Annotated in this window: 52 protein-coding genes and 2 tRNA genes (1 of these 54 cut by a window edge); 12 read left to right on the forward strand and 42 right to left on the reverse strand. The window is 73.7% G+C overall.

Annotation, left to right across the window (positions count from 1 at the left end; translation table 11 throughout):
• Window positions 1-171 precede the first annotated feature (171 nt).
• The 4 genes from ACIQI7_RS12015 to ACIQI7_RS12030 all read right to left on the reverse strand — a co-directional run bounded on the left by ACIQI7_RS12015 (window position 172) and on the right by ACIQI7_RS12030 (window position 3541).
• The gene (locus ACIQI7_RS12015; RefSeq protein WP_387748188.1) at window positions 172-834 is read right to left on the reverse strand and encodes an ATP-dependent Clp protease proteolytic subunit; all 663 of its coding nucleotides are present in this window, start codon (window positions 832-834) and stop codon (window positions 172-174) included.
• Window positions 835-890: 56 nt separating this feature from the next.
• Window positions 891-1517, reverse strand: a complete 627-nt coding sequence (locus tag ACIQI7_RS12020; protein ID WP_387749246.1) for an ATP-dependent Clp protease proteolytic subunit — start codon at window positions 1515-1517, stop codon at window positions 891-893.
• A gap of 260 nt (window positions 1518-1777) precedes the next feature.
• Window positions 1778-3163 (reverse strand): trigger factor, encoded by a 1386-nt coding sequence (gene tig, locus ACIQI7_RS12025; protein ID WP_387748186.1) that lies wholly within the window; start codon window positions 3161-3163, stop codon window positions 1778-1780.
• A 304-nt stretch (window positions 3164-3467) separates the two neighbouring features.
• Window positions 3468-3541, reverse strand: a tRNA-Pro gene (locus ACIQI7_RS12030).
• A 183-nt stretch (window positions 3542-3724) separates the two neighbouring features.
• Here ACIQI7_RS12030 and ACIQI7_RS12035 point away from each other — a divergent pair.
• A tRNA-Gly gene (locus tag ACIQI7_RS12035) sits at window positions 3725-3795 on the forward strand.
• Between the two features lie 63 nt (window positions 3796-3858).
• Here ACIQI7_RS12035 and ACIQI7_RS12040 read toward each other — a convergent pair.
• Window positions 3859-4416, reverse strand: a complete 558-nt coding sequence (locus ACIQI7_RS12040) for a hypothetical protein (protein ID WP_401107891.1) — start codon at window positions 4414-4416, stop codon at window positions 3859-3861.
• Between the two features lie 190 nt (window positions 4417-4606).
• On the opposite strand from ACIQI7_RS12040, the gene ACIQI7_RS12045 reads away from it, so the two are divergent.
• Complete coding sequence (locus ACIQI7_RS12045) at window positions 4607-5398, forward strand: DUF6348 family protein (RefSeq protein ID WP_401107893.1); 792 nt, start codon at window positions 4607-4609, stop codon at window positions 5396-5398.
• A gap of 157 nt (window positions 5399-5555) precedes the next feature.
• On the opposite strand, the gene ACIQI7_RS12050 is transcribed toward ACIQI7_RS12045, so the two are convergent.
• The 4 genes from ACIQI7_RS12050 to ACIQI7_RS12065 all read right to left on the reverse strand — a co-directional run bounded on the left by ACIQI7_RS12050 (window position 5556) and on the right by ACIQI7_RS12065 (window position 8975).
• On the reverse strand, window positions 5556-5753 hold the full coding sequence (locus ACIQI7_RS12050) for a hypothetical protein (protein ID WP_387748180.1): 198 nt from the start codon (window positions 5751-5753) through the stop codon (window positions 5556-5558).
• 478 nt (window positions 5754-6231) lie between these two features.
• Window positions 6232-7371 carry a PP2C family protein-serine/threonine phosphatase gene (locus ACIQI7_RS12055; protein ID WP_401107896.1) on the reverse strand — a complete coding sequence of 380 codons (1140 nt, stop codon included), beginning with the start codon at window positions 7369-7371 and terminating at the stop codon, window positions 6232-6234.
• Between the two features lie 418 nt (window positions 7372-7789).
• Window positions 7790-8275, reverse strand: coding sequence for a ribose-5-phosphate isomerase (locus ACIQI7_RS12060; RefSeq protein WP_387748176.1), 486 nt, complete (start codon window positions 8273-8275; stop codon window positions 7790-7792).
• Window positions 8276-8375: 100 nt separating this feature from the next.
• Window positions 8376-8975, reverse strand: coding sequence for a biotin transporter BioY (locus ACIQI7_RS12065; protein ID WP_401107898.1), 600 nt, complete (start codon window positions 8973-8975; stop codon window positions 8376-8378).
• A gap of 266 nt (window positions 8976-9241) precedes the next feature.
• Here ACIQI7_RS12065 and ACIQI7_RS12070 point away from each other — a divergent pair, with 266 nt between their 5' ends.
• Complete coding sequence (locus ACIQI7_RS12070; RefSeq protein WP_401107901.1) at window positions 9242-10672, forward strand: amino acid permease; 1431 nt, start codon at window positions 9242-9244, stop codon at window positions 10670-10672.
• A 68-nt stretch (window positions 10673-10740) separates the two neighbouring features.
• Here ACIQI7_RS12070 and ACIQI7_RS12075 read toward each other — a convergent pair whose 3' ends face one another.
• On the reverse strand, window positions 10741-11373 hold the full coding sequence (locus ACIQI7_RS12075) for a disulfide bond formation protein DsbA (RefSeq protein WP_387748170.1): 633 nt from the start codon (window positions 11371-11373) through the stop codon (window positions 10741-10743).
• A gap of 223 nt (window positions 11374-11596) precedes the next feature.
• Here ACIQI7_RS12075 and pepN point away from each other — a divergent pair, with 223 nt between their 5' ends.
• Entirely contained in the window at window positions 11597-14161 is a 2565-nt protein-coding gene (pepN, locus tag ACIQI7_RS12080; protein ID WP_401107905.1) for an aminopeptidase N, read from the forward strand.
• Between the two features lie 145 nt (window positions 14162-14306).
• Here the strand turns inward: pepN and ACIQI7_RS12085 are convergent, their stop codons facing one another.
• The 14 genes from ACIQI7_RS12085 to ACIQI7_RS12150 all read right to left on the reverse strand — a co-directional run bounded on the left by ACIQI7_RS12085 (window position 14307) and on the right by ACIQI7_RS12150 (window position 27525).
• A complete protein-coding gene (locus ACIQI7_RS12085; RefSeq protein ID WP_387748166.1) occupies window positions 14307-14606 on the reverse strand; it encodes a putative quinol monooxygenase in 300 nt (99 codons plus the stop codon).
• Window positions 14606-15571 carry an NAD-dependent epimerase/dehydratase family protein gene (locus tag ACIQI7_RS12090; RefSeq protein ID WP_401107907.1) on the reverse strand — a complete coding sequence of 322 codons (966 nt, stop codon included), beginning with the start codon at window positions 15569-15571 and terminating at the stop codon, window positions 14606-14608. Before ACIQI7_RS12090 ends, ACIQI7_RS12085 begins: the two co-directional genes overlap by 1 nt.
• Before the next feature lie 67 nt (window positions 15572-15638).
• Window positions 15639-16886 (reverse strand): MFS transporter, encoded by a 1248-nt coding sequence (locus ACIQI7_RS12095; RefSeq protein ID WP_401107910.1) that lies wholly within the window; start codon window positions 16884-16886, stop codon window positions 15639-15641.
• The gene (locus ACIQI7_RS12100) at window positions 16883-18232 is read right to left on the reverse strand and encodes a hydrolase (protein ID WP_401107913.1); all 1350 of its coding nucleotides are present in this window, start codon (window positions 18230-18232) and stop codon (window positions 16883-16885) included. Before ACIQI7_RS12100 ends, ACIQI7_RS12095 begins: the two co-directional genes overlap by 4 nt.
• Complete coding sequence (locus ACIQI7_RS12105; RefSeq protein ID WP_401107915.1) at window positions 18229-19482, reverse strand: ATP-grasp domain-containing protein; 1254 nt, start codon at window positions 19480-19482, stop codon at window positions 18229-18231. The genes ACIQI7_RS12100 and ACIQI7_RS12105 overlap by 4 nt, the downstream gene beginning before the upstream one ends.
• Before the next feature lie 88 nt (window positions 19483-19570).
• Window positions 19571-20521, reverse strand: a complete 951-nt coding sequence (locus ACIQI7_RS12110) for a transketolase family protein (RefSeq protein ID WP_387748156.1) — start codon at window positions 20519-20521, stop codon at window positions 19571-19573.
• Entirely contained in the window at window positions 20518-21336 is an 819-nt protein-coding gene (locus ACIQI7_RS12115) for a thiamine pyrophosphate-dependent enzyme (protein ID WP_401107917.1), read from the reverse strand. The genes ACIQI7_RS12110 and ACIQI7_RS12115 overlap by 4 nt, the downstream gene beginning before the upstream one ends.
• Window positions 21333-23186 carry a M20/M25/M40 family metallo-hydrolase gene (locus ACIQI7_RS12120; protein ID WP_401107920.1) on the reverse strand — a complete coding sequence of 618 codons (1854 nt, stop codon included), beginning with the start codon at window positions 23184-23186 and terminating at the stop codon, window positions 21333-21335. Before ACIQI7_RS12120 ends, ACIQI7_RS12115 begins: the two co-directional genes overlap by 4 nt.
• On the reverse strand, window positions 23183-24235 hold the full coding sequence (gene argC, locus ACIQI7_RS12125; RefSeq protein ID WP_401107923.1) for an N-acetyl-gamma-glutamyl-phosphate reductase: 1053 nt from the start codon (window positions 24233-24235) through the stop codon (window positions 23183-23185). The genes ACIQI7_RS12120 and argC overlap by 4 nt, the downstream gene beginning before the upstream one ends.
• The gene (locus tag ACIQI7_RS12130; protein ID WP_401107925.1) at window positions 24228-25547 is read right to left on the reverse strand and encodes a DegT/DnrJ/EryC1/StrS family aminotransferase; all 1320 of its coding nucleotides are present in this window, start codon (window positions 25545-25547) and stop codon (window positions 24228-24230) included. The genes argC and ACIQI7_RS12130 overlap by 8 nt, the downstream gene beginning before the upstream one ends.
• Window positions 25547-26176 carry a degT/DnrJ/EryC1/StrS aminotransferase gene (locus ACIQI7_RS12135; protein ID WP_387748146.1) on the reverse strand — a complete coding sequence of 210 codons (630 nt, stop codon included), beginning with the start codon at window positions 26174-26176 and terminating at the stop codon, window positions 25547-25549. The genes ACIQI7_RS12130 and ACIQI7_RS12135 overlap by 1 nt, the downstream gene beginning before the upstream one ends.
• Before the next feature lie 14 nt (window positions 26177-26190).
• Window positions 26191-27060, reverse strand: coding sequence for a RimK family alpha-L-glutamate ligase (locus ACIQI7_RS12140; protein WP_401107927.1), 870 nt, complete (start codon window positions 27058-27060; stop codon window positions 26191-26193).
• The gene (locus ACIQI7_RS12145) at window positions 27057-27245 is read right to left on the reverse strand and encodes a lysine biosynthesis protein LysW (RefSeq protein ID WP_049648974.1); all 189 of its coding nucleotides are present in this window, start codon (window positions 27243-27245) and stop codon (window positions 27057-27059) included. The genes ACIQI7_RS12140 and ACIQI7_RS12145 overlap by 4 nt, the downstream gene beginning before the upstream one ends.
• 115 nt (window positions 27246-27360) lie before the next feature.
• Window positions 27361-27525: a hypothetical protein gene (locus tag ACIQI7_RS12150; RefSeq protein WP_387748142.1), complete on the reverse strand. Its 165-nt coding sequence runs from the start codon at window positions 27523-27525 to the stop codon at window positions 27361-27363.
• Between the two features lie 136 nt (window positions 27526-27661).
• Here ACIQI7_RS12150 and ACIQI7_RS12155 point away from each other — a divergent pair, with 136 nt between their 5' ends.
• The gene (locus tag ACIQI7_RS12155) at window positions 27662-28699 is read left to right on the forward strand and encodes a LuxR C-terminal-related transcriptional regulator (protein ID WP_401107931.1); all 1038 of its coding nucleotides are present in this window, start codon (window positions 27662-27664) and stop codon (window positions 28697-28699) included.
• 57 nt (window positions 28700-28756) lie between these two features.
• Here the strand turns inward: ACIQI7_RS12155 and ACIQI7_RS12160 are convergent, their stop codons facing one another.
• The 4 genes from ACIQI7_RS12160 to ACIQI7_RS12175 form a co-directional block, all read right to left on the reverse strand.
• Entirely contained in the window at window positions 28757-30064 is a 1308-nt protein-coding gene (locus tag ACIQI7_RS12160; RefSeq protein ID WP_401107934.1) for a glycoside hydrolase family 18 protein, read from the reverse strand.
• Window positions 30065-30228: 164 nt separating this feature from the next.
• On the reverse strand, window positions 30229-32874 hold the full coding sequence (acnA, locus tag ACIQI7_RS12165; protein WP_401107937.1) for an aconitate hydratase AcnA: 2646 nt from the start codon (window positions 32872-32874) through the stop codon (window positions 30229-30231).
• 183 nt (window positions 32875-33057) lie between these two features.
• Complete coding sequence (locus tag ACIQI7_RS12170; protein ID WP_387748134.1) at window positions 33058-33213, reverse strand: hypothetical protein; 156 nt, start codon at window positions 33211-33213, stop codon at window positions 33058-33060.
• A complete protein-coding gene (locus tag ACIQI7_RS12175) occupies window positions 33210-34322 on the reverse strand; it encodes a hypothetical protein (RefSeq protein WP_401107940.1) in 1113 nt (370 codons plus the stop codon). The genes ACIQI7_RS12170 and ACIQI7_RS12175 overlap by 4 nt, the downstream gene beginning before the upstream one ends.
• Window positions 34323-34352: 30 nt before the next feature.
• Between ACIQI7_RS12175 and ACIQI7_RS12180 the strand changes: the two genes are divergently transcribed.
• From ACIQI7_RS12180 to ACIQI7_RS12190, 3 genes are all read left to right on the forward strand, one after another.
• The gene (locus ACIQI7_RS12180) at window positions 34353-34712 is read left to right on the forward strand and encodes a hypothetical protein (RefSeq protein WP_401107942.1); all 360 of its coding nucleotides are present in this window, start codon (window positions 34353-34355) and stop codon (window positions 34710-34712) included.
• Between the two features lie 142 nt (window positions 34713-34854).
• Complete coding sequence (locus ACIQI7_RS12185; protein WP_401107944.1) at window positions 34855-35265, forward strand: type II toxin-antitoxin system VapC family toxin; 411 nt, start codon at window positions 34855-34857, stop codon at window positions 35263-35265.
• Window positions 35266-35348: 83 nt separating this feature from the next.
• The gene (locus ACIQI7_RS12190) at window positions 35349-35882 is read left to right on the forward strand and encodes a superoxide dismutase family protein (RefSeq protein ID WP_401107947.1); all 534 of its coding nucleotides are present in this window, start codon (window positions 35349-35351) and stop codon (window positions 35880-35882) included.
• Window positions 35883-35940: 58 nt separating this feature from the next.
• Here the strand turns inward: ACIQI7_RS12190 and argF are convergent, their stop codons facing one another.
• The 3 genes from argF to ACIQI7_RS12205 form a co-directional block, all read right to left on the reverse strand.
• Complete coding sequence (gene argF, locus ACIQI7_RS12195) at window positions 35941-36942, reverse strand: ornithine carbamoyltransferase (RefSeq protein ID WP_401107950.1); 1002 nt, start codon at window positions 36940-36942, stop codon at window positions 35941-35943.
• A gap of 180 nt (window positions 36943-37122) precedes the next feature.
• Complete coding sequence (locus ACIQI7_RS12200) at window positions 37123-39810, reverse strand: polynucleotide kinase-phosphatase (protein ID WP_401107953.1); 2688 nt, start codon at window positions 39808-39810, stop codon at window positions 37123-37125.
• Window positions 39807-41426, reverse strand: coding sequence for a 3' terminal RNA ribose 2'-O-methyltransferase Hen1 (locus ACIQI7_RS12205; RefSeq protein WP_401107955.1), 1620 nt, complete (start codon window positions 41424-41426; stop codon window positions 39807-39809). The genes ACIQI7_RS12200 and ACIQI7_RS12205 overlap by 4 nt, the downstream gene beginning before the upstream one ends.
• 141 nt (window positions 41427-41567) lie before the next feature.
• Between ACIQI7_RS12205 and dapD the strand changes: the two genes are divergently transcribed.
• Window positions 41568-42572 carry a 2,3,4,5-tetrahydropyridine-2,6-dicarboxylate N-succinyltransferase gene (gene dapD / locus ACIQI7_RS12210; RefSeq protein ID WP_387748118.1) on the forward strand — a complete coding sequence of 335 codons (1005 nt, stop codon included), beginning with the start codon at window positions 41568-41570 and terminating at the stop codon, window positions 42570-42572.
• Between the two features lie 150 nt (window positions 42573-42722).
• Here the strand turns inward: dapD and helR are convergent, their stop codons facing one another.
• Window positions 42723-44879: an RNA polymerase recycling motor ATPase HelR gene (gene helR, locus ACIQI7_RS12215; RefSeq protein ID WP_401107959.1), complete on the reverse strand. Its 2157-nt coding sequence runs from the start codon at window positions 44877-44879 to the stop codon at window positions 42723-42725.
• 433 nt (window positions 44880-45312) lie between these two features.
• Here helR and ACIQI7_RS12220 point away from each other — a divergent pair, with 433 nt between their 5' ends.
• Window positions 45313-45549 (forward strand): hypothetical protein, encoded by a 237-nt coding sequence (locus tag ACIQI7_RS12220; RefSeq protein WP_387748114.1) that lies wholly within the window; start codon window positions 45313-45315, stop codon window positions 45547-45549.
• Here the strand turns inward: ACIQI7_RS12220 and ACIQI7_RS12225 are convergent.
• The 6 genes from ACIQI7_RS12225 to ACIQI7_RS12250 form a co-directional block, all read right to left on the reverse strand.
• A complete protein-coding gene (locus ACIQI7_RS12225; protein ID WP_401107962.1) occupies window positions 45495-46256 on the reverse strand; it encodes a DUF6099 family protein in 762 nt (253 codons plus the stop codon). The two genes, ACIQI7_RS12220 and ACIQI7_RS12225, sit on opposite strands and share 55 nt — an antisense overlap.
• Window positions 46257-46422: 166 nt before the next feature.
• Complete coding sequence (locus ACIQI7_RS12230; protein WP_401108039.1) at window positions 46423-46863, reverse strand: nucleotide pyrophosphohydrolase; 441 nt, start codon at window positions 46861-46863, stop codon at window positions 46423-46425.
• A gap of 8 nt (window positions 46864-46871) precedes the next feature.
• Window positions 46872-48374, reverse strand: coding sequence for an AAA family ATPase (locus ACIQI7_RS12235; RefSeq protein ID WP_401107964.1), 1503 nt, complete (start codon window positions 48372-48374; stop codon window positions 46872-46874).
• A gap of 70 nt (window positions 48375-48444) precedes the next feature.
• Window positions 48445-49326, reverse strand: a complete 882-nt coding sequence (locus ACIQI7_RS12240; protein WP_401107967.1) for a putative RNA methyltransferase — start codon at window positions 49324-49326, stop codon at window positions 48445-48447.
• A 90-nt stretch (window positions 49327-49416) separates the two neighbouring features.
• The gene (locus ACIQI7_RS12245; protein WP_401107969.1) at window positions 49417-50307 is read right to left on the reverse strand and encodes a RimK family alpha-L-glutamate ligase; all 891 of its coding nucleotides are present in this window, start codon (window positions 50305-50307) and stop codon (window positions 49417-49419) included.
• Window positions 50304-51212 (reverse strand): RimK family alpha-L-glutamate ligase, encoded by a 909-nt coding sequence (locus ACIQI7_RS12250; protein WP_401107970.1) that lies wholly within the window; start codon window positions 51210-51212, stop codon window positions 50304-50306. Before ACIQI7_RS12250 ends, ACIQI7_RS12245 begins: the two co-directional genes overlap by 4 nt.
• 260 nt (window positions 51213-51472) lie before the next feature.
• Between ACIQI7_RS12250 and ACIQI7_RS12255 the strand changes: the two genes are divergently transcribed.
• Window positions 51473-52339 carry a GNAT family N-acetyltransferase gene (locus ACIQI7_RS12255; RefSeq protein WP_401107971.1) on the forward strand — a complete coding sequence of 289 codons (867 nt, stop codon included), beginning with the start codon at window positions 51473-51475 and terminating at the stop codon, window positions 52337-52339.
• A gap of 45 nt (window positions 52340-52384) precedes the next feature.
• Here the strand turns inward: ACIQI7_RS12255 and ACIQI7_RS12260 are convergent, their stop codons facing one another.
• Window positions 52385-52813: a fic family toxin-antitoxin system, toxin component gene (locus tag ACIQI7_RS12260; RefSeq protein WP_401107974.1), complete on the reverse strand. Its 429-nt coding sequence runs from the start codon at window positions 52811-52813 to the stop codon at window positions 52385-52387.
• The gene (locus tag ACIQI7_RS12265) at window positions 52810-53046 is read right to left on the reverse strand and encodes a toxin-antitoxin system HicB family antitoxin (RefSeq protein ID WP_049659744.1); all 237 of its coding nucleotides are present in this window, start codon (window positions 53044-53046) and stop codon (window positions 52810-52812) included. Before ACIQI7_RS12265 ends, ACIQI7_RS12260 begins: the two co-directional genes overlap by 4 nt.
• Window positions 53047-53281: 235 nt before the next feature.
• Between ACIQI7_RS12265 and ACIQI7_RS12270 the strand changes: the two genes are divergently transcribed.
• On the forward strand, window positions 53282-53476 hold the full coding sequence (locus ACIQI7_RS12270) for a hypothetical protein (RefSeq protein ID WP_401107976.1): 195 nt from the start codon (window positions 53282-53284) through the stop codon (window positions 53474-53476).
• A 117-nt stretch (window positions 53477-53593) separates the two neighbouring features.
• Here ACIQI7_RS12270 and ACIQI7_RS12275 read toward each other — a convergent pair whose 3' ends face one another.
• Window positions 53594-54889: a class I SAM-dependent RNA methyltransferase gene (locus ACIQI7_RS12275; RefSeq protein ID WP_401108041.1), complete on the reverse strand. Its 1296-nt coding sequence runs from the start codon at window positions 54887-54889 to the stop codon at window positions 53594-53596.
• A gap of 413 nt (window positions 54890-55302) precedes the next feature.
• Window positions 55303-55918, reverse strand: the 3' end of a protein-coding gene (locus ACIQI7_RS12280) for an APC family permease (RefSeq protein ID WP_401107979.1). The gene runs 1463 nt beyond the window's last position; only the last 616 of its 2079 coding nucleotides appear in the window; the start codon falls outside the window, past its right edge; it ends in the stop codon at window positions 55303-55305.

Genomic DNA, 55918 nt, shown 5'->3' on the forward strand with positions numbered 1-55918 from the left:
GGTTTGCCGCGCCCCTGCCCCGGCCGTCCCCCCCCCCCGGGGTTATACCCCCCCCCCCCCCCCCCGGGGGGGGGCCCCCGGGGGGGGGGGGGGGGGGGGGCCCCCCGGGGGCCCCCCCCCCCCCCCCGACGGGCCCCTCCGGCCCGGTCGCGGGCCGGGAGGGAGCCGACCTCAGGAGGTCAGCGAGGTCTTGCGGGTGGTGATGATCTGGTCGACCAGGCCGTACTCGACGGCCTCCTCGGCGGTGAGGATCTTGTCGCGCTCGATGTCGTCGCGCACCTGCTCCGGCGACTTGTTGGAGTGCTTGGAGAGCATCTCCTCCAGCTGCTCGCGCATCCGGAAGATCTCCTTGGCCTGGATCTCCAGGTCGGACACCTGGCCGCGGCCGGTCTCGGTGTACGGCTGGTGGATCAGGATGCGGGCGTTCGGCAGCGCCATCCGCTTGCCGGGGGTGCCGGCGGCGAGCAGCACGGCCGCGGCGGAGGCCGCCTGGCCCATGCAGACCGTGGTGATGTCCGGCTTCACGTACTGCATGGTGTCGTAGATGGCCGTCAGGGCCGTGAACGAGCCGCCGGGCGAGTTGATGTACATCTGGATCTCGCGGTCCGGGTCCATCGACTCCAGGCACAGCAGCTGCGCCATGATGTCGTTCGCCGAGACGTCGTCGACCTGCGAGCCGAGGAAGATGATGCGCTCCTCGAACAGCTTGGCGTACGGGTCGTACTCGCGGATGCCCTGCGTGGTGCGCTCGACGAAGCGCGGGACGATGTAGCGGCCCTCGGCACGCATGTCCTCGACGCGGGCCTTGGCGGCCGACAGGCTGGGGATGTTCATGGGGGTCCTTGTCCTCCGGGGCGTTGGGGCTGTGGTCTCGCGGGCCGGGCCGAGGCTCAGGCAGCGCCCGTGCCGCCGCCGCCGGGGACGTCCGCGGCGCTGTGCATGATCGCGTCGATCAGGCCGTACTCCAGGGCCTCCTCCGGGGTGAACCAGCGGTCGCGGTCGGAGTCCGCGGTGATCTGCTCGAAGGACTGGCCGCTGTGGTGGGCGATCAGCTCGGACATCCGCTTCTTGGTGCGGAGCAGCTGCTCGGCCTGGATCCGGATGTCGGTGGCGGAGCCGCCGAGGCCCGCGGAGGGCTGGTGCATCAGGATGGTGGAGTTCGGCAGCGAGAAGCGCTTGCCCGGGGCGCCCGCGGTCAGCAGGAACTGGCCCATCGAGGCCGCCATGCCCATCGCGATGGTGACGACGTCGTTCTTGATGTACTGCATGGTGTCGTAGATCGCCATGCCGGCCGAGATCGAGCCGCCCGGGGAGTTGATGTAGAGGAAGATGTCCTTGTCCGGGTCCGCGGCCAGCAGCAGCAGCTGCGCGGTGATCTTGTTGGCGATGTCGTCGTCGACCGCCTGGCCGAGGAAGATGATCCGCTCGTTGAGCAGCCGGTTGTAGACCTGGTCGCCAAGGCCGCCGAGCACGTCACCAGCGGCGGCGTGCGGCACCATCGGGCCAGGCATCTGCATCTGCGGGAACGTCACTTAGCCACCTGCTCAGTCGATTTGGACGGTCGCTCCGCGGCCGTCACCGGGCGCACAGCTTCCGGGTATCACGTCGTGATTGTTGCTGTCCAAGGACCCTAACGCGCAGGCCGGGCCGCAGAATCCCTCACGCAGAACTGTTCGCTGTGAGCGCAGGGTCGCGGCGGCCGCGGACGGGACGACAGCGGGCCCGGACACCGTACGGCGTCCGGGCCCGATGCGGCCTGAAGGGGCTACCGGGGCACTCAGGCCTCGGTCTTCTCCTCGGCGGCGGCCTCGACGGCCTCGACGGTGTCGCCCGTCTCGTCCTCGTCGTCGAAGTTGATCTCGTTGCCCTCGGTGTCGACGACCTTGGCGGCCTCGACCACGGTGGCCAGCGCCTTGCCGCGGGCGACCTCGCCGACCAGCAGCGGAACCTGGCCGCCCTGGACGACCTGCTGGGCGAACTGGTCCGGGGTGAGGCCGGAGCCGGCGGCGCGGCGGATGAGGTGCTCGGTCAGCTCCTCCTGGTTAACACCCAGCTCCTCGTCGGCGACGATCTGGTCCAGGACGAACTGGGTCTTGATGCCCTTCTTCGCCTGCTCCTCGATCTCCGCGTCCCACTCCTCGCGGGTCTTGCCCTGGGTCTCCAGGTAGGCGTCGATGGTGAGGCCCATCGGCTGGAGCTGGTGGTGCTCCACGTTGTGCTTGCGGGTCTCGACCTCGTCCTTGAGGAGCTTCTCGGGGTACTCGATCTCAACCAGGGCGAGCAGCGCGTCCAGGACCTTCTCCTGGGCCTGGGTGGCCTGGTCGTACTCCTTCATGCGCTCCAGGCGCTTGCGGGAGTCGGCGCGCAGGTCCTCCAGGGTGTCGAACTCGCTGGCCAGCTGGGCGAACTCGTCGTCCAGCTCGGGCAGCTCCTTCTCCTGGACGGCGGTGACGGTGACGGTGACCTCGGAGGTCTTGCCCGCCTGGGTGCCACCCTTGAGCTCGGTCTCGAAGGTCTTCTCCTCGCCGGCCGACAGGCCGACGACGGCGTCGTCGATGCCGTCGATGAGGCGGCCGGAGCCGATCTCGTAGCTGACGCCGGTGGCGGTGCCGTCGTCCGGCACCTCACCGTCGACCTTGGCGACCAGGTCCACGACCACGATGTCGCCGGCGGCGGCGGCGCGCTCGACGTCCTTGACCGAGGAGAAGCGCTCGCGCAGCTGCTCCAGGGACTTCTCGACGTCCTCGTCGGAGACGGCGATCGGGTCGACGGTCACCTCGATGGAGGAGAACTCCGGGAGGGTGACCTCGGGGCGGACGTCCACCTCGGCGGTGAACTTGAGGTCGCCGCCGTCGGCGATCTTCTCGACACCCTCGATGTTGGTGATGTCGGGCTGTCCGAGGACCTCGATCTTGCCCTCGTCGACGGCCTGCGTGTAGAAGCGCGGCAGGGCGTCGTTGACGGCCTCCTCCAGCACGGCACCACGGCCGAAGCGCTGGTCGATGACCCGGTTCGGGATCTTGCCCTTGCGGAAGCCCGGGACCGAGACCTGCTGGTTGATCTTCTTGTACGCCGCGTCGAGGCTGGGCTTGAGCTCCTCGAAGGGCACCTCGACGGTGAGTCGAACCCGGGTCGGGTTCAGAGTCTCGACGGCGCTCTTCACGGTTAGGTCTCCTATGGGCTTGCGGTCGGGTTGTCTCCGCCCGTCCCCGTCACCCGGCCGGAGCCGGAAGGGGGGCGGACGAGACGGGCGATGGGCGGTTGGAGCTGCATCTCCCGTGGGGTGGACGGTGAGCTTGACTCCTCGCCCTCGTGCGGTCGACCTGGGTTGACGCCACAGGGACTACCGCCAGCGCCCCATCCTACCGGTACCACGAAAGGCGGACGCCAGGCGCCACCGTACCGCCGCCGTGCAGGTCCGATACAGAACAGGGCCCCGCCCCGGTGGGCGAGACCCTGCCGCACTGTCGGGGTGACCGGATTCGAACCGACGGCCTTCCGCTCCCAAAGCGGACGCGCTACCAAACTGCGCCACACCCCGTGGTGCCGAGAGGAAGCGTACACGCCGGGCCTGGACGGCTCGCCGAGTTGTTCCGCGCGGGCGCGGAAGGGGGGTGTGGGGGGTGCGGTGCGCGGTACGCCGCCCGAATCGGTGTGCACTCGGGCGGCCGGACCAGGTACGCTGTCCCCCGAACTTCCGGCCGGCGACGGCTGGGAAGGTCGTGCGGGCGTAGCTCAATGGTAGAGCCCTAGTCTTCCAAACTAGTCACGCGAGTTCGATTCTCGTCGCCCGCTCTCCGGTCCGGCCCCGGTGTGCCCAGCACACCGGGGCCGTCGGCGTCTCCGGGCCCGGCGCGCTCAGAGCCCGAGCCGGGCGGCCCGGGCGGCGGCCCGGTCCAGCAGCTGGTGGACGTCACCCTCCCGGGTGGTCGGGCGGTCGTTGTACTCGTCCGGGGAGCGCGCCGGGCGGCCGGTGGCGTGCAGCACCTCCATCAGCTGGACCCGGGCGGTGCGCACGGTGGCCGGGGTGCCGTAGCCGTGCGCCAGCACGGCGGCCTGGGCGCCGAGCAGGCAGACCCGGCCGGCCTCGTCCCACATCGCGCCCTGGAGCCAGCCGTGCGCCCCGATGTAGCGGGAGGCGAGCCGGAGGTGGTCGGCCACGCCGACCGGGACGGGGCGGGCCGGCCGGCCCAGCGCCCGGTCGAGCAGGGTGGCCCGGGGCTCGGGGTGGCCGGCCTGCCAGGGCCTCGTGGTGCTGCCGTACGGGCAGACGTACGGCACCGGGGTGCGCGCGGGGGCGGGCAGCGAGGCGAGGTAGGCCTCGATCTCGGCGACCAGCCCGGAGCCGGCGGGGCCGAACGGCGGCGGACCGGGGGCGAGGAGGACGGGCGGGGGCGGGGCGGCGGTGCGGGGCATGCGGGTCCTCCGGGCGGACGGCCTTCAGGTTCCGCTGCCCAAAATGGGGCATTCGAGACATTTCCGCGACCGGAGGGCCGCGGCGTCCGGACGGTTTCCCGGCGGGCTGTCGGGCCGATAGCCTCGGCGGCGTTCGAGCGCGGTTCGAGCGCGAGCTCAGCCGCCGCGCTCCCGAGGTGGAGGAGTCCCGGTGCGTGCGCAGGAGCGACTGGCCGTCATTCAGCTCTGTGTGGTCCGGGAGATGGCGCGACTGGGCCAGGTGTTCCGCCTGGACGGCGAGGTGGTCCGCGGCCCCGGCACCACCGCGGTGGCGGTCCGCGAGCACCCCGGGGACGACGGCGCCGGGCACGTCGACCTCGGCTTCGTGCTGCACCTGGGCCGGGCGGACGCCCCGGTGGTGTGGGACTGCGCGCCCGGCCTCGGCCAGACCGAGGAGGAGAAGCTCGCCAACGCGGTGAAGCTGTGGGCGACCACCACCGCCTCGGTGCTGGTCGAGCTCGCGGAGCGGCGCGGGGTCCACGCCGACCACCCGGACCTGCCCGAACTCCCGGGCTGGCACGCGGTGCAGGGGCCGGCCGCGGTGTTCGGCTTCGGCAACGAGCACCTGGCGCGCTGGCTGGCCGAGCACCGGGTGCTGCCGGCCCTGGCGCCCGCGCTGCGCACGGAGGTGACCGGGCCCGGGCCGGTGGGCGTCAAGCTCTTCCTGGGCGGGAAGGCGGGGGACGACGTCGCCGAGGTCCGGGTGGGCGGCGAGGTCTCGGAGGCGGCGTCGGCGGCGCTGCGCGCGCTGGACTGGCCGCGGGGTGAACGGCTGTGCTGGGCGCGGCTGTTCGTCCTGTTGGCGGCCGAGCCGGCGGCACCGGGGCAGACCGCGCCGGCGGGTGCCGCGGCACCCGCACCGATGCGTGTCCCGACCCCGGCGGCGGCTCGCCCCCGGGGACTGTTCGCCCGCTGGAGGGAAGCCAGACGGGCCGGCCGGTGACTGTGATCCGCCCGCTCGCCTCCAGGCGCCCGGGATCCGGTGCCGACGGTCGGCGCTCCGATGCCCTCGTCCCTCGGGCCTCCTCGCTTCTCCCTTCCGGCACCGGCGCGCCCTTCGGCCCGGGGCGGCTGTGACGCACCCGGCCGCCCCGCCCCGGTCAGCCGCCGGTGATGCTGGAGATGCTGTGCGCGAGGTTGGCCAGCAGGGAGTTGATCGAGGTCGCGACGGTGGTCTCGTGGAGCATGAAGCCGAACAGGGCGGCGACGATCGCGTGCGGGATCTTCATCTGCTTGTTGCGGATGAAGATGATGCACAGGATCGCGAACAGGACCAGAGCGGAGACGGAGAGTGCCACCCGGACTCACTTCCTCGTTTTCATAGCGGGGTGCCACCGCCCGGCGGCACCTGCGAAAGCCGGACCCCGGCCTGTCCGACGGTCCCGAGGCGGAATCGCGGACCGTCCGGCACACCGCCGGTGAGGGAGCCCACGGTCGACCGCTGCCTGTCGTGCCGCACGTGCCGCCCCCCATCCCCCGAATCCTGAACAGTCCCGCCCGGACTCAGTGTGGTCGACCGTGCCGATTGCGTAAAGGTCTGACAGTCGGCCCAACGCCGATATCCTGCGATGCGAGACGAGTTTCCGCCGACCGGGACGATAGCGGAGCGGTCCTGACGAATCGTCGGCGGGGCCGTGCTGAGCGGCCGGAAGACGGCCTGGGGCGGGGAGCGGAAGCCGCTGGTCCGGTCAGTCGACGGCGCGTCCGATTTGGCCGAAGATCAGCTGCCAGGCTTGACAGCGGCGGCTGCCCTCGGCATGTGCCCCGGACCCGGTGTCAGTCGCGCCAGAGCAGCAGCACGGCGCGGTCGTCGTTGATGTCCCGGGCGACCGTCTCGATCAGCGCGCCCGCGGCGCCCGTGCCGGTCCCCGGTCCGCCGCCGGGAACCAGCCGGTCCGCCTCCCCCATCAGCCGGTCCATGCCCTCCCCGAGGTCCCGGCCCGGCGCCTCGACCATGCCGTCGGTGCACAGCATCAGGACGTCGCCCCGGTTCAGCCGGCCGCGCACGCCCTCGAACTTGGCGCCGTCGTAGATGCCGAGCAACGGGCCCTCGGCCTGCTTGACCTCCCAGCGTCCCTCCCCGGCCAGCCGCTGCATGCCCGGCAGGTGCCCGGCCGAGAGCAGCTCGTACTCGCCGGTGTCCAGGTCCAGCACCAGGTGGACGGCGGTGGCGAAGCCCTCCTCCCAGGACTGGCGCAGCAGGTAGCCGTTGGCGGCGGGCAGGAAGTCGTGCGCGGGCAGCGAGCCGACCAGGCCGCCGAAGGCGCCGGAGAGCAGCAGCGCGCGGGAGCCGGCGTCCATGCCCTTGCCGGAGACGTCCGCCAGGACCACCTCCAGCAGCCGCTGGCCGGGGCCGGTGCGGGCGGCGACCACGAAGTCCCCGGAGAAGGACTGGCCGCCGGCCGGGCGCAGCGCCATGTCCGCGTGCCAGCCGTCCGGCAGTTCGGGCACCCGGCTCTGCACCCGCAGCCGCTCGCGCAGGTCGAACAGCATGGTGGAGCCGCCCCACCAGGGCACGCCGACCCGGGCCCGGAACTGGGCGAGCAGCAGGCCGCCCACCCCGGCGGCGCCGACCACCAGGGCGGCGCCCGGGGTCACGCCGTAGACGTAGGCCTCGGGGTTGTCGCTGGCGACCCGCTGGCCGGTGTGGATCACGGACTCGGCGGAGAGGCCGAGCGCGGCCAGCGCGTAGAGCACCACCAGGCTGCCGGGGCGCAGCAGCAGGGCGCCGGCCAGGATCGGCAGGACCAGGGAGGTGGGCGGGGCCCAGTCGGGCATCCAGATGTTGAGCAGGATCAGCAGCGGGACGAGCAGGGCGAGCGCGCAGAGCACCGGCCAGTCGGCGGCGCCGCCGCGGAAGTAGTCCACACCGGCCGTGCGCAGCCTTCGGCGGACCCGGCGGAGCCTCTTGCGCAACCGGGCCGTCACGGACTCGGACGCCGGGGCGGCGCCGGGCCTCGTCGCAGTCGTGTGGGGCGGTGTGCCCGGCGCTCTGCCAGCCATGGGGTCCGACCCTATCCACGGGTACCGCCCGGCGTCGACGGGCCGGGGGCGGGCACGGAGGCCGGAGCGCGGGGTGTCCAGCGGGTTTCGGCCGATCGGGACGGTTGCGGGCGTGCCGTCAGGAGGCGTGCGCGGTTTGGGCGTACGAACCCCGCGGACGGCGTGTGCGCCGCGCGTGCGGGGGTGTCCGCGCGCCGGGGCCTGTGGCCGATCCCACAGGTGGAGCGGGGTGGCTCCGGGCGCGTCGCGCGGCCTGCGGGCGCTCCCGGGACGGCGGCGGCCGGTCGCACGGGAGCGTGCGGCCGGCCGTCGGGAAGGGTGGGTGGCGGGATCAGCCCTGGGGGTGGTGGGCCGGGATCGGCGGCAGCTCGCCGGTGGTCTCGTACTCGCTCAGCATCTCGATCCGGCGGGTGTGCCGGGGCTCGCCGCTGTACGGGGTGGCGAGGAAGACCTCGACGAACCGGGTGGCCTCCTCCAGCGAGTGCATGCGGCCGCCGATGGAGATCACGTTGGCGTTGTTGTGCTGACGGCCGAGCTCGGCGGTCTGCGCGCTCCAGGCCAGCGCGGCCCGGACGCCCTTGACCTTGTTGGCGGCGATCGCCTCGCCGTTGCCCGAGCCGCCGATCACGATGCCCAGGGCGTCCTCGTCGGCGGCGGTGCGCTCGGCGGCGCGCAGGCAGAACGGCGGGTAGTCGTCCTCGGCGTCGTAGATGTGCGGCCCGCAGTCGACCGGCTCGTGGCCGGCCTCCTTGAGCCACTCCACGAGGTGGTTCTTCAGTTCGTATCCGGCATGGTCGGAGCCCAGGTACACGCGCATGCCATGAGTGTGGCATGCGCGTGCGCCCGGGCCCGACAACGGGGGCGCCGCCGGGGCGGGCCGGCCGGGGAGGGCCGGCCGGCGGGCGGCGCCGGGCGGGTCAGCGCCGGCCGAGCAGCTTCCAGGCCAGCGGCAGGGCGCCGGCGGCGAAGGCGGCCTTGAGGGCGTCGCCGACCAGGTACGGGTAGAGGCCCAGCTCGGCGGCGCGGGCGAGCGACACGTGCAGCGACACGGCCAGGTACGGGACGCCGACCGCGTAGACGGCGAGGCTGCCGAGGACCATGGCGACGGCGGTGTCGACCGGCCTGCGGTCGGCGCCGCGGCGGGCCAGCGCGCCGGTCACGGCGGCGGCGAGGACGAAGCCCAGCACGTAGCCGAAGGAGGGCGCCGCCCAGCCCGAGGTGCCCTCGGCGAACCAGGGCATGCCCGCCATGCCGGCCAGCAGGTACAGCGCGAGCGAGGCGGCGCCGCGGCGGGCGCCGAGCGCGGTGCCGACCAGCAGGGCGGCGAAGGTCTGGCCGGTGACCGGCACCGGCGAGCCGGGGACGTTCACCGACAGCTGGGCGGCCACGCCGGTCAGCACGGCGCCGCCGGCCACCAGGGCCAGGTCGCGGACCTGGGTGCCGAGGCGGGTGGAGGCGGCGGGCAGCAGGTCGGCGAGGACGGCGCGGCGCGGTATCGAGGTGGTGGCAGTGGCCATCGGGGCTCCTCCGTGAGAGTCCAGGTGAGTGAACACCTGTGAACCTACGCGGTGATCCACTGGCCGAACGGCACGGTTTCGGACAAACCCCTACCCTCGGGCATTGTCGGAACCGAACCGGAACGACTCCTGGTCACAGCATGATCACGGTAGGTTTCGGCGTGGTCCGCATCGTGGGCCCGATTCGAACATTCTTGGCATGGACAGCGGTGCCGCCGGATATTGGACAGCTCATGTCGCATACCGCACAGTCTGGAACCACCCCTATGGCCCCCACTTCCGCCCCACCGGCGACCGGGACTCCCGACGGCACCAAGCCGGCCGCGGGCCCGGCGTCGGGTGGCCAGCAGCTCTCCCACGGGCTGAAGCAGCGCCACCTGTCCATGATCGCCCTCGGCGGCGTGATCGGCGCCGGCCTCTTCGTCGGCTCCGGCGCCGGCATCGCGGCCGCCGGCCCGGCGATCATCCTGGCGTTCGCGCTCTCCGGCCTCCTGGTCATGCTGATCATGCGGATGCTCGGTGAGATGTCCGCCGCCCGTCCCGCCTCCGGATCGTTCTCGGTGCACGCCGAGAAGGAGATCGGCCCCTGGGCCGGGATCACGGCCGGCTGGATGTACTGGGTGATGCTCTGCTGCGGCGTCGCCGCCGAGGCCACCGCCGCCGGGAAGATCGTCAACGGCTGGATACCCGGCGTCTCCGCCTGGGTCTGGGTCGGCCTGTTCATGGTCTTCTTCTGCGCCAGCAACCTCACCGCGGTGAAGAACTTCGGCGAGTTCGAGTTCTGGTTCGCCGCGATCAAGGTCGCCGCGATCATCACCTTCCTGGTCCTCGGCGGGCTCGGCATCGCCGGCGTGCTCGGCCCCGGCGCCCCCGGCACCGCGAACCTCACCGGCCAGGGCGGCTTCCTGCCCAACGGCGTCGACGGGCTGATCATCGGCCTGCTCGCCTCGGTCTTCGCGTACGGCGGTCTGGAGACCGTGACCATCGCCGCCGCCGAGTCCGACGACCCCCAGAAGAACGTCGCCAACGCCGTGCGCACCGCGGTGTGGCGGATCGCGATCTTCTACATCGGCTCGATGGCCCTGGTGGTCACCCTGGTCTCCTGGAAGGACCCGGCGGTCGTCTCCGACGGCCCGTACGTCACCGTGCTGAGCCACCTCGGGGTGCCCGCCGCCGGAACGATCATGCAGGTGGTGGTGCTGGTCGCGCTGCTGTCCGCGATGAACGCCAACATCTACGGCGCCTCCCGGATGGCGTACTCGCTGGTCGGCCGCGGCCAGGGCCCCAAGGCGCTGGCCAAGGTCAGCGGCGGGGTGCCGCGCAGAGCCGTGCTGATGTCCTGTCTGTTCGGCTTCGGCGCCGTGCTGGCCGCCAAGTTCTGGCCGGAGACCGTGTTCACCTGGCTGATGAACACCACCGGCGTGGCGATCCTGGTGGTCTGGCTGTTCATCTGCGTCGTCCAGCTGCGGATGCGCCGCCGGCTGGAGCGCGAGGCGCCCGAGCTGCTCACCGTGAAGATGTGGGGCTTCCCGTACCTGACCTGGGTCGCGATGGCCGCGGTGGCCGGCATCCTCGCCCTGATGACCACCACCGAGGGCAACCGCGAGCAGCTCTACGCGGCCGGCGTGCTGGTCGCAGTGCTCACCGTCGCCGGGCTGCTCAAGCAGCGCCGGGACGCCGCCGCCGCACTGCGCTGACCTTCCGGTCGCAGGCACGGCGAGGGCCCGGTACCGGTGCGGTACCGGGCCCTGCCGCGTCTGCGGGGCTACTCGAACGACGGGCCGGCCGTGCGGGTGCGCTTGATCTCGTAGAAGCCCGGGGTGGAGGCGACCAGCAGGGTGCCGTCCCACAGCCGGGCCGCGGCCTCGCCCTTCGGGGCCGGGGTGACCACCGGGCCGAAGAAGGCCACCCGCTCGCCGTCCGCGCCCTCGACCGCGATCACCGGGGTGCCGACGTCCTCGCCGACCAGCGTGATGCCCTCCTTGTGCGAGGCGCGCAGGGCCTCGTCGTACGCGTCCGTGCCGGCCGCGTCGGCCAGCTCGGCGGGCAGGCCCGCGGCCAGCAGGGCGGCCGTGACGGTCTCCCGGTTCTGCGGCAGGCCCTGGTTGTGGAAGCGCACGCCCAGCTCGGTGTAGAGCCGGCCGAGCACCTCCGGCCCGAACTGCTCGGCGGCGGCGACGCAGACCCGCACCGCGCCCCAGGCCTTCTCCAGGAAGTCCCGGTAGTCCTGCGGGAGGTCCCGGTGCTCGTTGAGCACCGACAGGCTCATCACGTGCCAGCGCACGTCGACCGGGCGCAGCTGCTGGACCTCGATCAGCCAGCGGGACGTCATCCACGCCCACGGGCAGGCCGGGTCGAACCAGAAGTCGGCGGTCTTGCGCTCAGCGGCTGTCGTCACTGCGGGTGTCCTTCGCGAGGTGGTCCGAGGCAGGGAGGGGTTCCGTCCCCGGGACGCCAACACCCGCCCGGCGCCGCTGATTCCGGAGCGGACGCGGCGATCTGTGCAATGGTACCGACCGTACGGGGCGTGAAAGGATGACCCCGCGCGCGGAGCACCCCCGCGCCGAGACCGCACCACCCACAGGCGCACCACCGTGCGAGCCGGACAAAGGAGTACCGCCGTGCCTGGCAAGAACCTCAGCCGCGACGAGGCGCAGCAGCGGGCCAGCATCCTGGCCGTGGACGGCTACCAGGTCCGGCTGGACGTGACCTCGGCCCCGGACCAGGCGGCCGGCACCTTCCGCTCCACCACCACCGTCACCTTCCGCTGCTCCCGGCCCGGTGCGGACACCTTCCTGGACCTGCTCGCCCCCGCCGTCCGCTCGGTCACCCTCAACGGCCGCGCCCTCGACCCGGCCACCGCCTACGACGGCGCCCGGGTGCACGTCGACGGCCTGGCCGCCGAGAACGTGCTGACCGTCGAGGCGGACTGCGCCTACAGCCGCACCGGCGAGGGCCTGCACCGCTTCGTCGACCCGGTGGACGGCGAGACCTACCTCTACACCCACTACGAGCCGGCCGACGCCCGCCGGGTGTTCGCGAACTTCGAGCAGCCCGACCTGAAGGCCCCGTTCACCTTCACCGTGACCGCCCCGGCCGCCTGGGACGTGTGGTCCAACGCCCCGCACGAGACCGTCGCCGCCGACGGCGGGGCCCGTACCTGGGAGTTCGCGCCGACCAGGCCGATCTCCACCTACCTCACCGCCGTCGTCGCCGGCCCGTACCACGTCGCCCGCGACCACTACCGCCGCGAGCTGGCCGACGGCACCGCGCTGGAGATCCCGCTCTCCGCGATGTGCCGCAGGTCGCTGGCCCCGTACTTCGACGCGGACGAGATCCTCGGCGTCACCAAGCTCGGACTCGACTTCTTCCACGAGGAGTTCGACTACCCGTACCCCTTCGGCAAGTACGACCAGGCCTTCGTCCCCGAGTACAACATCGGCGCGATGGAGAACCCCGGCTGCGTCACGTTCCGCGAGGAGTACGTCTTCCGCTCGAAGGTCACCGACGCCGCCTACGAGGCCCGGGCCAACGTCATCCTGCACGAGATGGCGCACATGTGGTTCGGCGACCTGGTCACCATGCGCTGGTGGGACGACCTGTGGCTGAAGGAGTCCTTCGCCGACTTCATGGGCTCCTACGGCCTGATCGGCGCCCGCACCCGCTACTCCTCGGCCTGGGTCACCTTCGCCAACCAGCGCAAGGCCTGGGCCTACCGGCAGGACCAGTTCCCCACCACCCACCCGATCACCGCGGACATCCGGGACCTCGAGGACGCCAAGCTCAACTTCGACGGCATCACCTACGCCAAGGGCGCCTCCGTCCTCAAGCAGCTGGTGGCGTACGTCGGTTCGGAGGCCTTCTTCGAGGGCGCGCGCCGCTACTTCAAGCGCCACGCCTTCGGCAACACCGAGCTGGGCGACCTGCTGGAGGTGCTGGAGGAAACCAGCGGCCGCGACCTCAAGTCGTGGGCCGCCGCCTGGCTCCAGACCTCCGGGGTCAACGCGCTCACCCCGCAGGTCACCACCGACGCCGAGGGCCGGATCACCGAGCTGGCCGTGCTCCAGGACGGCGACGTGCTGCGCCCGCACCGGATCGCGGTCGGCCTGTACGACCGGGACGCCGACGGCGCCCTGGTGCGCACCGGGCGGATCGAACTGGACGTCACCGGCGCCCGGACGGTCGTCGCCGAGGCGGCCGGCCTGCCCCGCCCGGCGCTGGTGCTGCTCAACGACGACGACCTGACCTACTGCAAGATCCGCTTCGACGAGGAGTCGCTGGAGAACCTGCGCGCCGGCCTCGGCGACATCCGCGACGAGCTGGCCCGGGCGCTGACCTGGTCCGCGGTCTGGAACCTCACCCGGGACGGCCTGATGCCCGCCCGCGACTACGTCGCCCTGGTGCTGCGGTTCGCCGGCCAGGAGGACAACATCGGCGTGCTCCAGTCGCTGCACGCCCAGGCCAAGACCGCCGTCGACCTGTACGCCGACCCGGCCTGGCGCGCCGAGGGCGGCCGGCTGCTCGCCGACGGCGCCCTGCGCGAACTGCGCGGCGCCGTCCCCGGCAGCGACCACCAGCTGGCCTGGGCCCGCTTCCTCGCCCAGACCGCGGGCGGCGCCGAGCACCTCGGCCTGGTCCGCGGCCTGCTGGCCGGCAGTGCCCGGATCGACGGCCTGGAGGTCGACCAGGACCTGCGCTGGTCGCTGTGGCTGGCGCTGGCCGCGGCCGGCCAGGCCACCGACGAGGAACTGGCCGCCGAGCTGGCCGCGGACAACACCGCGAGCGGCAAGCGGCACCACACCCAGTGCCTGGCCGCCCGGCCCACCGCGGAGGCCAAGGCCGCCGCCTGGTCGGCCGTGATCGACTCGGACGAGCTGCCGAGCGCCCTGGTCGAGGCCAACACCGCCGGCTTCTCGATCCCCGCCCAGCGCGACCTGGCCGCCCTCTACGCGGCGCCGTACTTCAAGCTGCTGGAGCGGGTCTGGGCCGAGCGGAGCATCGAGATCGCGATGCGGATCGTCGGCGGCTTCTTCCCGATCGCCCAGACCGACGGGCAGACCCTGGCCGAGGCCGACGCCTGGCTCGCGGGGCACCCGCAGGCCGCGCCGGCGCTGCGCCGCCTGGTGCTGGAGCGCCGGGACGACCTGGCCCGCGCGCTGCGGGCGCAGGCCTGCGACCGGGCCTGACGGGCCGCACGGGGCCGTTGCGGCGCCGCGCCGCGACGGCCCCGTGCCGTACGGGCGTTGCGCCGAAGGGCCGCGGGCCCCGGCCGCTCCCGGAACCCGGGGAGCGGTCGGGGCCCGCGGCCGTCCGCGGCGCGGCGCGGTGCGCTCAGCCGGCGAACGCGGACACCGGGACGCTGGGGTGCACCTCGCGCTCGACCCGCGGCAGGATGTCCGGGATGTAGACCTTCTGGATCGCGTCGCCACCGTCGTGCGCCTCCCAGGCCTCCCGGGTCGCCCAGCGCTCGACCAGGACGAAGCGGCCCGGGTCGTCCTGCGAGTGGTACGCCTCCCAGCTGACGCAGCCGTCCTCGGCGAGGCACAGCGGCCGCATCCGGGCCAGGGCGTCGGCGACCGCCGGGACGCCGTCCGGCTCGGTGACCCTGACGATGACGATGAGGTCGAACATCACTGCTCCTTGGCGGTGGTGGGATCGGTCCCGGCGGCCGCGGCCCGGCCGAGCTCGGGCAGCCACTCGGCGATGGGGGTGAACCGGTAGCCGAGCGAGGCGGCCCGGTCGGCCGACATCGCGAAGTCGGCCGGGCAGGAGAACGGGGACAGGTCGGGATCGCCCGCCGGGTCCTCCTTCTCGATCACCTGGGCCTTCAGCCCGGTCGCCCCCTCCACCGAGGCAACGACATCGTAGACGTCGGCGGTGTCCGGGGAGGCCACGTTGACCGCGCCGGTCACCTCGTTCACGGCCGCCCAGGCGAGGAAGCCGGCCGCGTCCTCGGCCCGCACCAGCGAGGTGCGGCCCGGCCGGGCGTGGGCCACCACGGGCCGCCCGTCCCGGATCCGGTCGACGTGGAAGCGGTAGCGGCCGGTGAAGTCGCCCTCCTCGGCCAGCACGTGGGCCACCCGGGCCAGCACCACCGGCACCCGGGCGCGGTCGGTCACCGCGGCCTCGGCCTGGCGCTTGCCCTCGCCGTAGTTGGCCTCCAGGTAGTCGTCGTCCTGCCAGGGCAGCGTCAGGTCGTACGGGTACCCGGCCGGGTCGAGCTCCTCCTCGCGGGCGAGCGGCCCGAACTCCGGTGCCGCGACCGGCCCGCGGAAGGTGTCCTTGTTGTAGACCTCTATGGTGCTGGTCAGCACCAGCTTCCCGGCCCGGTCCCCGAAGGCCTCGCAGGCCTCCACCGCGGCGTTGGGGGTGTAGCACATCTGGTGCACCACGGCGTCGAACCGCTCCCCGGCCACCGCCTCGGCCAGCTCGCCGGGGCGGTTGACGTCCGCGCGCAGCCGTCGGACCGAGTCCCCGAACGGGTCCGGGGTCCGGCCGCGGGTAATCAGGGTGACCCGGTGGCCCGCCGCCAGCAGCCGGCGCACCAGCAGCTTGCCGAAGTAGCGGGTCCCCCCGATGACGCAAATGTCAGCCATCTGCTCTTTCCTGTCTCTTTCTCTCTCGTTCCGTCCGCGGCCGCGACGCGCGACCGCTCGGGTTCTGTCAGGCGGACGCGGCGCCCACGGCGTCGGACGAGTCGTCCTGCGCCCTCCGGGACGCCCCGGCCGCGCCGCCCTCCTTCCGGCCCACCAGGCAGGCCACCGCGCAGCCGACGGCGACCACCGCGTCCACGTACCAGTTGGCCCCCGGCACCCCGGCGGAGCGCGACAGGTCGAACAGCACACCCGCGAGCACCGAGCCTGCCATGTTCCCGGCGCTGCGGAAGAAGTGCATCGCCCCCATCGCCTTGGCGAGTTGACGCTCGGGGACCTTGCGAGCGATCCACATGTCGAAGGACGGCACGAAGAGGATCTCGCCCAGGACCACCGTCAGCGCCCCGACCACCACCCAGGCCGCGCCGCGCCCCGCCCCGAGGGCGGTGAACGCCACCGTCATGCCGGTGAGGCCGATCGCCATCACCACGGCCGGGTCGAGCCGGCTGATCAGGAACTTGAACACCGGGTACTGGAGCACCAGGATGCTCAGCCCGGTGATCCAGAACGGCGCGGAGGGCGCCCACTGCGGCACGTACCGCTCCATGTGCAGCGGGATGCCGACGATGAAGCCGATCGACAGGAACCAGAACACCGACGACAGCAGGAAGTAGCGGGTGGCGCCGCGGATGTCGATGCCCTTGAACACCGCCGTGGAGAACAGCGGCCCGCGGGCGGGCCCGGCGGCGGGCTCCGCCTGCGCCTGGAAGCCGTCCCGGGGGATGAAGGACGACGCCGCCAGGCAGAACGCGAGGAAGATCGCGAACACCACCGAGAACAGGGTGCTCAGCTCGACGTCGGCCAGCACCGCGCCCAGCATGGCCCCGCCGAACACGCCCACCTGGCCGGCCATCTGGAAGGTCGAGAAGGCCTTGGGGCGCTCGTCGTCCGGATAGGAGGCCAGGACGTTCTTCAGGCCGGGGAAGGAGGTGCCCGAGCCGAAGCCGATGAAGAAGGCGAGCACGGCGTAGACGAACACCCCGCTGCCGAAGCCCATCAGGCCCAGCGCCACCGCCTCCAGGGCGGTGCCGAGGAAGACCGCACCGCGGATGCCGATTCGCAGCGCGACGCCCTCGTAGAAGAAGGTGGCGAGCAGCCGCCCGACGTACGTCATGGCCATCACGACGCCGGCCCAGAAGCCGCTGTCCACCCCGCCGAGCGAGGCCACCAGCACGGGGAACCAGATGTAGCTGCCGGTGTTCGCGAGGAGGATGCCGGCGTTGACGCCGATCAGCGCCCGCCTGCGGTCGACGGTCACAGTGCGGCCCTCTCCTTCGTCTCGTCCGTCGTCGTCCCGGCCGCGGCGGCGGCGCGGAGCGCGGCGACGGTCCGGGCGACCGCCGGGCGGTCGACCGGCGTGCCCCGCACGACGGTGGCGGTGGGCAGCGCCGAGAGCGGCCGGCCGGGGGCGTGCAGGTTGTAGGTGGCCGGCGCCCCGACACTGATCGGGTGGGCGGCGCCGGACTCGCCGCGCAGCTCGTCGAAGTAGCGCCGGCCGCCGACGGTGGCCTGGTGGCGCAGCGCGGTGGCGAGCGAGGGGTCGTCCCCGCGCAGCAGGTCGAGCTCGCCGAGCAGCGAGTAGCCGTGGTACGCGCCGGTGTTGCCCGAGTCGGTTCCGACCAGCAGGTTGCCCTCGCGCAGCGCGGCCAGCGCGTTGCGGCGCATGTCGCCCAGAGCGCCGGTGCGGGTCTCCTGGAGGCCGTAGGTGATCCCGTACGGCTGCTCCAGGCCGCGGACGGCGTCCAGGTTGCGGACGTCCTGGGTCTCGGCGAAGCCCTCGCGGCCGTACTCGGCGAGGAAGTCGTCGGCGGTCATGACCATCGGGCGCAGGCCGGACAGGGTGGAGACGAACCGGGCGCCCGCGAGGTCCTTCCACTCGGCGTCGCCGAGGGTGCGGTCCCGGACCGTGTGGGCGAAGAGCCGGAACCCGCAGTCGTAGGCCCAGCGGGTCTCCTCCAGGGTGTTGCAGTCGATCACCGCGGTGATGCCGCGCTCGGCGGCGATCCGCGCGGTGAACCGCAGCACCCGCTCCGAGAGGCGGGAGAAGCGCACCCGGGAGCCGGGCTGCTCGGTGCCGTCGGTGAACATGACCTTGAGGAAGGTCGCGCCGCGCTCGGCGTTGTTGCGCAGCGCCTGGTCGAGGTCGGCCTCGACCGCGAGCATGTACACCGGGGTCGGGAACTCCACGCCGTGGCCGGAGAGGCCGGCCGCGTTGGTCATCGCCGTCACCGCGTAGCCGCAGTGGACCAGTTCGGGGTACGGCAGGGCCGATTCGGCCCGGCCGGCCTCCCAGGCGTCGGCCACCATCGGGAAGCCGAACATGTCCACCACGTGGGTGACGCCGTGGTAGAGGTACTGGAGGGCGATGATCCGCGGGTCCTCGGCGGTGTCGTCGAAGTTGGCGGGCAGCGCGATGTGGGCGTGGGTCTCGGTGTAGCCGGGCCACAGCTCCGGCTCGTCGCCGCGGCGGGTGCCCGAGGGCTCGATCCGGGTGAAGACCCCGTCCTCCACCGTCACGTCGAACAGCGCCTCGGCGTCCAGGGCGGGGACGGCCACGCCCGACAGCACGGCGGGCCGCCGCTGCTCGGGGGTGGCCGCGCTCACCGGGCCACCTCGACCGACAGGCGCAGGTCGATGCGGTCCAGGCCGTCCTGGCAGCGCTTGGCGGCCTCGTCCCGGTCGCCGCCGGTGAAGATGACGTGGCCGATCCAGTCGAAGTTGCTGCGGGAGAGCCGGTTGATGGCCGTGCCGGGCTTCTTGTAGCCGAGGGCGCTGTGGAAGCCGGGCAGGTCGGTGAGGGCGTCGAACCCGATGGCCTCGACCGTCCCGGCGACCGGGGAGCCGAACCAGTGGCCGCTGGCGGTGGTCTCGCGCGGGAAGGCCAGCTCGGGACGCTCGCCCAGGGCCAGGCGGATCACCTCCAGGTACGGGTCCACGCCGGAGCTGATCTCCATCAGCGTCGGCACGATCCCGCCGGCCAGGCGGCCGTTGACCTCGCACAGCACCGGGCCGTCCGGGCCGAGCAGCCACTCGGTGTGGATGAAGCCGAAGTCCACACCGAGGCCGTTCAGCACGGCGGTGGTGGCGGCGAACAGCTCGTCCTGGAGCGGGTGGCCGCTGAAGTAGGTGAGGCCCATCTCGATGAAGTACGGGAACCCGCTGAGCGACCGGTCGGTCAGGCCGAGGTTGACCACCTCTCCCCCGGCGAGCACGCAGGACTCGACGGAGATCAGCTCGCCGGGGACGAACTCCTCGATGACGATCTCCGGGATGCGCACGACGCCGCGGCCGTAGTCGGCGACCTGGGCGAGCTCGGCGAGGTAGTCGCGCAGGTCCGACTCGTCCTTGAGGTGCAGCACGTGGAGGCTGGCGGTGCCGTCGGAGGGCTTGGCCACGCAGGGGAAGCCGACCTCGCGGACGGCGGCCTCCACCTCGGCCGGGTCGGTGGCCACCGCGAAGCGCGGCTGGCGGACGCCGGTGCCGTCCAGGACGGTGCGGGTGAGGTGCTTGTGGCGGGCGTTGCGGGCGCCGTCGACGCTCATGCCCGGCAGGCCGAGCGCCTCGGCGACGGCGGCGGTGTGCACCGTGTGGTACTCGCTGTAGGTGGTGACGCCGTGGATCGGCTTGTCGGCGTGCAGCTGCTGGGCGAGGTCGATCAGCTCGTCGATGGAGAAGGCCTGCTCGCTCTTGACGACCTGGCAGTTCGGGTGGGCGTAGGCCGCCTCGGTCAGCGGCGAGACGCTGAGGTAGAAGTCGGGGTCGACCGAGACCAGGGTGACGTCGTGCCCCAGCTCCAGGGCGTTGGCGATACCGGCGATCCCGTTCGGGTTGCACTCGATCATGAGGATGTGCATGGCTGTGCTCCTTGTCAGGCTGGGCTAAGGGGGGTGACGGGTCGTCCGGGGTGCCCGGACGGACGGCGCGGGGTTTCCGGGCGCCCGCTCAGCGGACGCAGGCTCCGACGGAGGCCGGCAGCCGGCCGGCGCCGCCGGCCCGGGCCACCGCGGAGAGCACGGCGGGCAGCGAGAGTCCGACCGCGGCCATGACCTCCTCGTGGTCGCCGCCGGTGGAGGGCCAGGTCAGGTCCGCGCTCGCCGCGGTGACCTCGCAGCCGGGCATCAGCAGCGCGAGGGCCTCGGCCGCCCCGCCCTGGGCGCGGTGCTCCTCGACCACGACGAACCGCCGGTGGTGGCGCGACAGTTCGGCCGCGGCGCGGGCCAGGTTCGGGTGGTCCAGGTAGACCAGGTGGGCGTGGGCCGGGCCGGGGCGGGCCTCCCGCGCGGCCAGCGCCAGGCGGGTGCCCTCCTCCCCCACCGACACCAGGCAGACCTCGCCCGGATCGGCCCGGAACTCCCAGTTGACCAGTGGCGGCTGCGCGCCCTCCCAGTCCAGCGAGCGGTACTGGGCGTTGCGCCCGGTGCGGATGTAGTGCGGCCGGCCGGAGCGCACGGCCTCGCGGACCACCGCGCGCATCTCCGCCTCCCCGTAGGGAGCGGCGATGACCACGCCCGGGATGCTGCGCAGGACGGCGAGGTCCTCCAGGCAGTGGTGGGTGGTGCCGAACCAGGCGCCGGAGACGCCCGCGTAGGGCGCCACCACGGTGACCCCGGCGTTCAGGTAGCCCAGCGTCAGCTTGAGGCTCTCCGCCGCGCGCAGCGCCGCGAAGGGCGCGAAGGTGCTGACGAAGGGCTTGTACCCGCCCGCGGCGAGTCCGGCCGCCATGTCCACCATGGCGCCCTCGGCGATGCCGAGGTTGAAGAAGCGGTCGGGGTGGGCGGCCTGGAACGGGTGGCCCTTGCCGCCGAGGTCCGCCTCCAGGCAGACGATGGTGTCGTCCTCGGCGGCGAGCCCGGTCAGCTCGTCGCGGTAGGCGTCACGGCCCGAGAGGGTCATCGGATCGCTCGCTTCCACTTGGCGGCGCGCGTGGCGTCGATGGTCACGTAGTGGGAACCGGCCTTGCCCTCCACGGCGGGCACGCCCTTGCCCTTGACGGTGGCCGCGATGACGGCCAGCGGCCTGCGGGCCCCGGCGCGGTCGCCGGCCAGCAGTGCGGTGAGCGCCGCCAGGTCGTGCCCGTCGGTCTCCACGACCTCGAACCCGAAGGCGGCGAACCGCTCGGCGAGCCGGGGCAGCGGCGAGATGTCGGCCACCAGGCCGTCGTTCTGGCCGCCGTTGCGGTCGACCACCAGCACGAAGTTGCCCAGCTCCCGGGCCGCGGCGACCTGGCAGGTCTCCCAGACCAGGCCCTCCTGGAGCTCGCCGTCGCCCGCGACGGCGATGCCGAGACCGCTCCGGCCGCCGAGCTTGCGCGCCAGCGCCCAGCCGGCGGCGTACGGGACGCCGTGGCCGAGGCTCCCGGTGGGGAAGCGCACGCCCGGGACCTTGGGGCCCGGGTGGCCGGTGAACGGCTCGCCCGCCAGGCCGTAGCGCGGGGTCGGGTCGTCCGGGAGGACGCCGCTGACGTGCAGGGCCGCGTAGAGGCCGGCGGCGGCGTGTCCCTTGCTGAGCACGACCTCGGTGCCGTCCCCGGCCGAGGCCCGGTGCAGCGCGGCGATCAGGATGTCCAGGACGGACAGGCTGCCGCCGAGGTGGCAGCCGCGCGGCCCGGCGGCCATGTCGACCACGAGCCGGCGGGCCCGTACGGCCCGGTCGGTGAGGACGGCCAGCAGGCTGTCCTCGGCCCGCGGCGGGGCGAGCACCGCACTCATCGACGGCTCCCCTCGGGCAGGGCGAACCACCGGTTGACGGCGTCCGCGAGCAGCGTGCGGGCGGTGCGGTACTCCATGGCGCCGATCCGCTCCTCGTCGGTGTGGTCCAGCGAGGAGTCGCCGGGGCCGTACGCCACCATGGGCACGTCGTGCCAGGTGGTGGCCAGCGTGTTCATGTCCGACGTGCCCTTCTTCACGACGAAGCGGGGCCGGATGTCGGCGTCCGCGAAGGCCCGGGTGAAGACCTTGACCAGCGGGCCGGAGCGGCCGCCCACGTAGCCGGGGGTGGCCCGCAGCACCTCGACGGCCACGCCGGGGCGGACCTGGTCGAGCGCGGCCGCGCGCAGCGCGGCGAGGTCGGCGGTGGGCGGCACCCGGAAGTTGAGGATCCCGGTGGCGTGGTTGTGCTCGCGTCCGGTCCCGCTGCTGATCTCGATGACCGCGCTCAGCGCGTCGGTCGCCTCGGCCAGCACCGCCGTCCGGATGCCGCCGAGCGCCTCGATCAGGAGGTCGGGGGCGGAGACCGCGTCCTGTCCGGCCGAGTGGCCGCTGGGCACCGACGCCGTCACCTGGAGCTTGAAGAGCCCGAAGTAGCCGAGCGTCAGCTTCTGCGCGCCGCTGGGCTCGCCGATCACGACCGCGTCGGCCGGGTAGTGGTCCCGGACGTGGAAGGCTCCCTTGGAGGAGGAGATCTCCTCCTCGACCGCGCCGACCACGCACAGCTGGCCGTCCTCCGGGATGTCCGCGTGGGCGAGCACCTCCAGGAAGCTCGCCAGGCTGCCCTTGGCGTCGACGCTGCCGCGGCCCCACAGTTCGCCCTCGCGCCACTCGGCCGGCCAGCGGTGCGGCACGGTGTCGAGGTGGCCGAGGAGGAGCAGCCGGCGGGGGCCGATGCCGCGGCTGGCGACGAGGTTGCCCACCTCGTCGACGGCGGCGTCCATGCCGCGCTCCCGGCACCACTCGGCCAGCAGGGTGGCGAGTTCGGCCTCGTCGCCGGAGACCGAGGGCACCGAGACGACCCGGGTCAGCAGGCTCAGGTCGGCGGAGGGCTCGCGCACCCGCCAGAACCTGGTCCAGTTCGCCGGCTCGGCCATGGTGTGCGGCCCGGTGATGGCCACGTCGGCGCTGCCCTCCAGGGCGATCTCGGCCGCGCGGACCTTCTGCCGCATGCGTCCCGCGGCGTACCGCGCTCCGTCGCCCGGGTAGGCGTCGGCCAGCGTGGAGCGCGGGTCGTCCTTGTCCGTCAGCAGTCCGGCGGTGCCGGTGACCAGCCGCAGGTGGTCGGCGTCGAGCGCGTTGGCGAGGACCGCCGCGAGCACGTCGGCGTCGACGTTGAGCGGGGCGCCGCCGTCCGGGTCGGCGACCGGCGCGGACAGGCAGACCAGGTCGTAGCTGTCGAGCAGGGCGTTCAGCCGCTCGGTGTCCACCCGGGCGGGCACGCCGGCCCGGTGGTCGCGGACCACGATCGGCCGGCCCTCGGCGGACAGCGCCTTCAGCGGGCGGTTGGCCCGCCCGGTCACCAGCCCGCCGCGCGCCGCGACGGCGGTGAAGACGCCGAGCCCGAGGGCCCGGGCCTCCCGCTCGACGGCGGGCAGGGTGACCCGCTCGTAGGCGTCGACCAGGTGGGCCATCTCCTCGGGCGGGCAGTAGCGCACCTCGTCGCCGTTGGCGAGCCGCAGCTGCGGCATCGGGCGGCCGATCGCGCGGTAGTGGGTCTCGATGCCGGTGGCACCGCCGGCGACCAGCAGCACCCGGGCGCCCCGGGCCACCAGGTCGGCCAGCTCCTTGTGGATCGTCCCGTGGTCGAGCGTGGCGCTGCCGACCTTGACCACGTACAGCGGGCGGCTCATGGCGACACCGCCGTGGTGGGCAGTCCGGCCGTCTCGTCCAGGCCGAAGATCAGGTTCATCGCCTGGATCGCCTGCCCGGCCGCGCCCTTGACCAGGTTGTCCAGGGCCGCCACCGCGACGCACTGGTCGCCGCGGACCGCGACCGCCACCTCGGCGACGTTCGAGCCGACGACCGCCTTGAGCATCGGGAAGTCCTGCGCCGCCTTGGGGGCCGGCCGGACCCGGACGAAGGGCTTGCCGAGGTACGCCTTGGCGTAGGCCCGCTTGACGTCCAACGCCGTGACGCCGTCCCGCAGTTCGGTGTACGCGGTGACCATGATGCCGCGCGACACGTCGAGGCTGTGGGTGGAGAACCGCAGGTCCACGGCGGCGCCGGTGAGGTCGGCGATCGCCTGCTGGACCTCCGGGGCGTGCCGGTGCCCGTGCAGCTTGTGCACCCGGATGTTGCCGCTGCGCTCGGCGTGCGGCTCGCCGCCGCCGCGACCGCTCCCGGTGGAGCCGGTCTTGGCGTCGACCACGACCCGGTCGGTCGCGAGCGAGGCGGCGAACATCGGGTAGAGCGCGTAGATGGTGGTGACGGCCATGCAGCCGGGCAGGCTGATGAACCGCTCCTGCGGGATCCCGGGGCTCAGCTCGGGGACGTAGTAGGCGAACTCCTCGCTCGGCGGGTTCGCGGCGGTCTTCGGGTAGTGGGTGCGGACGTCGTCGCCGTCGCGCAGCCGGAAGTCGCCGCCCAGGTTGAGCACCCGCTTGGCGTTGTCGGCGATCAGCGGCAGCTGCTCCGGCAGGGTGCCGGTCGGCAGGCAGCCGAAGGCGACGTCGACGGGGCCGGCCTCGGCGAGCTGCGCCAGCGGCCGGAGGGTGAGCGAGCCGGCCCTGGGGTGGTTGCGCAGCCAGGGGTGGACGCTGCCGACGGTGGCGCCGGCGTTGCGCTCCGCGGAGAGGAACGCGAGCTCCACGCCGGGGTGTTCGAGCAGCAGCCGGATCACCTCGCCGCCGGTGTAGCCGCTCGCGCCGATGACGGCGACGCGGATCTTCTCGTCAGCCAAGGCGGGCCGCCTTCTCCCACGGACGGCGGTAGTCGCCGCTCTCGACGAGCTTGCGGATGGCGTCCGGGCGCCGGGCGACCTTCCGGAAGGCGTCCGCGTAGCGCAGGATCCGCTCGTACTCGACCGGGGAGCGCAGCTCGCGGCAGAGCACCAGGGTGCTGTCGAGCATGCCCAGGGTGACCGGGAAGTCCTCGGGCTTGTGGTCGCGCACGGCGTCCGGGTTGAGCGAGAACGGGTAGCCGTTGCCGAAGCCGTCGCGGTGCTGGAACGGCAGGTGGCACGGGATCGGGGTGTTCTGCCACTCGCGGGCCGGCACGCCCTCGGCGACCAGCAGCTCGTGCACCGCCTCCTTGACGGCGTGCACCGGCAGGTCCTCCAGGCCGACGGCCTCCGGGTGCAGGGTGGTCCGGTACATGTTGTACGCGTGCACGTGCCCCTCCGGGACGTGCGGCGGCGTGAACAGACCGGTCCCCGCCAGGGCCTCGCCGAGCAGGGCGGCGTTGCGGGCCCGGATCTCGTCGTAGTACGGCAGTCGGGCCAGCTGGCTGGTGCCGAAGGCGGCGGCCACCCAGGACATGCCGTAGTCGATGGCGTGGCGCTCCAGGTAGTCGACCGCCCTGCGGTACGCCTCCTCGGTGGCGTAGAAGGCGATGCCGCCCTCGCCGCCGAGCGGGAAGTTCTTGTCGGCCATCAGGCTCTGGCCGGCGGCGTCGCCGAAGGAGCCGGCCACCCGGTCGCCGATCTTGGCGGAGTGGGCGTGCGAGGCGTCCTCGACGAGCGCGATGCCGTGCTCGTCGGCCAGGGCGCGCAGGGCGGACACGTCGGCGGGCAGGCCGTGGACGTGCACCGGCATGAGCGCCCTGGTCCGCGGGGTGATCGCGGCGGCCGCGGCCTGCGGGTCCATGCAGTACGTGCGGGGGTCGATGTCGACGAACACCGGGATCGCGTGCGCGGCGACCACGGCCTGCGCGGTGGCGATGAAGGTGAACGCCGGGACGATCACCTCGTCGCCGGGCTGCACGCCGGCGCCGACCAGGGCCATGTGCAGGCTGGAGGTGCCGCTGGCGGTGGGCAGGGCGTACGCGGCGCCGACGTAGGCGCGGTACGCCTCGGCGAAGTCGGCCACGACCTTGTCGGGCGACTGCCGCTGGGCGAGCATCAGGTTGAAGACGTCTTCCTTGGTGATGATCGGGAAGAGCGTGCGGCGCTGGGCCTTGGGGATCATCGCGCCGCCGCCGAGGGCGGCGAGCTCGTCGGTGAGGTCGGCGGCGGTGGGCAGGGGCAGTGGGGAATTCGGGAAGTCGGTGATCATCAGCGTGCTCCGGAGGTTGCGGCGGCGGGGCGCGCCGCGTGGGTCAGGGCCATCCGTACGCAACCGGCCACCAGGGGGCTCAGCCGGTAGTTGAACTGGACCCCCGGCACCAGCTCGGCGTCGGCCTCCTGCTGGGTCCACATCGTGCGCAGGTCGTAGGCGCCGAAGATCTTCAGCCGCTCGGCCCGGGCCCAGAGCCGCTCGTCGTCGGTGAGCACGGCGGCGGCCGGGCCGAAGCCGAGCCCGCTCAGGTCCACCACCAGCGCGGGGGCGGTGGCGCCGGCGGTCAGCTCGTCCAGCCGGCCGGCGTTCTCGGGGGTCAGGGAGACGAAGTCGAAGGCGGCCGGGGCCTGACCCTCGACGGTGACGCCGAGCCAGCCCAGGAAGGCCACGGTGGCCTCGTCCGGCTCGGACAGGGACACGGTGTCGCCGTGGCCGATGCCCTGACCGGCCAGGGCCGCGTGCAGGGCACCGGTCCGGCTGTTCAGCAGGACGGCCTTGGCACGGCCGGTCCGCTTGGTCAGCAGCCGCTCCAGGGCGGGCAGTTCACGGTCGCTCTTCTCGATGCTCATGACCACGCCCGAGGTGAGCACGCGGGCGAGCACCGTCGCGGTGTCGAACAGTTCCATGGATCCTCTCCGGGTCACACGGCCGCGGCCGCCAGCTGCCCCGCGACATAGGTGGCGAGGTGGCCGGCGACGTTCACTCCGTGCAGGGCGGAGGAGCGGGCGAATTCGGGGTTGGCGTTCACTTCCAGGACGAGCAGTTCACCGGTGGTGCGGTCCTCCACCAGGTCGACCCCGTAGAAGCCGGGGCCGAGGACGTCGACGACCTGGCCGCAGAGCTTCTCCATCTCCGGGGTGACGTCGACGCGCCGGACCTCGGCGCCCAGGTGGGTGTTGGTGCGCCAGTCGTCCGAGACCCGTTGGATCGCCACGACCGGGGTGCCCCCGACGACGACCACGCGCAGGTCGTGGCCGGGCTTGTCGATGTACTTCTGCACGATGACGGGGAAGAGCTTCCCCGCGGCGTCCACGGACTCGCGCCCGGCGGCCCAGGCCTCCAGGCACGCGTCGTCCGCGAGCTTGGTGACGCCGCGCCCCCAGGAGCCGCTGACCGGCTTGACCACCGCGGGCATGCCCAGTTCGGCCACGATCGCACGGACCTGGTCGTAGCTGAAGGCGTGCCGGGTGAGCGGGTGGGGGATTCCGTGCCGGGCGAAGAGCAGCGCCTGCAGGCCCTTGTCGTTGCAGGTCTCGATGGTCGACGCGCGGTTGAGCGTGGTGATCCCGGCGTGTTCCAGGCGGCACGAGACGCTGATCGCGTCCCGGTGGGACAGGTTGCGGATCAGGGCCAGGCCCGGCGGGTCGGTGTGACCCGCCACGACCTCGGACAGATCCTCCATCAGGAGTGGAGTCGCCGTCAGACCCTCCCCACGCAACGCCCCGAGGAGGAGCTTCTCCTCGGGGCGGAGCATGGTGGCCGACAGCAGGACTCGGCCGGCGGAGGTCACTCGCCCCAGTCCTCTTCCACCTCGGGGGCCAGGTCGAGGCGGACGCCGGCCTCGGACTTCTCGACGACCTCGTGCTCCTGGCCGCAGGCCGCGCACTCGGTCACCTCGCCCCGCTCCCAGGCCTCGTCGACCTCGAAGTCGGTGTCACACACCAGGCATTTCGGTACGGCAATCGCAGCGGTCATTTCTCTCTCCTTCTGAATGTCGGCACGCCGAAATAGGCGAAACGTGATTCGCAGCACTCCCGCGGGTCCGCGGATCGGCGATACTGTCCAGGGGCGGCGGATTCCCGCCGGTCGATCAGGCCCAGCCGGGGTCGCCCGGCAGGAGCGCGGCGTCGCTGACGGCGGCGGTGGGGGCGCTGCCGGAGACGCTCGGTGCGGCGGAAACGACGATCACCGCGAGGGCGGCCATAACGACGGACGCGAGGATTCGACCCGGGAACCGCATGATCTTCATTTCCATCCACCCCTAGATAGATCTCTCCGTTAGCGCCGGGGGTTTCCCCGGCACACAGAGAGAATGCCTGGGAATGGGTCCTTGCCAGAAGAGATCCGATGGCTCAGGATCGTGCACTGCAAGATTCCGAAGGGGGTGGCACATGTGCGACATATCAGACGCCGGCGGCCCGGAGGCTAACCCCGGGCCATGTGACGAGGGGATCACGTTCTACCGCAAGGCGGTGCTGTTGGGGAGGGCTCCGACCGCGGCACCGCCGCCGTGCCTGACCGAGCTGGGACTGCTGACGGCGGCGCTGGGCGATCCGTCGGTCCTGGTACCGGTCCCGCCCGAGGTCGCCACCACGGCCCTGCTGCACCCGATGGAGCAGCAGATCCTCGAACAGCAGCAGCAGGTGGCCGCGATCCGGACCGCCATGTCCCAGGTCGAGAGCGTCTACCGGACGCTGCGCAGGGAGGGCGGGGACAACGTCCAGCGGCTCGGCGGCGCGGCGGTGATCGCCGCCGCGGTGGCGGAGACGACCCAGGCGACCGAGCGGGAGCTGCTCACCGCGCACCCGGGCGGCAGCCGGCCGACCGACGTCCTCGCCAGATCGCTGGTCCTGGCGCTGGACGCGCAGAAACGGGGGGTCCGCCAGCGCACGCTGTACCAGCACTCCGTCCGGGCGCACTACCCGACGCTGGACTACATCAAGGCCGTCACCGACGCCGGCATCGAGGTGCGGACCGTCGACGAGGTGTTCGACCGGCTCATCATCTGCGACCGCTCGGTGGCGTTCATCCCGGACAAGGAGCTGGAGCACCACAACCACGCGCTCAAGATCACCGATTCCGGCGTGGTGCACTTCCTGGCGTCGGTCTTCGAGCACGCCTGGGAGCGGGCCGCACCGGTCGTCTACGAGAGCGACCACCAGCGCCCACCGCTGCTCACCGACGAGACCCGGCTGCGGGTGCTCCAGCTCATGGTGGACGGCTACACGGACGCGGCGATCGCCAGCCGGCTCGGCATCAGCTCGCGGACCGTGGCGAGCCACCTCAAGAAGGTGTCGGAGATCCTCGGCAGCAACAGCCGGGCCCAGCTCGCCTACCTGACCGCGCAGAGCGGCATCCTGGACGGCTCCCCGCCGCCCGCCCGGCAGCCCAGGGGCCCGCGCGCGGAGCCGGCCGGGCCGACCGCGTGACAGGGCCCGCCGCGGGTGCGTCCGCGGCGGGCCCTGGGTACGGGGGGTGGGGAACGGTCAGTCGCGGCGCAGGCCGCGGTCCAGCGCGGCGATCGCGCTGCCCTGGGCGTCGTCCCCGTCCAGCGACCAGACCATCACCCCGGCCAGGTCGTTCCAGCGCGTGTACCGCGCCTTCCGGGTGAGCACCTCGGCGGTGTCGTAGCTGTAGAAGGTGGTGCCGTCGTACTTCCAGGACGCGCCGTGGTCGCGGTCCAGGTAGACCTTGCCCGGCAGCGCGTTGATCTCCTGGTACGAGTGGTCGGGCGCGGCCGCGGTGGCGCTCTGGAACAGGCCGCCGCGCGTGCCGGGGGCGACGCCGGTCCAGCCGTGGCCGTACAGCGGGGCGCCCAGGACGAGCTGCTCGGAGGGCAGGCCGCGCTCCTGGTAGTGCACGACGGCCTTGTCGGCGCTGCGCCCGCGCGGGTCCGGGTCGGCCGGGTCGGAGTACAGCGGGGCCTGGTGGCTGGCCGGCCCCTTGCCCTCCCACGGGCCGTGCAGGTCGTAGGTCATCACGTTCAGCCAGTCCACCGACTCGCTGAGCAGCGGCAGTTCGAGCCGGTCGGCGACGGTCTCGTTGGCGGCCACGGCGGCGGTCAGCAGGTAGTGCCTGCCCTTCCGGCCGCCCAGCGCGTCCAGCTGGTCGCGGAACTCGCGCATCAGCAGGGTGAAGTTGCGGCCGTCCTCGGGACGGACCACGTTGCCGGCGTCCCCGCCGCCGCCCGGGTACTCCCAGTCGATGTCGATGCCGTCGAAGACGCCCGCGGCCGCGCCCCGACCGCCCTCCGGGGAGCCGGCCAGGACCGGCACGTCGCCCTTGAGGTAGAGGTCGATGCAGGAGGAGACGAACTTCTTGCGGGCCTCGTCGGTGGCCGCCGCGTCGGAGAAGTACTTGGACCAGCTCCAGCCGCCCAGCGAGATGACGGTGCGCAGCTGGGGGTTCTTGGCCTTGAGCTTGCGCAGCTGGTTGAAGTGGCCCTTCAGCCGCTGGCCCGGGGCGTCGGCCACGCCGTCCACCGACTCGGCGGCGGAGAAGGGGCGCTGGTAGTCGTTGCGGGCGTCGCTCTGGCCGGGCTCGTTGCTCTCGAAGCAGGTGCCCTCGGCGGAGACGTTGCCGAAGGCGTAGTTGATGACGGTGAGCCTGGCCGCCTGGCCGGACTCCTGGACCCGCTTGGCGGAGCTGTCGGCGCCCCACTGGGTGAAGTAGCCGACCCGCTGGCCCTTCAGCTTCGGGCCGTGCCGTCCGTCGGCGGCGTCGGCGGTGGCGGGGGCGGCGAGCAGCGCGGCGACGGTGGCGGCGGCGAGCAGGGCTGAGGCGCGAGTGGGCATACCGGACCTGTTCTCTGAAGCGGCGTCAAATGGTCTGGACCAGATGAGAGAGAGGTTTAGTCCATCCGCCGTTCACCGCACAAGGGGGCGGGCCCGGTCGGTGCAGCATGCAAAAGGGGCCGGACCGCGTGGTGCGGTCCGGCCCCCTGGGGCTGTGCCGGGACTCAGCCGATCAGCGAGCGCAGCACGTACTGCAGGATGCCGCCGTTGCGGTAGTAGTCCGCCTCACCGGGGGTGTCGATGCGGACGACCGCGTCGAACTCCTTGTCACCCGCCTTGACCTTGACGGTCTTCGGGGTGCGGCCCTCGTTGAGCTCGGTCACGCCGGTGATGGAGAAGGTCTCCTCGCCGGTCAGGCCGAGGGACTCGGCGTTCTCGCCCTCCGGGAACTGCAGCGGCAGGACGCCCATGCCGATCAGGTTCGAGCGGTGGATGCGCTCGTACGACTCGGCGATGACGGCCTTGACGCCCAGCAGCGCGGTGCCCTTGGCGGCCCAGTCGCGGGACGAGCCGGAGCCGTACTCCTTGCCGGCCAGGACGACCAGCGGGATGCCGGCGGCCTGGTAGTTCTGCGAGGCGTCGTAGATGAACGACACCGGCGCGTCGGCCTGGGTGAAGTCGCGGGTGTAGCCGCCCTCGGTGCCCGGCGCGATCTGGTTGCGCAGGCGGATGTTGGCGAAGGTGCCGCGGATCATCACCTCGTGGTTGCCACGACGGGAACCGTAGGAGTTGAAGTCGCGCTTCTCGACACCGTTGGCGGTCAGGTACTGCGCCGCCGGGGTGCCCGGCTTGATGTTGCCGGCCGGGGAGATGTGGTCGGTGGTGACCGAGTCGCCCAGCTTGGCCAGGACCCGGGCGCCGGCGATGTCGGTCACCGGGCTCGGGGTCTTGGCCATGCCCTCGAAGTACGGGGGCTTGCGGACGTAGGTGGACTCGGCGTCCCACTCGAAGGTGTTGCCGGTCGGGACCGGGAGCGACTGCCAGCGGTGGTCGCCGGCGAAGACGTCCTGGTAGCCCTTGTCGAACATCGCCTCGTCGATGGAGCCGGCGACGGTGTCGGCGACCTCCTGCTCGGACGGCCAGATGTCGGCGAGGAAGACGTCGTTGCCGTCGGCGTCCTGGCCCAGGGCGTCCTTGGTGATGTCGATGTTCATGTTGCCCGCGAGGGCGTAGGCGACCACCAGCGGCGGGGAGGCCAGGTAGTTCATCTTGACGTCGGGGTTGATCCGGCCCTCGAAGTTGCGGTTGCCGGAGAGCACCGAGACGACCGCGAGGTCGGACTCGTTGACGGCGGCCGAGACCTCCTCGGGCAGCGGGCCCGAGTTGCCGATGCAGGTGACGCAGCCGTAGCCGACCAGGTTGAAGCCCAGCTTCTCCATGTACGGGAGCAGGCCGGCCTTCTCGTAGTAGTCCATGACGACCTTGGAGCCGGGCGCCAGGGTGGTCTTGACCCAGGGCTTGACGTGCAGGCCCTTCTCCACGGCCTTCTTCGCCAGCAGGGCGGCGCCCAGCATGACGGAGGGGTTGGAGGTGTTGGTGCAGGAGGTGATCGAGGCGATCACGACCGCGCCGTTGTCGATCTCGTAGGTCGAGCCGTCGGGGGCGGTGACGGCGGTCGGCTTCGAGGCCTCGGCGGAGTAGGTCGGCAGCGCCTCGGCGAACTTCTCGGCGGCCTCGGCCAGGATCACGCGGTCCTGCGGGCGCTTCGGGCCGGAGATCGACGGGACGACGGTCGAGACGTCCAGCTCCAAGTACTCGGAGTAGACCGGCTCGTGCGACGGGTCGTGCCAGAGACCCTGCTCCTTGGCGTACGCCTCGACCAGGGCGAGCTGCTGCTCGTCGCGGCCGGTGAGCTTCAGGTAGTTGATGGTCTCGGCGTCGATCGGGAAGATCGCGCAGGTCGAGCCGAACTCCGGCGACATGTTGCCGATGGTGGCGCGGTTGGCCAGCGGGATGGAGCCGATGCCGTCGCCGTAGAACTCGACGAACTTGCCGACCACACCGTGCTTGCGCAGCATCTCGGTGATGGTGAGCACCAGGTCGGTGGCGGTGGTGCCGGCCGGCAGCTCGCCGGTCAGCTTGAAGCCGACGACGCGCGGGATCAGCATGGAGACCGGCTGGCCGAGCATGGCGGCCTCGGCCTCGATGCCGCCGACGCCCCAGCCCAGCACGCCCAGGCCGTTGACCATGGTGGTGTGCGAGTCGGTGCCGACGCAGGTGTCCGGGTAGGCCTGGCCGTTGCGGACCATGACGGTGCGGGCCAGGTGCTCGATGTTCACCTGGTGGACGATGCCGGTGCCCGGCGGGACGACCTTGAACTCGTCGAAGGCGGTCTGGCCCCAGCGCAGGAACTGGTAGCGCTCCTTGTTGCGGCCGTACTCGATCTCGACGTTCTGGGTGAACGCGTCCTTGGTGCCGAACTTGTCGGCGATGACCGAGTGGTCGATGACCAGCTCGGCCGGGGCCAGCGGGTTGATCTTGGCCGGGTCGCCGCCCAGCTCCTTGACGGCCTCGCGCATGGTGGCGAGGTCGACCACGCACGGCACACCGGTGAAGTCCTGCATGATCACGCGGGCCGGGGTGAACTGGATCTCCTGGCTCGGCTGGGCGTTCTCGTCCCAGTTGCCGAGGGCGCGGATGTGGTCGGCGGTGATGTTCGCGCCGTCCTCCGTGCGGAGCAGGTTCTCCAGCAGCACCTTGAGGCTGTACGGCAGCCGCTCGGAACCCTCGACGGCGGAGAGCTTGAAGATCTCGTACGACTCGTCGCCCACCTGCAGCGAGCTGCGGGCGTCGAAGCTGTTCGCGGACACGACTGACTCCTTCTGGGTGCTTCGTGCGATATCCGGCCGTCACGCGGTGGTAAGGTCAGCCTTACTTAGGCTTACCTTGCCCGCATCGCCGGCGAGCGCCTCTCGGCAAGTATCTTGATGTCGAGATATATCGTAGGACGCAGTTATCTCGATGTCGAGATAAACCATAGTGCATGCCGTGGCTCACCGGTCGTCCGGGCCGCGCCGCTTGCGCTCCAGCCTGATCAGCCAGACCGCGCCCGCCACGACGGCGGCCGCCATCAACAGCACCACCACAAGCTCACCACCGGAACCGCCGGTCGGCGAGGGGGCGATGTCGGCCAGCGGGATCGTCCTCACTCTTCCTCCTCCGTTCGCGCCCGGTTCGCACCCAGGCCGAGAACCAGTACCAGTAGCACCGGGAACTCCAGATAGGCGTGGTACGACGCCAGCGCCGCGTACAGCGAACGGCCCCGGGCGTGGTCCACGGCGAACAACACGGCCAGCAGCGCCCCCGCGCCCGCCCCCAGCAGCCACGCCCGGCACCCGCGCAGCCCCGGCACCCGGGTGTCGAAGCGCTCCGCGGCCTCCGGCGCGTACCGGGGCAGGAACCAGACCCAGACCACGTAGTGCATCGTCTGGAGGAACGCGAACACCGCCAGGAAGCGCAGGCCCGCCTGCGGCGTCAACAGGGCCGGCGGGGTGTAGGCGGCCGCCAGCCGGTCCGTCCAGCCGCCCGGGCGCTGGGACAGCGGGCCGTCCAGCAGGCCGCTCAGCAACAGCGCCGGCACCAGCAGCACCCAGGCCGACTGCAGCGCCAGGAACGCCGCACGGCCCCGCGCCAGCCGGCGCGACCACTCGGCCAGGAACAGCAGCGGCACCACGTTGTGCAGGTGGGCCAGCACCACGAAGTGGTACGCGGGGAAGGCCAGCGACGCCGCCCCGGCCCCCGCCAGCAGCACCGCGGCCGCCGACAGCGACCGGGGGCGGCCGCGCAGCCCGTACCGGCACGCCGCCGCCAGCAGGCCGTACGCGAGCAGGATCTCCGCCGACTGGGCGGCCCGGGAGGGCGGCAGCAGCCGGCACAGCACGATGCCGGTCACCAGCGCCAGCAGCAGCCGCAGCAGCGGGCCGGCCAGGACGGCGGCGAAGCGGCCGGCCACGTAGCGCAGCTCCAGCACGTTGTGCAGCAGGCCGAAGGCGGCCAGGCCCAGCACCGCCAGGCCGGTCGGGGCGCGCAGGGCCAGTGCCAGGGCGAGGACGGCCGACAGGGCGAAGCCCGCGAACGGCGCGGCGCCCGGCCGGGCCGCCGGGCCCGGGGCGGGCCACAGGGTGGCGACGGCCGGCCTGCTCGTGGCCGGCGCGCTCGTGGCCGGCGCGCTCGTGGCCGGCGCGCTCGTGGCCGGCGCGCTCGTGGCCGGCGCGCTCGTGGCCGGCGCGCTCGTGGCCGCCGTGCTCGTGGTCGCCATGCTCCCCCTCCCCGTGGCACGATCCCCGCCGTGCGCTACCCGGTGGCCCTCGCCCTCACCCTGCTGACCGAGGCACCCGTCTACACCGCCGCCCTCCAACGTGTGGGCGGGGTCCGCCCCGGGCGGGCGGCCGCGGCCGCCGTCCTGGTCAACCTGGTGACGCACCCCCTGCTCTGGTGGGCCCTCCGGCACTGGACCGACGGGCCGGCGGCAGCGTACTGGACGGGCTTCGCGCTCGGCGAGGCGGCGGTCTGCGCCGTCGAGGCGCTGCTGCTCCGCCCGCTCGCCGGGCTGCGCCCGCGCGACCCGCTGCCCTGGGTCGCCGCCGGCACCGCCAACGCCGCCTCCCTGCTGGCCGGACTGCTCGCCGGTCCGCTGACCGGGAGCTGAACCCGCCGAGAGCCGGGCCCGGGTCCGTGTCAGGGGTCTCCGGGGCCGTGTGACGGGCCTCCGGGCCCGGCGCCACCGGACGATGACCACCCCGGTACCGTGGCCGGTGAGTGGACGTGCGGGAACGGGCAGGGGCCGACTGATGATCGTGGTGGACGCATCCGCGCTGGTGCTGGCGCTCGCCGACCAGGGCCCGCGCGGGATCCGGGCCCGCGAGGAACTCGCCGCCGGCGGCGAGTGGTTGGCGCCCGAGCACATCGTGGTCGAGGTGATGCAGTCGCTGCGCGGCCTCTACCTGGCGAAGGAGCTGACCGCCGAGCGGGTCGCCGAACTCACCGGCGAACTGGCGAAGGTGGCGGCGCGCCAGGTCCGCAAGGTCGAGGTGGCGCCGCTGCTCGGCCGGATCTGGGAGCTCAAGGACAACCTCACCCCGGACGACGCCGCGTACGTCGCGGTCGCCGAACGGTACGGGGTGCCGCTGGTCACCGCCGACCTGCGGCTGATGCGGGCCAGCGGGCCGCGCTGCGAGATCCGGGGGATCCGGCGGGACTGAGCGGCCCACGGCCCGGGTGTCCTCGGAGCTCCGGCCGCGTTAGCAGGGCGACCGTCGCCCCGCCCGTGGAAGGCCCCGTCCCGATGACCGCTCCGCTCGCCGCCGCCCTGCTGCCGCTGGCCCTGCTCACCCCCGCCGCCTCACCGGTCTCGGTCGTCGAGGTCGCCTTCGACCCGGCCACCGCCTTCGTCCCGCCGGCCGCGATCAGCTACGCGAACGACCTGGTGCCGTACGGCTCGCACGCCCGGATCGTCACCGACCGCTCGGTGCCCGGGCGGACGGTGCTCACCCTGACGGCCTCCGACCTGGCCCCCGACCACGAGTTCCCGGTGCACCTGCACACCGGCCGCTGCGGGGCCGACCCGGCCTCCTCCGGGCCGCACTACCAGGACGAGGCCGACCCGGTGCAGCCGTCGACCGACCCGGCCTACGCCAACGAGCGCAACGAGCTGCGGCTGGTGCTGCGCACCGACGGGCGGGGGCGGGGCAGCGCCACCACCGCGGTGGACTGGCAGCCGCGGCCGGGCGAGGCGCGCTCGCTGGTGCTGCACGCGGGCACTCCGGCCGGGCCGCACGCGGCGGGCGACCGGGTGGCCTGCGTCAAGCTGGACGACTGAGGCCCGCGCCCCGGGGTCATCCGCGGGCCGGGGCCGCCCGGCTCCTGCCCGGGCCCGGTCAGGAGCCGAGGGTGGCGACCAGCACCGCCTTGATGGTGTGCAGCCGGTTCTCGGCCTGGTCGAACACGATGGAGTGCGCCGACTCGAACAGCTCGTCGGTGCACTCCAGCTCGGTCATGCCGGTCGCCTCGTGCATCTGCCGCCCGACCGCCGTGCCGAGGTCGTGGAAGGCGGGCAGGCAGTGCAGGAACTTCACGTCCGGATTGCCGGTGGCCCGGACGGTGTCCATGGACACCTGGTACGGCCTGAGCAGCTCGATCCGCTCGGCCCAGACCTCCTTGGGCTCGCCCATCGAGACCCAGACGTCGGTGTAGAGGAAGTCGGCTCCGGCCACGCCCTCGGCCACGTCCTCGGTCAGGGTGATCCGGGCGCCGGTCGTCTCCGCCAGGGTCCGCGCCGACTTCTGCACCTCCTCGGTCGGCCAGAGCGCGCGCGGGGCGACGATCCGGATGTCCATGCCGAGCATGGCACCGGTGACCAGCAGCGAGTTGCCCATGTTGGAGCGGGCGTCGCCGAGGTAGGCGAGGGCGACCTCGGGGAGCGGCTTGACGGTGTGCTCGGTGACGGTGAGCACGTCGGCCAGCATCTGGGTGGGGTGCCACTCGTCGGTCAGGCCGTTCCAGACCGGGACGCCGGCGTACTCGGCCAGCTCCTCGACGATCTCCTGGCCGTGGCCGCGGTACTCGATGCCGTCGAACATCCGGCCGAGCACCCGGGCGGAGTCCTTGACGGACTCCTTGTGGCCGATCTGCGAGCCCACCGGGTCCAGGTAGGTGGTGGTGGCGCCCTGGTCGTGGGCGGCGACCTCGAAGGCGCAGCGGGTGCGGGTGGAGGTCTTCTCGAAGATCAGCGCGATGTTCTTCCCGCGCAGCCGGGGCTGCTCGGTGCCCGCGTACTTCGCCGCCTTCAGACCGGCGGCGAGGTCCACCAGGAAGCGGAACTCCTGGGGCGTGAAGTCGAGCTCCTTGAGGAAGTGCCTGTTCCGGAGGTTGAAGGCCATGCCGGGCTCCTGGGGTGACGGGACTGCGGGAAAGCGGCAAGTGTATACGATGCTCGGAATTTCTATACAGAAGCCCGGCGGTGCCGGATCCGGGGCACCCCCCGGGGGCCCGTCCTCCGGACCGCCGGCACCGCCGGCACGGCCCTCACAGCCGTCACGGCCCTCAGGCCCTCACGGCCGTCACAGCCGGGGGTCGACCGGCTCCGACTCCAGCGCGAGCACCGCGAAGACCGGCTCGTGCACCCGCCACAGCGGCTCCCCCGCCGCCAGCCGGTCCAGCGCCTCCAGGCCCAGCGCGTACTCGCGCAGCGCCAGCGAGCGCTTGTGGCCCAGCGCGCGCAGGCGCAGCCGGTCGAGGTGCTCGGTGTAGTCCGGACCGTAGATGATCCGCAGGTACTCCCGGCCGCGCACCTTCACCCCGGGCTGCACCAGGCCGCCCGGGCGGCCCTCGCCTCGGACGGTGCGCGCCGGCGAGGCCAGTGGCTTGACCACCATGCCCTCGCCGCCCGCCTCGGTCAGCTCCTCCCACCAGGCGGTGGCGGCGGCCGTCGAGGCCTCGTCCTCGGTGTCCACCAGGATCCGGCGGGTGCGGTGCAGCACCGGCTCCTTCCGCCCGGCGCCGGCGCTGGCGCCGGAGGCACCCTCGGGGCCGTCGGCGGCCGGGCCGTCGGCCGTGTCGGCGTCCACCAGGCGGTCGATCCAGGCCAGGTGCTCGTCGTGCGGCCGCACCGCGAGGTTCGCCCCCTCGGCCGCGAGCAGTTGGAACGGCGCCAGCCGGATGCCCGACAGCCCCTCGGTCGGCCAGCAGTAGCGCCGGTACGCCTCGGTGAACGCCCGCGCGTCGGCCGCGCGCTGCCGCTGGCGGGCGGTCAGGTGGGCGAGGTCCAGGCCTCGCCCGGCCGCCCGCTCCAGCGCGGACAGCACCTCCGGAAGGGCGGCGCCCGCGGCCGCGCCGACCGCCGCGTACTGACGGCGCAGCAGCTCCACCGCCTTCAGCGACCAGGGCATCAGCTCGGCGTCCAGCAGCAGCCAGTCGGTGGCCAGCTCCTCGAACAGTCCGGCGCGCTCGGCGGCCGACCGGACCCGGTCGAGCACGGCGCCGGTCAGCTCCTCGTCCGCGAGGAAGGCGCGGCCGGTCCGGGTCCAGATCGCGCCCGGGCCGGCCGCGCCGAAGCGGCGCTCCAGCGCGGCCCCGTCCCGGGCGACCAGCAGCACCGCGCGCGAGCCCATGTGCTTCTCCTCGCAGACCAGGTGCCGCACGCCGTCCGCCCGGTAGCCGAGGAAGGCCTCCTCAGGGTGCTCCAGGTAGCCGTCCCGGCGGGAGGTGGCGCTCGGCGCCATGGTCGGCGGCAGGTAGGCGAGCAGCCGCGGGTCCAGCGCGAAGCGGCTCATCACCTCCAGCGCGGCGGCCGCGTTCTCCTCCCGGACGGCCACCCGACCGTGCAGCCCGGTCTCGACGATCCGGCGCCCGGCCACGTCGGCGAGGTCCAGCGGACGGCCCTCGCGGGCGCCCGGCGCGTCGGTGATCAGCGGGCGCACCGGGGCGTACCACTCGCGCTCGGCCTCGACGCTCACCAGCTCGCGCTCCGGGTAGCGCAGCGCGGTCAGGCTGCCGCCGAAGACGCAGCCGGTGTCCAGGCAGACGGTGTTGTTGACGAAGCTCGCGGTCGGCACCGGGGTGTGGCCGTAGACCACCAGCGCCCGGCCCCGGTACTCCTCCGCCCACGGGTAGCGCACCGGCAGGCCGTACTCGTCGGTCTCGCCGGTGGTGTCCCCGTACAGCGCGTGCGACCGGACCCGGCCGGAGTTGCGGCCGTGGTACCTCTCCGGCAGGCCGGCGTGGCAGACCACCAGGGCGCCGCCGTCCAGCAGGTAGTGGCTGACCAGGCCGCGCATGAAGGCGCGGACCTCGGCCCGGAACTCCTCGCTCTCCCCCGCCAGCTGGTCCAGCGACTCCCGCAGGCCGTAGGCGACGGTGACCTTCCTGCCGTCCATCGCCCGGCCGAGCTTGTTCTCGTGGTTGCCCGGCACGCAGAGCGCGTGGCCGGCCGCCACCATGCCCATCACCAGGCGCAGCACGCCCGGGGTGTCGGGGCCGCGGTCGACCAGGTCGCCGACGAACACTGCGGTGCGGCCCGCCGGGTGCGCCGCGTCCACCGGGCGGCCCTCGGCGTCCCTGGTCAGGGTGTAGCCGAGCCGGGTCAGCAGGGTCTCCAGCTCGGAGCGGCAGCCGTGGATGTCGCCGACGATGTCGAACGGGCCGGTGAGGTGGCGCAGGTCGTTGTAGCGCTTCTCCAGCTCGATCCCGGCCGCCGCCACCTCCGCCTCGCCGCGCAGGACGTGCACCTTGCGGAAGCCCTCGCGCTCCAGGCCCCGGAGGGAACGGCGCAGCTCCCGGTGCTGGCGGGGGATCACATGGGCGGGCAGCTGACGGTCCGGGCGGGAGCGGTTGCGCTCGGCGCACACCCCCGGCGGGACGTCCAGGACGATCGCGATCGGCAGCACGTCGTGCTCACGGGCGATCGCGACCAGCTGACGGCGGGCCTCGGGTTGGACGTTGGTGGCGTCCACCACCGTCAGCCGGCCGGCCGCCAGGCGCTTGCGGACGATGTAGTGCAGGACGTCGAAGGCCTCGGCGGAGGCGGACTGGTCGTTCTCGTCGTCGGCGACCAGGCCGCGGCAGAAGTCGGAGGAGACCACCTGGGTGGGCAGGAAGTGACGACGGGCGAAGGTGGACTTTCCCGCGCCGCTGGTGCCGATCAGGACGACGAGGGAGACGTCGGTGACGGGGAGGCGGCGGGGGGCGGCGCTCTCCGTGTCGTCCTGGCGCTGGCTCTCGCCGGGAGTGTCGGTCGGATCGTCGGTCATCGGGGCTCGCCTCCTTCTGGCGTCGTGGTCATGGCGGGCGCCGGGGTCGTGGCGGGCGCCGGGGTCGTGGGCGTCGAAGTGCCGGGTGTCCGGGTCGTGGGCGTCTGGGTCGTGGGCGTCGAGGTCGTGGTGAACAGGGCCAGCTGGGTCGGGGCGCCGACCTCCCCGTCCTCCGGGCCGACCGGGCGCAGTTCCACGGTGTAGCCGTACGCGGCGGCGACCTTCCCGGCCCAGGCGCGGAACTCGGCCCGGGACCACTCGAAGCGGTGGTCGGCGTGCCGGACGGTGCCCGCCGGCAGGTTCTCCCAGCGGACGTTGTACTCGGCGTTCGGCGTGGTGACCACGACCGCCCCCGGCCGGGCGGCGCCGAACACCGCGTACTCCAGCGCGGGCAGCCGCGGCAGGTCCAGGTGCTCGATCACCTCGCACAGCACCGCCGCGTCGAAGCCCTTGAGCCGGGCGTCGGTGTAGGTGAGCGCTCCCTGCACCAGCGCCACCCGGGCCGCCTGACGCTCCGACAACCGCTCCAGGCCCAGCTTACGACTCGCCGCCCGCAGCGCCCTGGCGGAGACGTCCACGCCGAGGATTCCGGTGAACCGGGCGTCCTTCAGCAGGTCGCCGATCAACTCGCCCTGGCCGCAACCGAGATCGGCGACGCGGGCGGCTCCGGTCTCGCGCAGCGCGGCGAGGATCGCCGTGCGGCGCTGCTCGGCGAGCGAGGGCTGCCCGGGCTCCGGCTGCTCCGACTGCTCCCGGTGGTCCCGGCCGTCCTCCTCGGGCCGGTCGTCGACCGCGTTGTCGATCTCCTCGACCTCACGGTCGTCGGCCTCCGCCAGACGGGCCAGTTCCAGGCGCTCCAGCGCCGAGCGGGTCAGCGCCCAGCGCCGGGCCAGGTAGCGGCGGGTGATCAGGGAGCGCTCCGGGTGGGCCGCCAGCCAGCCCTGCCCGGCGGCGAGCAGCTTGTCCACCTCGTCCGGGGCGACCCAGTAGTGCTTGGCGCCGTCCAGCACCGGCAGCAGCACGTACAGCTGCTGGAGCGCGTCGGCGAGCCGGACCGTCCCGGAGGAGAGCGCGATCCGCACGTAGCGGGACTCGCCCCACTCGGGGAACGACTCGTCCAGCGGGATCGCCGTCGCCTCGACCTGCCAGCCCAGCGGCTCGAACAGCCGGACCACCAGGGCCGGGCCGCCGCCCTCGCCCGCGCCGTTCGCGGGCACGGCGGGCAGCTCGATCCGCAGCGGGCGGGCCCGCCCGGGCAGTTCGGGCCGGGCCGGGCAGGCGCCCTTCATCGCGGACCGGAACACCGTCCGCAGTGCCACCGCGAGCAGCGAGGACGCGGCGTACGGGCGGTCGTTGACGTACTGGGCGAGCGCGAAGTCGGGCGAGCCGCCGCGCCCCCTGCCGTCGCCCCGGCCCTTGCGGACCAGCGCGACGGGGTCGATGTCGAGCAGCAGCGCCGCCGTGCAGGCCTCGTCCCGCGCCTCCGGGTAGAAGACGTGGGCCTCGCCGTGCGACGTGGTGAACCGCTGGACCTTGCCGGGGTGCTTGTGCAGCAGGAACCCGAGGTCCGTGGCCGGGTCCTCGGCGCTGCCGGTGGTGGAGATCGACATGAACACCCGCTGAAGTATTGCCCAGCGCCGCGGCGCCGAGCACCGGGTTTTCCCGCCCCGCGAGCCGCCGAGCAGCACCTCCGACGGACGTGTCCGTCCGGTGGGCGTGTTCGGCACCGGGGCCCCGCATTGGTTAACGTGCACGGTGTGACTGCTGAATCCACCTCGCTCGAATCCACCTCCGCGGCGAACGGCGCCGTCGCCGCCGGTCTGGCCACCATCGCCGCCGACGGCACCGTCCTCGACACCTGGTTCCCCGCCCCCGCGCTGGCCGCCGAACCCGGCCCGGCCGGCACCGTCCGCCTGACCGCCGAGCAGGCCGAGGCCGAGATCGGCGCCGGCGCGGCCGAGGCGCTGCGCGCCGACGCGCGCCGCGGCGTCGAGGTGGTCGCCGTGCGCACCACCATCGCCTCGCTGGACGAGAAGCCGCTCGACACGCACGACGTGTACCTGCGCCTGCACCTGCTCAGCCACCGCCTGGTCAAGCCGCACGGCCAGAACCTGGACGGCATCTTCGGCCTGCTGGCCAACGTCGCGTGGACCAGCATCGGCCCCGTCCCGGTGGACAAGGTCGAGCAGGCCCGGCTGGCCGTGCGCGCCCAGGGCGGCCAGCTGGCCGTCTACGGGATCGACAAGTTCCCGCGGATGACCGACTACGTCGCCCCGACCGGTGTGCGCATCGCCCACGCCGACCGCGTCCGGCTCGGCGCGCACCTGGCCGCCGGCACCACCGTGATGCACGAGGGCTTCGTCAACTTCAACGCCGGCACCCTGGGCACCTCCATGGTCGAGGGCCGGATCAGCGCGGGCGTCGTCGTCGGCGACCACAGCGACATCGGCGGCGGCGCCTCGATCATGGGCACCCTGTCCGGCGGCGGCAAGCAGGTCGTCTCGGTCGGCGAGCGCTGCCTGCTCGGCGCCAACGCGGGCATCGGCATCTCGCTCGGCAGCGACTGCGTGGTCGAGGCCGGCCTGTACGTGACCGCCGGCACCCGGGTCACCACCCCGGACGGCACGGTGGCCAAGGCCGTCGAGCTGTCCGGCCAGGACAACCTGCTGTTCCGTCGCAACTCGCAGAGCGGCGCGGTCGAGGTCATCGCCCGCTCCGGCTCCTGGGGCGGCCTGAACGCCGACCTGCACGCCCACAACTGACCTGCGGGCACAGGCCGTTGGGGTCCGGCGCCGGGTGGCGCCGGGCCCCTCTCGCTTCTCCGGGCCCGCCGCCTTCTCCGGGCCCGCCGCCTTCCCGACGGCCGGTCGCGGCGCGCCCGCGCCGTCTTCCGCTCCCTTCGTCGTCCCTCCTCATCGGCTCCTGAGGACCACCAGCCGCTGGGTCGCCCTGGTCATCGCGACGTAGCGGTCGACCGCGCCCTCGACGCCCCCGCCGAACGCCTCCGGGTCGACCAGCACGACCAGGTCGAACTCGAGGCCCTTGGACAGCTCCGGGGTCAGCGACCGGACCCGCGGCCGCGCCTCGAAGCCTGGAGCGCCGATCACACAGGCGGTCCCCTCGGCGTGCTCGGCGAGCCAGCCGTCCAGGACCGCGTCCAGCTCCGCCACCGACCCGTGCACGACGGGGATGCCGCTGCTGCGGACGGAGGTCGGCACGTTGGCGTCCGGCAGCGCGGCCCGGATCGCGGGCTCGGCCTCGGCCATGACCTCCTCCGGCGTCCGGTAGTTGATGCTCAGCGAGGCCACCGTGTTCCGGTCGAGCCCGATCCGCTCCAACCGCTCCTGCCAGGACTCGGTGAACCCGTGCCTGGCCTGCGCCCGGTCCCCGACGATGGTGAAGCTCCGGGACGGGCAGCGCAGCAGCAGCATCTGCCACTCCGCGTCGGTCAGCTCCTGGGCCTCGTCCACCACGATGTGGGCGAACGGCCCGGCGAGCGGCTCCGGGCCGGCGACGGGCAGGGCCGTCTCGTCGACCAGGGTGTCCTGGAGATCGCTCCCGCGCAGCATCGTCACCGCGCCCTCGCCGTCGTCGTCGGCCTGCAGCAGGTCCCCGATGACGTCGGCCATCCGCGCGCGCTCGGCGGCGGCCGCGGCCTCCCGCCGGAGCCGGCGCCGGTCCGCCTCCGGATCGCCGAGCCGCTGCCGGGCCGCGTCCAGGAGCGGCAGGTCGGACACCGTCCAGGCCTGCGGCGCGTCCTTGCGCTGGAGCCTACGGACCTCCTCGGGCGCCAGCCAGGGCGCGCACATCCGCAGGTAGGCGGGCACCGACCAGAGGTCGCCGACCAGGTCGGCCGGGTCGAGCAGCGGCCAGGCCCGGTTGAGCGTCTCGACCAACTCGCGGTCCTGCCGCAGCGACCGGCGGAACAGCTCCGGCGAGACCCCCTCGTCCTCGTCGAGCTTGTCCATCAGGATCGTGGCCAGCTCCTCCCAGATCTGCTCGCGGGCCTCGTTGTGCGGGGTGCCTGGATCCGGGGCGTCGAACGCGTCGGACCAGTCCTCGGCACTCAGCCAGAGGTCGGCCCAGTGGGTGGAGACCTCCATCCCCTCGGTGGGCGGCTCCTCGTAGAACCGGACGGCCTTCTCGATCGCCCTCACCATGTCGACCGAGGACTTCAGCCGGGCCACCTCCTGGTCGCTCTCCGGCCCGGCCTTGGCCCCCTCGGCGACGAGGTCCCGCACGGTGCAGGTGCGCACCCCCTCCTCGCCGAGGCTGGGCAGGACGTCGGCGACGTAGGCCAGGTAGGGCTGGTGCGGGCCGACGAACAGCACCCCGCCGCGCCGGTGGCCGAGCCGCGGGTCGGAGTAGAGCAGGTAGGCGGAGCGGTGCAGCGCGACGACCGTCTTCCCGGTGCCCGGGCCGCCGTCGACCACCAGGGCGCCCCGGGACCCCGCCCGGATGATGGCGTCCTGGTCGGCCTGGATGGTCGCCAGCACGTCCCGCATCCGGGCCGACCGGTTGCCGCCCAGGCTGGCGATGAACGCGGACTGGTCGTCCAGCGCGGCGTGCCCCTCCAGGGCCTCGGCGGTGAACACCTCGTCCCAGTAGTCGCCGATCCGGCCGCCGTTCCAGCGGTACCGGCGCCGGCTCACCAGGCCCATCGGGTCGGCGTGGGTGGCCGCGAAGAACGGCTCGGCCGCGGGCGAGCGCCAGTCGACCAGCAGCCGGCGCCCCTCGCTGTCGGTGAGCCCGAGCCGCCCGATGTAGACCGGCTCCGCGTCGCCCGCGAGGACGACCCGCCCGAGGCAGAGGTCCAGGCCGAAGCGGCGCAGGGCGCGCAGCCGACCGGTCAGCTTGTGCACCTCGATGTCCCGGTCCATCGCCTCCCGGCCGAGGCCGCCCGGCGCGCGGCGCAGCGCGTCGAGGCGGTCGGACAGCTCGGCGATCGACTGCTCCAGGCTCTCCGCGACGGCCGCGAAGTGCCGTTCGTCCGCGCCGATCAGCGCCGGGTCGGCCTTGGCGGCGAGGCGGGCGGGGAGGTCGAACGCACTGGTGGTCCGGCTGTTCATGGCATCAGCTCCGATCTGAGGCCTGCGATTGTGCGCCACCACGGGGGCCTTGCCGCAAGACCCCCCATGCGCTATACGTTGAGAGTGGCAAGGGGTGGGTTCTCCCCCTTCCGCGTCTCCTCCTCCTCTCCGGGCGCGCTCGACCGCGCCCTGTCTCCGCCACGCCGGTCACACCCCGTTCCGCGGGGCCCAGGAGGCAGGGCCCTAGCCGAGGCGGCGCCGCGAGGGCAACCCCGGCTCACCCGGGAGGCTGACCGCGCAGCGGAGTTGGACCGCATCGAGTGGTGTCCGGGTGACGGCGTCCGGGGCAGTTCGTTGGGTGCTACGGCGGGGGTGGGTGCCCCGGTGGGCGGGCAACCGCCGCCTCCCGCCGTGCGGTCCGAGCCACCGTCGGCCGCTCCAGACCGCACCACCGATCCGAAGAGGTCCCGTCATGTCCGAACCATCTGCCACGCCGCAGTTCCCGAGCAGCCCGACGGGCTCGGCCGACGGCACCTCGGCCGGACCCGCCACCCCCAAGAGCCTGTTGGAGCAGATGCAGGAACTGCTCGCCTCCGTCACCGCGGACCTCGCCGAACTCCAGGGCTCCGGCCCCGGGAGCACCGGCTCCACCGCCTATCCGACCGGAACGGACACCTCCGAGGCCTCGGACGCGCCGGGCACCCGGTAGCCCGCCGCCTGGCCCTCCTCGGCCGGCCCGCCCCCACCGGGCGGGCCGCCGCCGTCCGACGGGCGAACCACAGCGGGCGGCGGACCACTGCCGGAGGGCGAGCCGCTGCCGCTCGCCGCACCGTCACCGCCACCGCCACCGCCCGGCGGCCCGGTCTCACCCGGCGGCCCGAGCCGGACCACCAGTAACGGCGCCCCGGCCTCCGCCGCCGGCTCCCGTTCGCGCTGCGCCCCGCCGAGCGCCGCGGGTTGCGCCTCCTCCGCCCGGACCGCCGCCCGGCGCAGCCGTACGGTCAGGTCCTTGCACTCCGCCACCGCGTCCACGCCGTCGATGCACGTCCAGTAGAGGCTCTCGGTGTCCGCCCCGCAGGCCAGCACCACCAGCGTCTCGCCGACGTCCTGGAGCAGCCCGTCCAGCGCCCCCAGGGCCGGCGCCAAGTCCCCCAGGTCGGTGAGCCGCCCGGCCCGGCCGCCGCTCACCAGGGCGGCCCGGACGACGGAGCGGTCCAGGCAGACCGCCGCGTGCGCCCCGGCCTCGGACAGCTGCTGCCCCAGCCCGGTGAGCTCCTCGTCCTCCGACTCCGCCAGCCTGGCACCCACCGCCTCGGTGAGCAGCGCGGCCTGCCGCGCCTCGGCCAGCACGTCCGGTACGTGCCTGGCCTCGGCCAGGGCGTGCCGGGCCGTCTTGATCAGTCGCAGCGCCTCCATGGCCACCGCTCCTCCCGCTCGTCGTCGCCGTCGCCCGGGGCCGCCGGGGAGGGCGGCCGAGCAGTGACGGCTGGTCACGGCGAAAGCGTGCGAGGAAGAGCGCGAGCGCGCATCCAGGTTGTCAGGACCTGTGGACAACCGGGGGGTTGTGGATAACTTCCGTCCCTCACAAGGGTTGGTCGCCCACGTCCGAGTTGACGGAGGCCGCCTGCTCGGCGGCACCGGGCTCCTTCTCCGCGGCCCCGGCCGCCTCCCCGGAGGCACCGGCCGCGTCCACCGGCACCGGGAAGCGGAGCTCGTTCCGCTCGATCTTGGCCGCCAGCGCCGCCAACGGATCCACCCCGACCGCCGTGCAGAACTGCAGCAGGTACGCCAGCACGTCCGCGACCTCGTCGCGTACCCGGTGCGCACGCTCCGGATCCGACATCACCGCGTCCGCCTGCTCGGGCGTGAGCCACTGGAAGATCTCCAGCAGCTCCCCCGCCTCCACGCTCAGCGCCGCCGCCAGGTTCTTCGGGGTGTGGAAGGGTCCCCACCGCCGGGCCGCCGCGAAGTCCACCAGCCGCTGCCGCAAGGCCTCCACGGTGGGCTCCGCCGGCCCCGTCACTCGTTCGCTCACCCCTCCAGGTCTACCGCATCCCGACCCGCCGCCCCACCACCCGCCGGGGACTCCCCACCGCCCTCCGCGGATCCGAACGAGCCCCCCTGCCCCGCCGACCGCCCCGCGGACTCCGCCGCCAGGCCCTCGTCCGCCGCCGCACCCCCGTCCGCACCACCAGCGGGCCCGAGGCCCGTCCCGCCAGCCGCCTCCCCGCGCCCGCCCTGGGCCGGCACCCGCGCCGTCTCCGTCCGCAGCACCGTGAACCCCGAGTCCGGATCCCGCCGGCACTCGACCAGCACCACCCCGCCCCCGGGCGCCCCGCCCAGCACCTCCCGCGCCGCCGCCGGCTCCTGCAGGGCCGCGACCACCCGCAGCTGGCTGCGCTCCGCCATGTCCCGCGCCAGCCGCAGCAGCGTGGCGGTCTGCTCGGCGGAGAGCCCCGCGCCCAGGTCCTCGGCGAGCACGGTGAGCTGCCGGTGGGCCCAGGGCACCTCGGCGGCCACGTCGAGGTCGAGCACCCCGGCACCGGTCAGCAGCACCGCGGCGAAGGCGAGGTGGCGCAGCATGCCGTCGGAGGCCTGGTCGGCCCCGGTGCGCCCGAGGACGCCCTCGTCGAAGACGGCGAGGACCCGCCGTACGCCCGCGCTCTCGCGCTCGGCCAGGGTGAGGCCGAGCAGCGGGTGGGGCGCGGCGGACTGCACCGCGCGCAGCAGTTGCCCGTACCGGCGCGGGCACTCGTTGCTCAGCCGGGCGACGACGGCGGAGATGTTGGCGGCGTTGCTGCGCAGCCGGGCCTGCGGGTCGGCCCGGGCCCAGCCGCGCATCAGCGCGGGGACGGGGTGCAGCGGGAAGACCTCGCGCAGCGCGGTGAGCAGGTCCTCGGTGGCGGCGAGGACGAGGCACTCCCCGGCCGAGGAGCCGGCGACCCGCAGCGGCAGCTGCGCGGTGATCAGCGTGCCGCTGGGGAACGGCGCCCGGATGTCGCCCTGGCGGGTGTCGTTGTGCCAGCAGACGTTGACCCGCCGGTTGCGGACGTCCTGCTCGCCGGTGTCCATCAGGGTCCGGCCGTCCAGGGTGAGCGACTCCCGGGCGATCCGGACCGGGCCGTCGGTGCGGACCACCACGTCGAGCCGGATCGAGCCGTGCGGCGAGCGCACGGTGCAGCCGAGGATGATCGCGTCCCGCCCGTGCGGGACGCACCCGTCCAGGCCTCCGCGGACGGGCCCGGCGAGCGGGCCGGTGCGCTCGGGCAGCCCGTCCAGCGAGTCGGCGATCTCCTCGCCGAGGGCGAGCCGGGACAGCACGGCCAGCGCGTCGAGGGCGTTGGACTTGCCGACCCCGGCGGGCCCGTGCAGCACGGTGAGCGGCGCGAGCGGCAGCACCGCACGCCGGTAGGACTTGAACGAGGTGAGCCGGAGCTCCTCGACGGTGGGGCGCGGCACGGGTGGCCGGTCGGGCCCCGGGGCGTCCGGCCGGAGGTGGGACGGCCCTGCGGGCCTGGTGGCGTCGCGGTTCACCCGTCGGACGTTAGCCGCAGGCCGACCGGCAGAAACGTGCCTGCGCGGCAGATTCATCCCAACGTGGTGCTCAGCGCCGGTACACGGCCACCGTCACCGAGGCCGTCACCTCGACCGGCTCCGGCAGCTCGGCGAGGGCGGCGGCGAGCCGCTCCGGGTCGGTGTGCCAGGCGCTCGGCCCCATGCCGACCACGGTGCGCACGTCCTGCGGGCCGAGCCGCAGGGTGAACTCGACCTCCCGCCGCCCCACGGGCTCCAGGTACGGCCCGAGCTTCTCGTCGATCCGCCGCTGCTTCTCCTCGTCCACCGACAGCAACCCCAGCGCGTCGACGAGTTCGCGCAGGTGGCGGGCGGTCGGCGAGACCAGCAGCAGGGTGCCGCCGGGGCGCAGCACCCTGCGGATCTCCGGCCCGTTGCGCGGGGCGAAGACGTTGAGCATCAGCCCGGCCGAGGCGTCCCGCAGCGGCAGCGGGCGCCAGGCGTCGCACACCACGGCGCCGATCCGGGGGTGCGCCTTGGCGGCGCGGCGCAGCGCGAACTTGGAGATGTCGAGAGCCGCGCCGACGGTGCCGGGCAGGGCGTCCAGCACGTGCGCCAGGTAGTGGCCGGTGCCGGCGCCGAGGTCGGCGACCAGGCCGCCGGACTCACCGGGGGCGGCGTCGGCGCAAGCGAGAGCACCGGCGTCGGCGGGCGCGAGAGCGTCGGCGGCGGCCTCCGCCAGCGCCTCGGCGATCGGCCGGTAGTGCCCGGCGGCGAGGAAGTCCGCGCGGGCCGCGACCATCTCGGCGGTGTCCCCGGTGCCGGTGTGGGCGTCGCCGGCGAGGAGGCTGACGTAGCCCTGCTTGGCGAGGTCGAAGCTGTGCCCGGCCGGGCAGCGCAGGCTGCGGTCGTGCCGGGTGAGGGCCTGCGCGCAGTGCGGGCAGGCCAGGTAGCGCTCGATGTCCTGGAGCAAGGTTCCGTCTTCTCTCGCCGTACGCCCCGGCCGGTCGGGGCGCCAGCCAGCCTAACGACCTCGGCGCACCGGCCGCCCCGGCCGAGCGGCCTACCGCGCGCCCCTCCCCGGCCCGATCCCCGCCAGCGCCCGCCCGGCTGCCTGCGGCCCCACGGACTCCTGACCCGCGGACCCCTGCCCCACCAGCGCCCGCCCCTCCTCCGCCCCGACCCGCTCCGCCCCGACCCGCAGCGCCAGCGCCACGAGCGCCTCCGGCGCGCCGGGCCGGCCACGGACCCCCGGGAAGGCGTTGACGTCCACGATGACCGGCTCGGCGGGCCCGTCGAGCAGGTCGACCCCGTACACGTCGAGCCCGAACACCTCGCCGACCCGCAGCGCGAGCGCGGCCCTCCCGGCGGACGGCTCCCAGTCCTCCGCCCGCCCCGACTTCCCGGTCCCGGTGGCCAGTTCGGACTGCCGCCGGGCCGCGAACACCTGCCCGTCGACCACCCACAGCTTCTGGTCCCAGCCGGTCCCCGGCACGAACGGCTGCGTGACGACCGGCTCCTCGGGCCAGCGCTCGGCGAGTTCGCGCAGCCGGGCCGGGCCGTCCACCCGGGCGACCAGGTCGTGCCGCCTGCTGTGCCGGCTCTTGACCACGAACGGGTAGGCCGGGACGGTGAGTTCGCCCAGCCGCCCGGCCGCGTGGGTGGCCGCGAAGGGCAGTCCGGCCGCGCGGGCGAGGTCGGCCATCCGCACCCGGTCCTGGCACAGCTCGGTGGCCGCCGCCGAGTTGACCACCGGCGCGCCCCGCCGCTCCAACTCCCTTGCCAGCGCCAGCGCCTGCGGGGTACGGGCCTTGAGCAGGTAGACGTCCGCGAGGGCGGCCACCGGCCCGGCGGGCGGGACGGCCGCCACCTCGTGCCCCTGGCGCACCAGCAGTTCGGCGGCCGCCGCCAGCACCGGGTGCCCGGGGTCTCCGGCGATCAGCCCGACCTTCACAGCAACTCCCCCTCGCCGAAGCCCAGTCGGTCGTACGGGCCGCCACCCGCGGACACCAGCGCGGCGGCCGGCCCGCCGGGCACCGACACGGCCGTCCCGCTGCGCGCGAGCCGCAGCACCGCCTGCGCGACCTTGGCCACCGCGTCCGGCACCTGCCGGAAGCTCGGGAAGTCGTTGACGTCCACCACCACCGGCCCGTCCGGCCCCAGCAGCACGTCCACGCCGTACAGGTCCAGCCCGAACACCTCGCCGACCTGCGCCACGATCCGGGCGACGCTGCCCGGCAGCGGCACCTGCCGTTCCCGCACGCCCTGGCCGGGGTGCAGCGGCGAGGAACGTTCCGTCGCGAACAGCTCGCCGTCGACGCAGTACACCTTGAGGTCGGTCCCGGAGTTGGGCACGTACGGCTGCGCGATCAGCAGCCCCTCCCCCGCCAGCTCCGGCCCGACCTCCAGCAGCTGCTCGGGGCTGCGCACCAGCCGGACGGCGCGCCCGGAGCTGCCGTCGGCGGGCTTGACCACCAGCGGGTACTCGGCGGCCGGGATCTCGGCCAGCCGCTCCCAGCGCGCGGCCGCGTACGTCACCGGGACGGGCAGGCCCCGGGTGCGGCCGATGACCGCGGCGAGCGCCTTGTCCCGGACCCCGCGGATCGAGCGCACGTCGTTCACCGTGGTGAGGCCGACGGCGGCGGCCGACTCCAGCAGGGTCAGCCCGGGCCCGCCGGACACGGTCTTGAGCACCCAGGCGTCATGGCTGCCGGCCCGGACCTCCTCGGAGATCGCCAGCAGCGAGTCCCCGGGGCGCAGCACGTCCACCCGGTGCCCCCACGCCGTGAGTCGGCGCGCGACGTCGAGCGGCATGCCGTCGCGCCGGTAGTGTTCCTCCACCAGAAAGCAGAGCCTCATGGGCCTGTCTTCCCCCTTGCCTCGCCGAGTGCAGACGTCCGCCGTCCCCCTCGGCAGAGCTGTAAAGGCTTCAGCATGCACGCCGTGGCCGCACAAGATCGCTGCGAGCGGGTAAGCGTTCGGCAACAATCGGCCCCCGCCCGGCGGCGACGGGCCCCGAGCCCGCCGACGAACCCGTGGCGCCCCGCCCCCGCCGACGAACCGGTGGCACCCCGGCCCCACCGACAAACCGGTGGCGCCCCGACCCCGCCCCTGCTTGGATGCACGCCGTGACCCCTGCTGATCATGCTCCCGACCGCCCCCTGCTCGACGAGATCGAGCGCTACTACGACGCCGTGCCGCGCAGCGCCACCCGCACCGAAGACTTCGGCCCGCTGACCCTCTTCGTCCGCAAGGGCGACACCGGCTGGCACTACTACGCCCGCCCCGCGCTCGGCCACGACGGCCCCGCCGCCACCGCCGAGGACGTCCGCCGGGTGCTGGCGCGCCAGCGCGAGCTGGGCGTGCCGGAGGCCTTCGAGTGGGTGGCCGAACAGAACCCGGAGCTGCGCGCGGCGGTCGAGGCGGCGGGCCTGACGGTGCACGAGCACCCGCTGCTGGTGCTCGACGCGCAGGAGGAGCCGGCCCCGGCGCCGGTGCTGCCGGAGCGGGTGGAGGTGCGGGTGCTGGGCCCGGGCGCGCCCGAGCTGGCGCAGGCGGCGGCCGTCCCGCACGTGGCCTTCGGCAGCCCGGGCACCGCCACCGGCGCGGCCGGCGCGGCCGAACTGGCGCAGAGTGCGGCCGCGTTGACCGCCGAGGGCGGGGTGGCGCGGATCGCGCAGCGGATCAGCGACGGCACCACCGTGCTGGCCGCGGCCCTGGAGGACGGCGCGCCCGTGTGCGCGGGCCAGCACAACCCGGTGGGCCCGGTCACCGAGGTGGTCGGGGTCGGCACACTGCCCTCCGCCCGCCGGCGCGGCCTGGGTCTCGCGGTCACCGCGGCCCTGGTCGCGAACGCCCGGGCCGCCGGCGTACGGACGGTGTTCCTGTCCGCCAGCGACGAGGACGTCGCCCGGATCTACCGCAGGGCCGGCTTCCGCCGGTTCGCGACCGCCCTGATCGCGGAGCCCGCCTCGCCCCAGGGCTGAGCCGGCGCACCCGGTGCGCCACGACGGGGACGGGGACGGCGCCGGTCAGTCGTCGTCCTCGTCCTCCTCCTCCGCCCCGGTGACGCCCTCGCCCTCCGCCTCGTCCACCACCCAGGCCGCCAGCCGCTCGGCGACGCCCGACACCCCGATCCGGCCCTCGCGGATGGCCCGGGAGAGGCTGCGCACCTCGCGGGCGGTGGTGGCGACGGTGCACCCGCTGGCGACCAGGTAGGCGTAGGCGACGGCGGTCGCGAAGAGTTCGTTGGTCTTCTCCAGCGCGGGCACCCGGATCAGCTGGTGCATCAGCGCGGCGGCGCGGTCCTGCGGTTCGGGGTAGACCGATATGTCGAAGATCTCGGCCTGGTGCCGGGTGACGGCCGCGAGCAGCGAGCCGTAGTCGGTGACCTGCGGGTCACCGGGTGTGTACTGCTCGGCGGTCATCAGCAGCCATGAGAGGTCGACCTCCAGCTTCAACGGCGCACGTCCTGGAGGTCGCCCGGCTCCCCGAACTCGGCGAGGAAGGCCGACTCGTACTCCTTCATGAACTGCGCGGCCGCGTCCACGAAGGCCCGTCCGGACTCGCCCATGTCCTGTTGGACCAGGCGCTCGATGTACTGGTTCATGGAGATCCCCTGCTGCTCCGCCCGTTCCCGGGCCATCTCGGCGGTCGTGGCGTCGACCCGCACGTTCAGCTGCTTCTTACCCATGCCGTTCAAGCTAGCGCTCAAGTGCTAGCACAACAAGGGCGCGTGCACACCGCCCGCACACCTGCCGCACGCCCCCGCGCAACCTCGTCGTCACCTCCGGCCGGATCCGGGCCCCACCCCCGGCCGCCGGTCCCCCCACCAGGACGAGCGGGACTTGAAGAGTGCCGCACCGTCCGGGACTCTGAGAACTCCCCTGCGTTCCCGAGCGGGCGCCGACCGGTGCGGAGGCCGACCGATGACAGCCATGTTCGACCAGGAGCTGCGCGAGCAGCTCGCCCGGGCCCGCCGGGACCTCGCGGCGGCGCGGGCCGAAGGGGACGCCGACGGCGTCCAGGCCTACGAGGGCCGGATCGCCTCGCTCCTGCGGCTCGCCGCCCAGCACGGCATCGACCTCCCGCACAGCGCCGACGAGGAGGAGCGCAACGAGTAGCCGGCCCGGCGCGAACGAGCGGCCGGCCCGGATGCGGCGGAGGCGGCCACCCGGAACGGGTGACCGCCTCCCTCGCTTGCTCCCCGGCGCCCGGAGGATGACCCCCGGCACCCGGGATCACTCCCCGGTCGGCTCCAGGATCGCCACGCACTCGAAGTGGTGGGTCATCGGGAACAGGTCGAAGGCCCGCAGCGACACCGGCCGGTAGCCGCCCTCGCGGAAGAACTTCAGGTCCCGGGCGAGCGCCGCCGGGTCGCAGGCCACGTACGCGATCCGGCGCGCCTCCAGGCCGACCAGGTGGGCGACGGTCTCGCGCCCGGCGCCCGAACGCGGCGGGTCCAGCACGATCAGGTCGGTGGCGGTGATGCCGGTTCGCGGCAGCAGCGTCTCGACCCGGTCGCACTCGATCCGCACGTTGTCCAGCGCGGCCAGGTTGTGCCGGGCGTCGACCACGGCCTGCTTGGCGGACTCGATGCCGAGCACCGCGCCGTCCTCGCCGACCCGGTCGGCCAGCGCGCCCGCGAACAGGCCGACGCCGCAGTACAGGTCGAGCGCGTTCTCGCCCCACTGCGGGTCCAGCCCGTCCAGCACGGCGTCGACCAGGGTGTCCGGCGCCTCCGGGTGGATCTGCCAGAAGCCGCCGTTGCTGACCCGCCAGGTCCGCCCGGCGGCCCGCTCGCGGACGAAGCCGCGCCCGTGCACCTTGTGCACGTCGCCCTGGTCGTCCACCCGGGCGATCGACACCGGCTTGTCCAGCTCGACCAGCGGCAGCTGGGCGCCGTCGCGCGGGGTGAGCACCACCTGGCGGTCCGAGGAGCCGGTCGCGGCGATCGCCTCGACGCTCGCCACTCCCGACCAGTCCCGGGCCTCGATGCCCAGCTCGGTGACGCCCTCGGCGGCGATCAGGCAGCGGTCCACCGGCTGCACGTCGTGCGAGCGGTGCTTGCGCAGCCCGACCTTCCCGGTCGCGGCGTCCACCGCGTACTGCACCCGGGTGCGCCAGGCCGGCACCTGCCCGGCCGGCAGCTTGCCGCCGACCGGCTCGACGCTGCCGTCCCAGCCGGCCTCGGCCGGGGTGAGCCCGGCCAGCTTGGCCAGCTGCTCGGTCAGCACCGCCGCCTTGAGCTTGCGCTGCCCGCCCGGGGTGACGTGCTGCCAGTCGCAGCCGCCGCACTTGCCCGGCCCGGCGAACGGGCAGGGCGCCTCGATCCGGTCCTTGGCGGGTTCCAGCACCTCCACCGCGTCGGCCCGCAGGAACCGCGAGGTGGTGGTCCCGTCGGTCACCAGCGCGACGACCTTCTCACCGGGCAGCGCGTGCCGCACGAACAGCACCCGCCCCTCGTGCCGGGCCACGCAGTGCCCGCCGCCGTGCGCGACCGGGCCGACCTCGACCTCGTAGCGCTGCCCGGCCAGCGGCTCCCCGGAGGGCGCCTCGGGCCGCGACGGCCGCGCGGCGGCGGTGCGCAGCGCCTTGGGCGGCCGCACCGCCTGCTTGCGCGGCGCCTTCCGGCCGGCCCCGGCGGCGCCCTGACCGGCGTCCTTGCCCGAGCCGCCCTTACCGGAGCCGCCCCGGCCCGCGGCGGCCTTCCCGGCGGCGCCCTTGCCCGAGCCGCCCTTGCCCTTCGCGGCCTCCTGGCCGGCGGGCTCCCGGTCCTCCCGCTCGCCCGGGACGATCGGCGCGGTGCGCGCGGTGAGGCCGTCGCGGTCGGTGGCCTCCGGACGAGCCGGACGGCCCCAGCGCGGCCGGGAGACCTGCCCGGGCTGGGAGCCGCCCCGGCGGGCGCCCTTGCCGGAGGAGCCCGAGGAGCGGGGCGGAGTGTTGCGGGTCACTGGGAGGAGTCCTTGCTGCGGTCGGAGGTGTCACCGGCGTCGTTCGTACCGGTGGAGACGGAATCCTTCGACTTTACGGCCTTCGGCGCCCGCGGCTCGCCACGCCGGACGGCGCCCGGCGCCGACCAGGCCTTCTGCGGCTTGCGCCGCTCCGAGGACTCCAGCTGCCACGGTACCGAGGTCACCATCACCCCGGGCTTGAACAGCAGCCGCCCCTTGAGCCGCAGCGCGCTCTGGTTGTGCAGCAGGTGCTCGTACCAGTGGCCCACCACGTACTCCGGGATGTAGACCGAGACCACGTCCCGCGGGCTGCTGCGCCGCAGGTTCTTCACGTAGTCCAGGACCGGCCCGGTGATCTCGCGGTACGGCGAGTCCAGCACCTTGAGCGGCACCTCGATGCCGCGCTCGTCCCACTCGCGCCGCAGCGCCGCGGTGTCCGCCGGGTCGACGTTGACCGTGACGGCCTCCAGCGTGTGGGCCCGGGCCAGCCTGGCGTACGCCAGGGCGCGCAGCGCCGGCTTGTGCAGCTTGGAGACCAGCACGATCGCGTGCACCCGGGTGGGCAGCACCACGTCGTCCGGCTCCTCGGCGGCGGTGAGCTCGTGGGAGACC

This window comes from Kitasatospora sp. NPDC092039, assembly GCF_044756065.1.
Classification (GTDB): Bacteria; Actinomycetota; Actinomycetes; order Streptomycetales; family Streptomycetaceae; genus Kitasatospora.

Excerpts from the sequence above, each read along its gene's own strand:
- ACIQI7_RS12015 (WP_387748188.1), bottom strand. The coding sequence starts at position 834 with ATGAACATCCCCAGCCTGTCGGCCGCCAAGGCCCGCGTCGAGGACATG.
- ACIQI7_RS12020 (WP_387749246.1), bottom strand. The coding sequence starts at position 1,517 with ATGCAGATGCCTGGCCCGATGGTGCCGCACGCCGCCGCTGGTGACGTG.
- ACIQI7_RS12040 (WP_401107891.1), bottom strand. The coding sequence starts at position 4,416 with ATGCCCCGCACCGCCGCCCCGCCCCCGCCCGTCCTCCTCGCCCCCGGT.
- ACIQI7_RS12060 (WP_387748176.1), bottom strand. The coding sequence starts at position 8,275 with ATGCGCGTGTACCTGGGCTCCGACCATGCCGGATACGAACTGAAGAAC.
- ACIQI7_RS12065 (WP_401107898.1), bottom strand. The coding sequence starts at position 8,975 with ATGGCCACTGCCACCACCTCGATACCGCGCCGCGCCGTCCTCGCCGAC.
- ACIQI7_RS12070 (WP_401107901.1), top strand. The coding sequence starts at position 9,242 with ATGGCCCCCACTTCCGCCCCACCGGCGACCGGGACTCCCGACGGCACC.
- ACIQI7_RS12085 (WP_387748166.1), bottom strand. The coding sequence starts at position 14,606 with ATGTTCGACCTCATCGTCATCGTCAGGGTCACCGAGCCGGACGGCGTC.
- ACIQI7_RS12090 (WP_401107907.1), bottom strand. The coding sequence starts at position 15,571 with ATGGCTGACATTTGCGTCATCGGGGGGACCCGCTACTTCGGCAAGCTG.
- ACIQI7_RS12105 (WP_401107915.1), bottom strand. The coding sequence starts at position 19,482 with ATGCACATCCTCATGATCGAGTGCAACCCGAACGGGATCGCCGGTATC.
- ACIQI7_RS12110 (WP_387748156.1), bottom strand. The coding sequence starts at position 20,521 with ATGACCCTCTCGGGCCGTGACGCCTACCGCGACGAGCTGACCGGGCTC.
- ACIQI7_RS12115 (WP_401107917.1), bottom strand. The coding sequence starts at position 21,336 with ATGAGTGCGGTGCTCGCCCCGCCGCGGGCCGAGGACAGCCTGCTGGCC.
- ACIQI7_RS12120 (WP_401107920.1), bottom strand. The coding sequence starts at position 23,186 with ATGAGCCGCCCGCTGTACGTGGTCAAGGTCGGCAGCGCCACGCTCGAC.
- ACIQI7_RS12130 (WP_401107925.1), bottom strand. The coding sequence starts at position 25,547 with ATGATCACCGACTTCCCGAATTCCCCACTGCCCCTGCCCACCGCCGCC.
- ACIQI7_RS12135 (WP_387748146.1), bottom strand. The coding sequence starts at position 26,176 with ATGGAACTGTTCGACACCGCGACGGTGCTCGCCCGCGTGCTCACCTCG.
- ACIQI7_RS12145 (WP_049648974.1), bottom strand. The coding sequence starts at position 27,245 with ATGACCGCTGCGATTGCCGTACCGAAATGCCTGGTGTGTGACACCGAC.
- ACIQI7_RS12150 (WP_387748142.1), bottom strand. The coding sequence starts at position 27,525 with ATGGAAATGAAGATCATGCGGTTCCCGGGTCGAATCCTCGCGTCCGTC.
- ACIQI7_RS12155 (WP_401107931.1), top strand. The coding sequence starts at position 27,662 with ATGTGCGACATATCAGACGCCGGCGGCCCGGAGGCTAACCCCGGGCCA.
- ACIQI7_RS12160 (WP_401107934.1), bottom strand. The coding sequence starts at position 30,064 with ATGCCCACTCGCGCCTCAGCCCTGCTCGCCGCCGCCACCGTCGCCGCG.
- ACIQI7_RS12175 (WP_401107940.1), bottom strand. The coding sequence starts at position 34,322 with ATGGCGACCACGAGCACGGCGGCCACGAGCGCGCCGGCCACGAGCGCG.
- ACIQI7_RS12185 (WP_401107944.1), top strand. The coding sequence starts at position 34,855 with ATGATCGTGGTGGACGCATCCGCGCTGGTGCTGGCGCTCGCCGACCAG.
- ACIQI7_RS12190 (WP_401107947.1), top strand. The coding sequence starts at position 35,349 with ATGACCGCTCCGCTCGCCGCCGCCCTGCTGCCGCTGGCCCTGCTCACC.
- argF (WP_401107950.1), bottom strand. The coding sequence starts at position 36,942 with ATGGCCTTCAACCTCCGGAACAGGCACTTCCTCAAGGAGCTCGACTTC.
- ACIQI7_RS12200 (WP_401107953.1), bottom strand. The coding sequence starts at position 39,810 with ATGACCGACGATCCGACCGACACTCCCGGCGAGAGCCAGCGCCAGGAC.
- helR (WP_401107959.1), bottom strand. The coding sequence starts at position 44,879 with ATGAACAGCCGGACCACCAGTGCGTTCGACCTCCCCGCCCGCCTCGCC.
- ACIQI7_RS12220 (WP_387748114.1), top strand. The coding sequence starts at position 45,313 with ATGTCCGAACCATCTGCCACGCCGCAGTTCCCGAGCAGCCCGACGGGC.
- ACIQI7_RS12225 (WP_401107962.1), bottom strand. The coding sequence starts at position 46,256 with ATGGAGGCGCTGCGACTGATCAAGACGGCCCGGCACGCCCTGGCCGAG.
- ACIQI7_RS12250 (WP_401107970.1), bottom strand. The coding sequence starts at position 51,212 with ATGAGGCTCTGCTTTCTGGTGGAGGAACACTACCGGCGCGACGGCATG.
- ACIQI7_RS12255 (WP_401107971.1), top strand. The coding sequence starts at position 51,473 with ATGCACGCCGTGACCCCTGCTGATCATGCTCCCGACCGCCCCCTGCTC.
- ACIQI7_RS12265 (WP_049659744.1), bottom strand. The coding sequence starts at position 53,046 with ATGGGTAAGAAGCAGCTGAACGTGCGGGTCGACGCCACGACCGCCGAG.
- ACIQI7_RS12270 (WP_401107976.1), top strand. The coding sequence starts at position 53,282 with ATGACAGCCATGTTCGACCAGGAGCTGCGCGAGCAGCTCGCCCGGGCC.